42 protein-coding genes and 12 pseudogenes (2 of these 54 running past the window's edge) are annotated in these 57,671 nt (G+C 62.0%); 35 read left to right on the forward strand and 19 right to left on the reverse strand.

Features of this window, described 5'->3' with window-relative positions; translation table 11 throughout:
- Both N0Q91_RS28100 and ngg read left to right on the forward strand, forming a co-directional pair.
- Positions 1–284, forward strand: partial view of an N-acetylglutaminylglutamine amidotransferase gene (locus N0Q91_RS28100; protein WP_275598808.1) — the 3' end only. The gene continues 1,492 nt to the left of window position 1, outside the view; 284 of the gene's 1,776 nt are visible here — the last part of the coding sequence; its start codon lies beyond the left edge, outside the window; the stop codon is at positions 282–284.
- A gap of 1 nt (position 285) precedes the next feature.
- The gene (gene ngg / locus N0Q91_RS28105) at positions 286–2,073 is read left to right on the forward strand and encodes an N-acetylglutaminylglutamine synthetase (RefSeq protein ID WP_275598809.1); all 1,788 of its coding nucleotides are present in this window, start codon (positions 286–288) and stop codon (positions 2,071–2,073) included.
- Between the two features lie 7 nt (positions 2,074–2,080).
- On the opposite strand, the gene N0Q91_RS28110 is transcribed toward ngg, so the two are convergent.
- The gene (locus N0Q91_RS28110; protein WP_100672310.1) at positions 2,081–3,151 is read right to left on the reverse strand and encodes a LacI family DNA-binding transcriptional regulator; all 1,071 of its coding nucleotides are present in this window, start codon (positions 3,149–3,151) and stop codon (positions 2,081–2,083) included.
- A gap of 272 nt (positions 3,152–3,423) precedes the next feature.
- Here N0Q91_RS28110 and N0Q91_RS28115 point away from each other — a divergent pair, with 272 nt between their 5' ends.
- The 7 genes and pseudogenes from N0Q91_RS28115 (at position 3,424) to N0Q91_RS28145 (ending at position 11,098) form a co-directional block, all read left to right on the forward strand.
- Complete coding sequence (locus N0Q91_RS28115) at positions 3,424–4,416, forward strand: autoinducer 2 ABC transporter substrate-binding protein (RefSeq protein WP_275598810.1); 993 nt, start codon at positions 3,424–3,426, stop codon at positions 4,414–4,416.
- Between the two features lie 108 nt (positions 4,417–4,524).
- A complete protein-coding gene (locus N0Q91_RS28120; protein WP_275598811.1) occupies positions 4,525–6,054 on the forward strand; it encodes a sugar ABC transporter ATP-binding protein in 1,530 nt (509 codons plus the stop codon).
- Positions 6,047–7,048, forward strand: coding sequence for an ABC transporter permease (locus N0Q91_RS28125; protein WP_275598812.1), 1,002 nt, complete (start codon positions 6,047–6,049; stop codon positions 7,046–7,048). Before N0Q91_RS28120 ends, N0Q91_RS28125 begins: the two co-directional genes overlap by 8 nt.
- Positions 7,045–8,044 (forward strand): annotated as a pseudogene (locus N0Q91_RS28130) (ABC transporter permease). The gene N0Q91_RS28125 and the pseudogene N0Q91_RS28130 overlap by 4 nt, the downstream one beginning before the upstream one ends.
- Before the next feature lie 2 nt (positions 8,045–8,046).
- A complete protein-coding gene (locus N0Q91_RS28135) occupies positions 8,047–8,895 on the forward strand; it encodes a sugar phosphate isomerase/epimerase family protein (RefSeq protein ID WP_026168976.1) in 849 nt (282 codons plus the stop codon).
- Positions 8,896–8,941: 46 nt separating this feature from the next.
- A pseudogene (locus N0Q91_RS28140) lies at positions 8,942–10,413 on the forward strand (FGGY family carbohydrate kinase).
- Positions 10,406–11,098, forward strand: a complete 693-nt coding sequence (locus N0Q91_RS28145) for a class II aldolase/adducin family protein (RefSeq protein WP_275598813.1) — start codon at positions 10,406–10,408, stop codon at positions 11,096–11,098. Before N0Q91_RS28140 ends, N0Q91_RS28145 begins: the two are co-directional and overlap by 8 nt.
- 111 nt (positions 11,099–11,209) lie before the next feature.
- Here N0Q91_RS28145 and N0Q91_RS28150 read toward each other — a convergent pair whose 3' ends face one another.
- A complete protein-coding gene (locus N0Q91_RS28150; RefSeq protein ID WP_345774947.1) occupies positions 11,210–11,959 on the reverse strand; it encodes a DUF899 family protein in 750 nt (249 codons plus the stop codon).
- Positions 11,960–12,148: 189 nt separating this feature from the next.
- Positions 12,149–12,726 (reverse strand): annotated as a pseudogene (locus tag N0Q91_RS28155) (cysteine hydrolase family protein).
- 519 nt (positions 12,727–13,245) lie between these two features.
- On the opposite strand from N0Q91_RS28155, the pseudogene N0Q91_RS28160 reads away from it, so the two are divergent.
- Positions 13,246–13,682 (forward strand): annotated as a pseudogene (locus N0Q91_RS28160) (type II 3-dehydroquinate dehydratase).
- 101 nt (positions 13,683–13,783) lie between these two features.
- On the opposite strand, the pseudogene N0Q91_RS28165 reads toward N0Q91_RS28160, so the two are convergent.
- Positions 13,784–13,971, reverse strand: a pseudogene (locus tag N0Q91_RS28165) (IS110 family transposase); the annotation flags it as partial.
- A 293-nt stretch (positions 13,972–14,264) separates the two neighbouring features.
- On the opposite strand from N0Q91_RS28165, the gene N0Q91_RS28170 reads away from it, so the two are divergent.
- From N0Q91_RS28170 to N0Q91_RS28215, 10 genes and pseudogenes are all read left to right on the forward strand, one after another.
- Positions 14,265–15,383, forward strand: coding sequence for a nucleotidyltransferase family protein (locus N0Q91_RS28170; RefSeq protein ID WP_275598815.1), 1,119 nt, complete (start codon positions 14,265–14,267; stop codon positions 15,381–15,383).
- A 281-nt stretch (positions 15,384–15,664) separates the two neighbouring features.
- A complete protein-coding gene (locus tag N0Q91_RS28175; RefSeq protein ID WP_275598816.1) occupies positions 15,665–16,888 on the forward strand; it encodes an extracellular solute-binding protein in 1,224 nt (407 codons plus the stop codon).
- Positions 16,889–17,004: 116 nt separating this feature from the next.
- Complete coding sequence (locus N0Q91_RS28180) at positions 17,005–17,658, forward strand: carbohydrate ABC transporter permease (RefSeq protein WP_275598817.1); 654 nt, start codon at positions 17,005–17,007, stop codon at positions 17,656–17,658.
- Positions 17,658–18,029: a carbohydrate ABC transporter permease gene (locus N0Q91_RS28185; RefSeq protein WP_275598818.1), complete on the forward strand. Its 372-nt coding sequence runs from the start codon at positions 17,658–17,660 to the stop codon at positions 18,027–18,029. Before N0Q91_RS28180 ends, N0Q91_RS28185 begins: the two co-directional genes overlap by 1 nt.
- Positions 18,029–19,419 (forward strand): annotated as a pseudogene (locus tag N0Q91_RS28190) (carbohydrate ABC transporter permease). Before N0Q91_RS28185 ends, N0Q91_RS28190 begins: the two are co-directional and overlap by 1 nt.
- Positions 19,420–19,766: 347 nt before the next feature.
- Positions 19,767–20,075, forward strand: coding sequence for a hypothetical protein (locus tag N0Q91_RS28195; RefSeq protein WP_275598820.1), 309 nt, complete (start codon positions 19,767–19,769; stop codon positions 20,073–20,075).
- A gap of 132 nt (positions 20,076–20,207) precedes the next feature.
- Positions 20,208–21,087 (forward strand): annotated as a pseudogene (locus N0Q91_RS28200) (hypothetical protein).
- Positions 21,074–21,412, forward strand: a pseudogene (locus N0Q91_RS28205) (GXWXG domain-containing protein); the annotation flags it as partial. The pseudogenes N0Q91_RS28200 and N0Q91_RS28205, both read left to right, overlap by 14 nt.
- Positions 21,413–21,480: 68 nt before the next feature.
- Positions 21,481–21,918 (forward strand): VOC family protein, encoded by a 438-nt coding sequence (locus tag N0Q91_RS28210; RefSeq protein WP_102762681.1) that lies wholly within the window; start codon positions 21,481–21,483, stop codon positions 21,916–21,918.
- A gap of 849 nt (positions 21,919–22,767) precedes the next feature.
- On the forward strand, positions 22,768–23,013 hold the full coding sequence (locus tag N0Q91_RS28215) for a DUF1127 domain-containing protein (RefSeq protein WP_102762682.1): 246 nt from the start codon (positions 22,768–22,770) through the stop codon (positions 23,011–23,013).
- 443 nt (positions 23,014–23,456) lie between these two features.
- On the opposite strand, the gene N0Q91_RS28220 is transcribed toward N0Q91_RS28215, so the two are convergent.
- The 12 genes and pseudogenes from N0Q91_RS28220 to N0Q91_RS28275 form a co-directional block, all read right to left on the reverse strand.
- Positions 23,457–25,067, reverse strand: coding sequence for a GMC family oxidoreductase (locus tag N0Q91_RS28220; protein ID WP_275599750.1), 1,611 nt, complete (start codon positions 25,065–25,067; stop codon positions 23,457–23,459).
- A gap of 8 nt (positions 25,068–25,075) precedes the next feature.
- Entirely contained in the window at positions 25,076–26,605 is a 1,530-nt protein-coding gene (locus N0Q91_RS28225) for an FGGY-family carbohydrate kinase (RefSeq protein WP_275598821.1), read from the reverse strand.
- Between the two features lie 30 nt (positions 26,606–26,635).
- Positions 26,636–27,478 (reverse strand): class I fructose-bisphosphate aldolase, encoded by an 843-nt coding sequence (locus tag N0Q91_RS28230; protein ID WP_275598822.1) that lies wholly within the window; start codon positions 27,476–27,478, stop codon positions 26,636–26,638.
- Positions 27,479–27,543: 65 nt separating this feature from the next.
- Entirely contained in the window at positions 27,544–29,277 is a 1,734-nt protein-coding gene (locus N0Q91_RS28235; RefSeq protein WP_275598823.1) for a glycerol-3-phosphate dehydrogenase/oxidase, read from the reverse strand.
- Between the two features lie 11 nt (positions 29,278–29,288).
- A complete protein-coding gene (locus N0Q91_RS28240) occupies positions 29,289–30,284 on the reverse strand; it encodes an aldo/keto reductase (RefSeq protein WP_275598824.1) in 996 nt (331 codons plus the stop codon).
- A pseudogene (locus tag N0Q91_RS28245) lies at positions 30,281–31,284 on the reverse strand (sugar-binding transcriptional regulator). The gene N0Q91_RS28240 and the pseudogene N0Q91_RS28245 overlap by 4 nt, the downstream one beginning before the upstream one ends.
- Before the next feature lies 1 nt (position 31,285).
- Complete coding sequence (locus N0Q91_RS28250) at positions 31,286–32,278, reverse strand: ABC transporter permease (protein WP_018098536.1); 993 nt, start codon at positions 32,276–32,278, stop codon at positions 31,286–31,288.
- A 19-nt stretch (positions 32,279–32,297) separates the two neighbouring features.
- Positions 32,298–33,839: a sugar ABC transporter ATP-binding protein gene (locus N0Q91_RS28255; RefSeq protein WP_275598825.1), complete on the reverse strand. Its 1,542-nt coding sequence runs from the start codon at positions 33,837–33,839 to the stop codon at positions 32,298–32,300.
- Between the two features lie 66 nt (positions 33,840–33,905).
- The gene (locus tag N0Q91_RS28260) at positions 33,906–34,934 is read right to left on the reverse strand and encodes a substrate-binding domain-containing protein (protein ID WP_275598826.1); all 1,029 of its coding nucleotides are present in this window, start codon (positions 34,932–34,934) and stop codon (positions 33,906–33,908) included.
- A 286-nt stretch (positions 34,935–35,220) separates the two neighbouring features.
- On the reverse strand, positions 35,221–36,174 hold the full coding sequence (gene araH / locus N0Q91_RS28265) for an L-arabinose ABC transporter permease AraH (RefSeq protein WP_275598827.1): 954 nt from the start codon (positions 36,172–36,174) through the stop codon (positions 35,221–35,223).
- Positions 36,175–36,176: 2 nt separating this feature from the next.
- Positions 36,177–37,703 (reverse strand): L-arabinose ABC transporter ATP-binding protein AraG, encoded by a 1,527-nt coding sequence (gene araG, locus N0Q91_RS28270; RefSeq protein ID WP_275598828.1) that lies wholly within the window; start codon positions 37,701–37,703, stop codon positions 36,177–36,179.
- A 65-nt stretch (positions 37,704–37,768) separates the two neighbouring features.
- On the reverse strand, positions 37,769–38,752 hold the full coding sequence (locus N0Q91_RS28275) for an arabinose ABC transporter substrate-binding protein (protein WP_275598829.1): 984 nt from the start codon (positions 38,750–38,752) through the stop codon (positions 37,769–37,771).
- Positions 38,753–38,944: 192 nt separating this feature from the next.
- On the opposite strand from N0Q91_RS28275, the pseudogene N0Q91_RS28280 reads away from it, so the two are divergent.
- From N0Q91_RS28280 to N0Q91_RS28290, 3 genes and pseudogenes are all read left to right on the forward strand, one after another.
- Positions 38,945–39,713: pseudogene (locus tag N0Q91_RS28280) on the forward strand (FadR/GntR family transcriptional regulator).
- Positions 39,714–39,770: 57 nt separating this feature from the next.
- Positions 39,771–40,919, forward strand: a complete 1,149-nt coding sequence (dgoD, locus tag N0Q91_RS28285) for a galactonate dehydratase (protein WP_100672290.1) — start codon at positions 39,771–39,773, stop codon at positions 40,917–40,919.
- A gap of 30 nt (positions 40,920–40,949) precedes the next feature.
- Positions 40,950–41,729 (forward strand): SDR family oxidoreductase, encoded by a 780-nt coding sequence (locus tag N0Q91_RS28290; RefSeq protein WP_275598830.1) that lies wholly within the window; start codon positions 40,950–40,952, stop codon positions 41,727–41,729.
- 76 nt (positions 41,730–41,805) lie between these two features.
- On the opposite strand, the gene N0Q91_RS28295 is transcribed toward N0Q91_RS28290, so the two are convergent.
- Entirely contained in the window at positions 41,806–42,747 is a 942-nt protein-coding gene (locus N0Q91_RS28295) for a 2-dehydro-3-deoxygalactonokinase (RefSeq protein ID WP_275598831.1), read from the reverse strand.
- 84 nt (positions 42,748–42,831) lie between these two features.
- Here N0Q91_RS28295 and N0Q91_RS28300 point away from each other — a divergent pair, with 84 nt between their 5' ends.
- The 9 genes and pseudogenes from N0Q91_RS28300 (at position 42,832) to N0Q91_RS28340 (ending at position 52,595) form a co-directional block, all read left to right on the forward strand.
- A complete protein-coding gene (locus N0Q91_RS28300) occupies positions 42,832–43,761 on the forward strand; it encodes a dihydrodipicolinate synthase family protein (RefSeq protein WP_275598832.1) in 930 nt (309 codons plus the stop codon).
- On the forward strand, positions 43,758–44,927 hold the full coding sequence (locus tag N0Q91_RS28305; RefSeq protein ID WP_275598833.1) for a mandelate racemase/muconate lactonizing enzyme family protein: 1,170 nt from the start codon (positions 43,758–43,760) through the stop codon (positions 44,925–44,927). The genes N0Q91_RS28300 and N0Q91_RS28305 overlap by 4 nt, the downstream gene beginning before the upstream one ends.
- A 32-nt stretch (positions 44,928–44,959) precedes the next feature.
- Entirely contained in the window at positions 44,960–46,225 is a 1,266-nt protein-coding gene (locus N0Q91_RS28310; protein ID WP_275598834.1) for an ABC transporter substrate-binding protein, read from the forward strand.
- 84 nt (positions 46,226–46,309) lie between these two features.
- A pseudogene (locus tag N0Q91_RS28315) lies at positions 46,310–47,212 on the forward strand (carbohydrate ABC transporter permease); the annotation flags it as partial.
- A gap of 15 nt (positions 47,213–47,227) precedes the next feature.
- Entirely contained in the window at positions 47,228–48,058 is an 831-nt protein-coding gene (locus tag N0Q91_RS28320; protein WP_275599751.1) for a carbohydrate ABC transporter permease, read from the forward strand.
- Between the two features lies 1 nt (position 48,059).
- Positions 48,060–49,148, forward strand: a complete 1,089-nt coding sequence (locus N0Q91_RS28325) for an ABC transporter ATP-binding protein (RefSeq protein ID WP_275598835.1) — start codon at positions 48,060–48,062, stop codon at positions 49,146–49,148.
- Position 49,149: 1 nt separating this feature from the next.
- Complete coding sequence (locus N0Q91_RS28330; RefSeq protein ID WP_275598836.1) at positions 49,150–50,130, forward strand: NAD-dependent epimerase/dehydratase family protein; 981 nt, start codon at positions 49,150–49,152, stop codon at positions 50,128–50,130.
- Positions 50,109–51,818: an SMP-30/gluconolactonase/LRE family protein gene (locus N0Q91_RS28335; RefSeq protein WP_275598837.1), complete on the forward strand. Its 1,710-nt coding sequence runs from the start codon at positions 50,109–50,111 to the stop codon at positions 51,816–51,818. Before N0Q91_RS28330 ends, N0Q91_RS28335 begins: the two co-directional genes overlap by 22 nt.
- Before the next feature lie 9 nt (positions 51,819–51,827).
- Entirely contained in the window at positions 51,828–52,595 is a 768-nt protein-coding gene (locus tag N0Q91_RS28340; RefSeq protein WP_275598838.1) for an SDR family NAD(P)-dependent oxidoreductase, read from the forward strand.
- 329 nt (positions 52,596–52,924) lie between these two features.
- Here N0Q91_RS28340 and N0Q91_RS28345 read toward each other — a convergent pair whose 3' ends face one another.
- Positions 52,925–53,995 (reverse strand): ROK family transcriptional regulator, encoded by a 1,071-nt coding sequence (locus N0Q91_RS28345; protein ID WP_275599752.1) that lies wholly within the window; start codon positions 53,993–53,995, stop codon positions 52,925–52,927.
- A 59-nt stretch (positions 53,996–54,054) separates the two neighbouring features.
- A pseudogene (locus N0Q91_RS28350) lies at positions 54,055–54,704 on the reverse strand (SGNH/GDSL hydrolase family protein).
- Positions 54,705–54,967: 263 nt separating this feature from the next.
- Between N0Q91_RS28350 and N0Q91_RS28355 the strand changes: the two are divergent.
- The 3 genes in view from N0Q91_RS28355 to N0Q91_RS28365 are tightly spaced (at most 54 nt apart) and all read left to right on the forward strand, a layout consistent with a single transcriptional unit that may run on beyond the window.
- Positions 54,968–56,044, forward strand: a complete 1,077-nt coding sequence (locus N0Q91_RS28355) for an ABC transporter substrate-binding protein (protein ID WP_275598840.1) — start codon at positions 54,968–54,970, stop codon at positions 56,042–56,044.
- A gap of 54 nt (positions 56,045–56,098) precedes the next feature.
- Positions 56,099–57,592 carry a sugar ABC transporter ATP-binding protein gene (locus N0Q91_RS28360; RefSeq protein ID WP_275598841.1) on the forward strand — a complete coding sequence of 498 codons (1,494 nt, stop codon included), beginning with the start codon at positions 56,099–56,101 and terminating at the stop codon, positions 57,590–57,592.
- 43 nt (positions 57,593–57,635) lie between these two features.
- Positions 57,636–57,671: the beginning of an ABC transporter permease gene (locus tag N0Q91_RS28365; protein ID WP_275598842.1), read on the forward strand. It continues 906 nt past the right edge of the window; the window shows 36 of its 942 coding nt (coding positions 1–36); the start codon lies at positions 57,636–57,638; the stop codon falls past the right edge of the window.

A 57,671-nucleotide genomic window follows, 5' to 3' on the forward strand; every position in this document is an offset into this window, starting at 1 on the left:
AGGGCATTCTGAAGGACGTGGCGCGCCGGATCATTCCGAGCGAGGTCATCGACCGCAAGAAGGGCTATTTCCCCGTGCCGCAGCTCAAATATATCGCCGGTCCGTATCTCGACCTGATCCGCGACACCTTGCGCTCTCGGAAGGCGCGTGAGCGGGGCATCTTCAGAGAAGCTTATCTCGACCGCCTGTTCGAAGCGCCGTCGGATCACATCACGCCGCTACGCGGCTCCGAGCTGTGGCAGGTCGGACTGCTTGAAATGTGGCTTGAAGCGCAGGGGGTGTAGCATGAAGAAGACGCGCGAGATCGCATTGCCGCGTCAACGCAGCAAGGGCACCAAGGCAGTCACGCACCGTTTGAACCGGCTGCGGACGCACACCCAGCCGGGGCGCGACGCCGAGGGGTCGAGGGCCTCCGGAGGGGCGAAGCGGGATGTCGTGCTCGACTGCGGTTGGGGCAGGCTCCTGTTCGCCCAGACGTTTTCCGACGACGAGAAGCTGTTGTCCGAGTTGCGCGAGGAGGCTCCCTCGAGCCGGGATATCGCCTTTTACGTACGGGACCCGCACGTGCTTCTGTCACGGGCGCCTCAGGAAATTTTCCTCGACCCGTCGCACACGTACCGGCTCGACCTGTGGACCTACCGTGCAAACACCCGCCGCACGCGAGGCATCACGATCCGCAGGCTCGCGTCGGAAGCTGACGGAGACGGCATCAACCGGGTCTATGCCGCCTGCGGCATGGTCCAGATCCGATCCGATTTCTTCTCTTCCGAGCGGGACGACCGATCGCTGACCTATTTCGTGGCGCAGGACGACGCCACGGGCGAAATCGTCGGCACCGTCACCGGGATCGACCATCAGAGACTGTTCGACGATCCGGACCGCGGCGCTTCGCTGTGGTGTCTCGCGGTGCATCCGCAGGCGCGCCAGCCGGGCATCGGCGAACATCTGGTCCGCAAGCTTGCCGAGCATTTCCAGGCACGCGGCCTTTCCTATGTCGACCTGTCGGTCATGCACGACAATACGCTGGCGATCGGGCTTTATGAGAAGCTGAACTTCCGCCGCATGCCGCTTTTCGCCATCAAGCGAAAGAACGCGATCAACGAGAAGTTTTTCGCGATTCCGCATCAATCCTACGATGCGCTCAATCCCTATGCGCGGCTCATCGTCGACGAGGCGACGCGGCGCGGGATCCATGTCGAGATCACCGACGCGGAAGGCGGGTTCTTCCGCCTCTCCCATGGCGGCCGCTCGATTCATTGCCGCGAGAGCCTTTCGGAACTGACTTCGGGCGTCGCGATGTCGATCTGTGACGACAAGGCGATTACGCGCCGCATGGTCTCCACGGCGGGCCTTGTCGTGCCGGACCAGATGGAAGTGGGGGAGGACCGCGAGGCAGTTCGCGCCTTTCTCGAAAAACACGGCAAGCTGGTGGTCAAGCCGGCGCGCGGCGAGCAGGGCCGGGGCATCTCGGTCGGCATCACGACGATGGAAGCGCTGGAGGAGGCAATCGCATCGGCCCGTCAGGTCTGCGACCGGGTCCTGCTGGAAGCCTTTTTCGAGGGAGAAGACCTCCGTCTCGTGATCATCGACTATACGCTTGTTGCCGCCGCGGTTCGCTTGCCCCCGCGCGTCATCGGCGACGGCCGCAGCAAGATCGCCTCCCTCATCGGGAAACAGTCGCGCCGCCGCGAGGCCGCTACGGGTGGCGAAAGCCGGATTCCGCTCGACGCGGAGACGGATCGCTGCCTTGCGGAACAGGGTCTCGATCTCGAAACGATACTGGCCGAGGGGCGGGAGATTACGGTTCGCAAGGCCGCCAACCTCCATGCGGGCGGGTCGATCCATGACGTGACGGAGATCGTGCATCCCGATCTTGTCGAGGCCGCCTGCAGTGCGGCGCGGGCAATCAACATCCCGGTGGTCGGCATCGACCTGATGGTCCGCGATCCGGCGGAACCGGACTACGTGTTCATCGAGGCCAACGAGCGTCCCGGCCTGGCAAACCACGAGCCGCAGCCGACGGCGGCGAGCTTCATCGAGCTGCTTTTCCCCGGCAGCCGCACGGCGGTGTAGCAGCCCGTCACTCTTGCGGTATCTCGCTGTCCATCAGCGCGTCGAGCGGCCCGGTCAAGGCCGTTCTCGGCGGCACGAGCTGCGGCTCGATCATGTGTATTTGCAAGGGCGCTCTCGGTTCTTCGATCACTTCGAAGGCCTTGGCGATCATTCCCTCGATATTCTGCCGGATCATGATGACGGGGAAGGGGAGAAAGGAGGCGAACGGGTCGTAGTCGTAGCATCCGACGACCAGATCCGTGAAATTCTCGAGCGGATGCTCGGCCATGAAACGCAGCAATCCCTCGAAATTTATCGATGAGTTGACGAAGAAGCCGCGTGGCAGTTTTCCATGCTGTTCGTAGAAAGCTTCGAAGGCCTTTCGCGCGTTGTCGGCGGCATAGCCGGTCGGCCATATGCATTCGTCCGGGTCGGCGCCCAGCAACTCCTCCTTCACGGCGCGGAAGCCGCGTATGCGCTCGCGTGTGGCGTGATCGTCGCGGCCCCCGAACAGGTAGAGATCGTCGGGCTCGAGCGGCCGCTCGGCGGGGAAGTGGCGGATGATCGCCTCGGTCAGCAGGCGGCCGCCTTCGAAATTGTCGCTGATCACCGACGGCACTTTCGTACCGGGAAGATCGATATTGATATGCTTCAGGCCGGCCGCTTCGCAGACCTCGTGCACGCCATCGGGATCCGTCGCGCCGCAGATGAACAATTCGTCGATGGAATAGGAGATCAGCGTTTCGGCCGTCCTGCGCTCCTCCTCCGGATCGCGGCTGGCACTGACGACGATCGGACATTGACCTTTGCTGCGCACATGCGCCTCGAAGGTCTGGGCGAGCGAAGAAAAGTAGCGGTTGTCGTGCACGGGCAGGAGCAGGCCGACGAGGCCGGAGCGGGAGCTGCGCAAGCCCCGTGCTTGCCGGTTGGCAGTGTACTGATGCGTTTCGGCGAGGTTCCGGATGAGCTCCGCGGTGCTTTCCTTGATCCGTCGTTTGCGCCACGTGCCGTTCAGCACCGCGCTGACGGTGGAGGGCGAGCTCCCGGACAGCACCGAAAGATCATAGATGGTCGCCTTTTTCCTGCCGCCGTTCGTCATCTGACCTCCTCCAAACTCCGGAAAACCGATGCGCGCGTTTTCTGGAATTGCTCTAGTGCCGATTTCGGCTTGACGTAAGATTAACTCTGCACGATAGTCATTGCACCATCGATTGTGCAAAAAAGAAATATCGATTGTGCAAATCGTAGGTGCCGTCTGAGGAGGCGGCCGTCGGCGGCGGGACATTCCCTCCCGTCCAAGAGAATCGAGCTGGAGGCCGGCGCATGACGCGCCCGGGAGCGTTCCCTTGGGGGAACATGTGGAGGAGAGACATGATCAGGAAAATTCTTGCCGCCGCCCTGGCGGCGTCGCTTTCGCTTGCGGGTGCCTATACCGCCACTGCGCAGGATACGGGCAAGGTCGGTGTCGTCGTCAAGATCGGCGGCATACCGTGGTTCAACGCCATGGAGGCCGGTATCAAGGAACGCGGCGAAAAGCTCGGTGTCGACGCCTTCATGGTCGGGCCGACCAGTGCCGACCCGGCACTGCAGGTTCGCGCGATCGAAGATCTGATCGCCCAGAACGTCAAAGTCATCGGCGTCGTACCCAACGACGCCAAGGTGTTGGAGCCGGTCCTCACCAAGGCCAGGGAAAAGGGCATTATCGTCATCACGCATGAATCCCCCAGCCAGAAGGGCGCGGATTGGGACTTCGAACTCGCGTCAGCCACCGGCTTCGGTGAGGCGCATGCAAAGCTGCTTGCGGAGAAGATGGGCGGCAAGGGCGAATATGCCGTCTTCGTCGGCTCGCTGACGGTGCCGTTGCACAATGCCTGGGCCGACGCGGCAATTGAATACATCAAGAAGAACCATCCCGAGATGACGCTCGTCGGCGATCGCTACGGCGTCGCAGAGGATGTGGACAAGAGCCGCTCGACGGCTCTCGACCTGATCTCCGCTCATCCGAATCTCAAGGGCTTCCTCGCTTTCGGAAGCCAGGGGCCGATCGGCGCCGGCCGCGCCATCGAGGAGCGCCGCAAGGTCGGCGAGATCTTCGTGCTCGGGCCCTTCTCGCCCGGCCAGGGCCAGAAGCTCATCAAGTCCGATGCGATCTCCGGCGGCTTCATGTGGAATCCCAAGCAGGCAGGCGAAGTCTTCGTGACGCTCGCCGACAAGCTCATGAAGGGCGAGGAGATCAAGGATGGCGAGGAGATCGAAGGTCTCGGCGTGATCCACCCCGATTTCGAAAACCGCAACATCATCGTCGACCAACTCGTGCCGATCAACAAGGAGACGGTCGCCGACCTCGCCGCAATGGGCCTCTGAACGGATAGAAGCGGGGCGGGAGCCAAGCGCATCCCGCCCCGCCAACGGGTTCTCCCGGCTGCTGGGCCGGCTCCGGCCGGCCTGGCAGATCCTCTGGAAACACCATCGATGGGCCTCGATAGCATGCACCAGTCGGCAAGCGCGGCGAGCACGGACAAGCCGCTTCTGTCTCTTCGCAACATCAACATGACTTTCGGCGGCGTCAAGGCACTGAAGAATGTCAGCTTCGACGTGCGCCCGGGCGAGGTCCATTGCCTCGCCGGAGAGAACGGCTGCGGCAAGAGCACACTCATCAAGGTGATCACGGGCGTCTACCGCCCGGCCGAAGGGGCGGTCATCGAATATGAAGGCGAAACCTATTCGCATATGTCGCCGGTTACCGCACAGGATCGCGGCATTCAGGTCATCTGGCAGGACCTTGCGCTTTTCCCTGAAATGAGCGTCGCGGAAAACATCGCCTTCCACGAGGTGCTCGGCGGGCGGCCGCGGCTGGTGGATTACGGCCGCATGCGCAGGATCGCGGTCGATGCGCTGGCCCGGCTGGGCATCACCCTCGACGTGGACCTGCCGCTCAAGGAATATGCAATCGCCCAGCGTCAGATCGTGGCGATTGCCCGGGCGCTGGTCGGGGAGGCGAAACTCGTCTTCATGGACGAGCCGACGGCATCGCTGACGCAATCGGAAACGGACCATCTGCTCGAAATCGTCCGCAGCCTGTCCGCCTCCGGCGTTGCGGTCGTCTTCGTCAGCCACCGGCTTGCCGAGGTTTTGGAGATTTCAAGCCGGATCACGGTGTTGCGCGACGGCGCGCTGGTCGGGGTCTATCCCGCTGCCGGCATGACGCAGTCGAAAATCACCGAACTCATGACCGGCAAGACCTTCGATCAGCACGTCCGCGCGCGCCCGAAGGAGGGCCAGCCGGCCATTCTGGAGGTTCGCGGCCTCACCAGGCCGGGCGACTTCGAAGACATTTCGCTGACCGTTCGCCGCGGCGAAACGGTCGGCATAACCGGTCTGCTCGGGGCAGGGAGGACCGAGCTGGCGCTCGCCCTCTTCGGCATGCTCAAGCCCGCATCCGGGACGATCAGTATCGATGGCGGGGAGGTCCGCTTCGGCTCGAACCGCGAGGCGATCAGGGCCGGCGTCGCTTATCTGTCGGAGGACCGGTTGTCACTCGGGCTCATCCAGCCGCAGGCAATCGCCGACAATCTGGTTATCGCCTCGCTGCACAAGATTCTCTCCGGGGGGCTTCTTTCCGACGATCGCAAACGAAGTCTCGTCTCCCGCTGGATCGCCGATCTCGGCGTCAAGATCGGCCATCAGGCCGACGCGATATCGACGCTTTCCGGCGGCAACCAGCAGCGCGTGGCGATCGCCAAATGGCTTGCCACCGATCCCAAACTGCTGATCCTCGATTCGCCCACAGTCGGCGTCGACGTCGGGGCACGGGCCGGGATCTTCGACATCGTCGCCAAGCTCGCCGAGAGCGGGCTTGCGATTATCCTGATCTCGGACGAGGTGCCGGAAGTCTATTTCAACGCCGACCGTGTCCTGCACATGGCCCAGGGCCGCATCGTCGGAACCTATGATCCGCGCCAGTCGCGGCTGGAAGACATCGAGGCGGCCGTCTATGCGTAGCTTGATCCGCACTCACGCGACGGAATTTTCGCTGCTGGCGGTGATCGTCGTCATCAGTGCCGTGCTCTCCTTCGCAACGGCGAATTTCTTCTCGCTCGGCAACGCCTTCGATCTCCTGAACATCAGCGCCGTCAACATCATCTTCGCCGTCGGCCTCCTGGTGGTGCTGATCGCCGGCGGCATCGACATCTCCTTCGCCGTGGCCGCTTCCGTCGTCCAATACGGCACGGCGATCGCGCTCGGCTGGATCGGCGGCGGCGGCTGGATCTCCGGGCTTCTCATCGCCGGTTCGCTGGGCGTGCTGCTCGGCTGCTTCAATGCCTTTCTGATCCACCGCTTCCGGATCATTTCGATCGTCGCCACGATCTCTACCTTCAATATCTATTTCGGATTGCTGATGTTCTTCACCCGCGGCGTGTCGATCTACGACCTGCCTGACTGGCTGACGGACCGCGTGATCCTCTTCGAACGTGAAATGCCCGACGGTACCTGGATCGAGATCACGCTTCCGGTTCTCGTCATGGTCGTCTGCGTCATTGCGACCTGGACGCTGATCACGCGGACGACGACGGGCCGCCAGCTTTACGCCTTCGGCGACAATCCGGAAGGCGCCCGCCGTTTCGGCATCAATATCGGTGCCATGCAATTCATTGCCTTCGGCTGGCTTGGCCTCATGGCCGGCATAGGCGGCCTCATCCAGGCGCACTATGCTCAGGAAGTCGTGCCGAACGCGCTTTATGGCCGCGAACTCGACGTGCTCGCCGCGGTCGTGCTCGGCGGCGCGCGCCTCGGCGGCGGCAAGGGCACCGTCCTCGGCTGCGTGCTCGGCGTGCTTCTGATCTCGATCACTCAGAACGGACTGAACCTGATGGGCGTGTCGCCCTTCGCCTTCAAGATGATTATCGGCGCGATCATTCTGATCGCCATCACGCTTTCCAACACCCGGATAGAGCGCCTGCTGCCTTTTGTCGGTCAGAAGGGAACGGGCCGATGACCACAGTCTTCGAAAGGATCAAGGCCGCCATGGGGCCGGAAATGGCTGGTCCGGGGCTCGCCTTCGTCGCGGTCGTCCTCGTCTTCGGGATCGCCTCGCCGCAATTTCTCAGCGCCGCGACCTTCGGCTCCGTCGCCTTCCAGCTGCCGGAACTCGGGCTCCTGACGCTTGCCATGCTGCTGCCGATCCTGACCGGCGGCCTCAATCTCGCAATTACCTTCACCGCCAATCTGGCCGGACTGACCCTTGCCTGGGTCCTCAAGGCGAACGGAGGGGCCGACGCGGGCTTCGGAATCTTCCTCGTCGGCTCCCTCCTCGCCGTGATGGTCGGTGCGGCAAGCGGAGTCATCATGGGCCTGGTGATCGCGTTCACACGCGCCCATCCGATCCTCGTCTCCCTGTCGATGATGATCTTCCTGCGCGGGCTTGGCGAGTTCCTGACGCGCGGGGGCGACATCTCCGGATTTCCGCCCTTCGTCGGCGTGATCGGCCACGGCTCCGTCGCCGGCATTCCCGTCCCGCTGATCGTTTTCGTCGTCTGCGTGCTCGCCTGGCATCTGCTTCTCGGTCGCACAAAGCTCGGCTTCAACACCTATATGATCGGCTCGAATCTCGAGGCGACGCGCTATTCAGGCATCAACACGCGCAAGGCGATCGTGCTTGTCTACACGCTTTCCGGGGTCATGTGCGCGATCGCCGGCATCATCATGTTGGCGCGCTTCAATTCGGTGCGCATCGGTCATGGCGAGTCCTATCTGCTGATCACGGTGCTCGCGTGCTTCCTCGGCGGCGTCAATCCGTTCGGGGGCTTCGGCCGGGTGATCCCCGTCTTCGTCGCGCTGGTGGTGCTGCAGCTTCTTTCGTCCGGGCTCAATCTCGTCGGAGCCAACCAGCATCTCGCGACCGCCGTCTGGGGCATCCTTCTCGTCGGCGTGATGATTCTGCGTTGGGTCGTTTCCAAAATTCAGGATTTCAATTATCAGAAGAGGATCATGACGATGCAGGGTTTTGGCGTACATACGAGCATGTGGACGATGAACTGGGACCGTCCCGGCGCCGAACGGGCGGTAGCCGCCGCGGTCAAATACAAGGTCGATTTCATCGAGATCCCCATGCTCAATCCGCCTGCCGTCGACACGGAGCACACGCGCGCCCTGCTCGAGAAGAACCGGCTGCGCGCGGTCTGCTCGCTCGGCCTGCCGGAGCCGGCGTGGGCCTCGGTGCGGCCCGAGGCGGCGATCGACCATCTGAAGATCGCAATCGACAAGACTGCCGATCTCGGCGGCGAGGCGCTGTCGGGCGTCATCTATGGCGGCATCGGCGAGCGCACCGGCGTGCCGCCGACTGTTCAGGAGTATGACAACATCGCCCGCGTGCTGCAGGCCGCGGCCAAGCACGCCAAGTCGCGCGGCATCGAGCTTGGCGTCGAAGCCGTCAATCGCTACGAGAACCACCTGATCAATACCGGCTGGCAGGCGGTCAAGATGATCGAGCGGGTCGGAGCCGACAACGTCTTCGTGCACCTCGATACCTATCACATGAACATCGAGGAAAAGGGCGTCGGCAAAGGCATTCTCGATGCCCGCGAGTACCTGAAATACATCCATCTTTCCGAAAGCGACCGCGGCACGCCGGGCTACGGCACCTGCGGCTGGGACGAGATTTTCTCGACGCTTGCGGCGATCGGCTTCAAGGGTGGTCTTGCCATGGAAAGCTTCATCAATATGCCGCCGGAAGTGGCTTATGGCCTTGCCGTCTGGCGTCCGGTCGCAAAGGACGAGGAGGAAGTGATGGGCAACGGTCTGCCGTTCCTGCGCAACAAGGCCACGCAATACGGCTTGATCTGAACGAGGTTGGCGCGAGCACGGCCGGGGAGAAGAGACGGTGGATGCGATGAACAGTCGAGACAGCGGCGCGGCTCCGGTCGCGGTTCTCGACATCGGCAAGACCAACGTCAAGCTGAGCGCGGTCGGGGCCGACGGGACGGTGGCGGAGACGATCAGCGTTCCCAATCCCGTCCTCCCCGGGTCTCCCTGGCGCCACCATGACCTCACGAAGCTGGGCGAATGGGTTTTCGCGACGTTGGCGGCTCTGTCGCGGCGCCATGAACTTGCCGCCGTCGTCGCGGCCGGGCACGGCTCGGGCGGCGTTCTGACCGGTCCCGACCCGGGGGCGGCGATGGTGCGGCGCTTCCTATGGTCGATTACGAGCAGCCGTTGCCGCCGGATATCCGCGACGGCTATATCCCGCTTGCCGGTACGTTTCTCGACCGCGGCAGCGCGACCATGCATGGCGCGACCCATCAGGCCCGCCAGCTCTATTGGATGGAGGAGCGCGAACCGGAAGCTTTCGGGAAAGCGCGCTGGTATCTCGGCCTGCCGCAATATTGGGCCTGGCGGCTTTCCGGCGTCGCCGCGTCTGAAGCGAGCTTTCTCGGGGCACAGTCGCATCTCTGGAATGTCGCCGAAAGGCGCTTCTCGCCGATCGTCGATGCCCGCGGCTGGGAGCGGCTGATGCCGCCCTTTGCCAATGCCTGGCAGACGCTTGGGCCGATCCGGCCCGAACTCGTCCGCAGGTTCGGACTTCCGGCAGAAATGCGCGTCCTCACCGGCGGCCACGACAGCAGCCTCAATCATTATCGCTATCACGCCGCGGGACTTCGAGATTTCACGGTGATCTCGACGGGTACCTGGATCGTCGGCTTTTCACGAACGACACCGATCAAGCGCCTCGACGAGCACCGGGGCATGACGCTTAACAGCGACGTTTTCGGAAACTGCCTCGGCGGGATTCTGACGATGGGCGGGCGGGAATTCTCCCAAATCGCCGGTTCCAATCCGCCGACGGACGATGCCCCCATCGAGGTCCTCTGGCGTCTGGTTGCGCAGCGGACCATCGCGGTGCCCTCCTTCGGCGACGACGATGGTCTTTTCCCCGGCAGCGCCGGAAGCGGGCGCATCCTTGGACCTGTGGCCGAGACGGCAATGGAGCGCAAGGCCCTGGCGCTCCTCTATTGTGCGCTGCTGACGGTGGAGTGCATCGAGGCACTTTCCGCGGATCGCCTCATCGTGCTCGACGGCAGCTTCCTGCGCGATCCTCTTTATGCGGGCGTGGTTGCGGCATTGCTTCCCGAGCGCCAGGTGCGCTTCAATCTCGACGCCTATGGTGTTGCCGCCGGTGCGGCGCTGCTTGCCGGTCACGAGACGCGTAAGGGGCCGGCGCCGCTTGCCCTCAGCGAGCCCGTCGATCTTGCGCGGCTCAATCCCGAACTTTCCCGCTATGCCGCCGATTGGCGCGCGATCGCCCGCGCAATGCCGGGCAACAGAGATAAATTCCGGAACACGAAAGGAAATCTTCATGGCTGAGACGGACAAGCTGGCACTCCGGCGGGAAATGGTGGACATCTGCCGACGGATGAATTCGAGCGGCATCAACCAGGGCACGGCCGGCAATCTTTCCGTCCGCACCGATGACGGCTTCCTCATCACGCCGTCCTCCATGCCCTATGACACGATGCAGCCGGACGATCTGGTGGAAATGGGATTCGACGGCACCTATGTGGGCCACCGCCCCTCATCGGAGTGGCGCTTCCATCGCGACATTCTGCGCGTGCGCACCGATATCGACGTGGTCCTGCATTGCCATTCGATCTACGCGACGACGCTCGCCTGCCATCACAAGACCATTCCGAGCTTTCACTACATGACGGGGATTGCCGGCGGCACCACGATCCGCTGCGCCGAATATGCGACCTTCGGAACGCAGGCGCTCTCCGACAACGCGCTTATTGCCCTCAAGGACCGTTTGGCCTGCCTGCTCGGGCAGCACGGTCAGATATCGCTCGGCAAAACGCTGGAACAGGCATTGTGGCTTGCAATCGAGGTGGAGACGCTATCGCGGATCTATGTTCAGGCCCTGACGCTCGGGGAGCCGCCCGTACTGCCGGACGACGAAATGGAGCGGGTGATCGCCCAGATGCGGCGTATGAGTTATGGCCAGGCGCCGGACCCGGAGGGAGTGAACGACGTGGCGCGCCCGCGCGTGTCGTGAAGCCAGGCAGAGGGGGTGGCCACTCTTCGTGGGTGATCTCCCTCGCCCTTCCGCCGCGGATCGCCTTCGCCGCCCAATTGCGTTCGAATAGCACCTCGGCAAAGCGGGTTGTCAGCCTTGGTACTCGAACTGTTCGTCGGTATTCGGCCGCCCTCCGGGAGTGAGGTCCAAGAGGGTCCACATCGGCTCGACAGTGCCCAAATGCCGTGGATCCTGCCCCGGCTCGGCCGGCCAGAACAACAGTTCAGAGGCCCAGCTCAGCCTGATCAGCCCGTCCGCGCCTTTGTGAAACACGGTAAGGATCGGCAATTGCTGGCCCTCCGCGTCCTCGCCGTTGTAGTCGCGTTTGAAGCTATTGTTCGCGGCAGAAAGGAGCTTCAGCCTGCGCCAGCCCCGATGAGCGGCAAAGGCGGCAACCTGCTCTATAGGCGCCTTTGCAACAGCCGCGATGTTTACGCCCATACCCTCTACGTGCGGCACCGCTCCCTCCCAGTTGTCGAGTAGGGCAGTGCAAGACGGGCACGGACCGTCTTCGATCGGCAGCTCTGCCATCGGCCCGCTGCTCGGTTTGGGCCGCTTATCGCTGCGATGGCGAGGGAACATATAATGGTAGAGGATCAAGACATCGGTGCCGGGCCGAAACAGCTCTGAGAGTCGCACCTTCGCCGATGTCCCCTTTCCGTCCATGTGGTCGAATTCATAGTCCTCGGGAACGACCCCGCCAGGGGGAGTGCTCGGATCTCTGCGGCCACGGATTCCATTTCGCGCCTGAGTGCTGCTTCGCGCTGCAGTAGCTTGTCGCGAGCGGTGCGATAACTTGAACTTTCGTTCGGAAACGTTATGCCCATGGGGCCACTCCATTGAAGCGATGAGCCGGAGTGTAACACAGCCCAGGGAGTCCCGCTCAGCCGGCTGGTCGGTCGCCGAAAGGCCGTCGGCCGCGAGACTGCCGTCAGGACCGTTCAACACCTCTGGCTCACAATTTGCTCAGCTCGTCCTTCTAAGGTCGCGTAGGGATCCAGGAACAGCTCCGCTTGTTTCGCGCAGGCTCTAAAATGACGATAACCACTCCTCGGTGTTCATAACCTTTACTTGAACTGAGAAGCGCTTGCTGAGAAGTTCCAGCGATGCATCGTGCGTTTGATCGGTCGCGCTACATACCGCATCCTTCAGCAGGATAATATTATAGCCGAGATCGATAGCCCCAAGCGTCGCGGCCAGCACGCAGATGTCCGTCTCGCCTCCTGTTAGGACCAGTGTGCCGATATCCTGATGAAGCAAGGCGCTATGCAGGCGACCATCCGTCCAGGGCGAATAGGTCCTTTTGTCAAAAATGCGCGCTGGCGGCACGAATCTTTCAGGTCCGGAACCAGATCCACCAGAACCGGATCAAGTTGGGTGGTCGTCATCATCGGCCATTTCTCGTAGTACGCCCTCCACATGCCTGGCAGTTCCTCAGGAGCGGACGGCGGCACGAAACGCGTGAATATCGTGCGCTCCGGAAACCGGCCTGCAACCTCAACAACCTGGTCGAATACCTTCGGCATCCAGGTAACCTGCCAAGGAGTATCCTCGGCGAACATGCGCTGCATATCTATGCACAGATGCGTCCATTTTTCCGGATTCATTTGCTACGCATCGTCCTTCTTCTGAGAGCGACATGACGGTAAGAACTCCAACAGAGGAGTGGAGTTCCAGCTCTCACGGACTGGCCAGGTGCGCGAAACGCTCGGATTGGCTGCGGTGACGCTGCAAACGTTATGAAACGCCAGTTCTGCGGCCCTACGACACCCTTGATTTGCTGGAGAATGAATGGCCGAACCACGGAGAGCGCAAGTGGTGGACGAGCTTATACCTATCGGCTCCTTGTTTTTCCTCAGTAAGCGTGTCGCCAGCCCACGAGGGTGTCAGAAGATGCGAGTGATCGCCGGAGTTACGCAATGCTTCAAGCTTGCTGATCAACAGGTTCAGCCCTGTGAATTCGTGCCGAACTGCGACCTGAGCGTGTGACGCTAACCGACACGTCGCATTTGCGCGAGTAGTTTCTTGCGGAAGACTTCTGCGGGCGTTCGGTAGCCTAAACACTTCCGCGGCGTCGAGCTCTGGCTGCCAAGGCTGCTTGGTTACCAGGGCTGATGGGAGTGATCATGAAGCCGATCTACGTTCTGAACGGGCCTAACCTCAACCGCCTTGGCAAGCGAGAGCCTGAAATCTACGGGACGACGACACTGGCCGAAGTCGAGGCCTGGTGCCGGGAGGCGGCGGGAGATCGGCCGGTAGAGTTTCGTCAGACCAATAGCGAAGAACAGTGATCGACTGGGTTCATGAAGCAATCGACGAGGGCGAGGGGATCATTATCAATCCTGCCGCCTTCACGTTCACCTCGGTCGCACTCCTAGACGCCCTCAAGATGTTCAAGGGGCCGATTATAGAATTTCACATCAGCAACGTTCATCGCCGCGAGCCAATTTATCACCGCTCCTATGTCTCGATGACGGCGACCACCGTCATGGCGGGGCTGGAGGCGGAGGGATACCCGCTGGCTGTGAAGGCGCTGGAGATGCTGATCCTGAAACAGATTTGATAGCGCACCCACGACTCAATTTAACTGTTCTCGTGATGGCAGCAGAGCGCCTTCGCCAGTTAACATCGCGGGTAGCGCGTCTAAGGAGCTGGCCCTGCGCGGCGCGCGAACCAGCCGGATGTGCGCTGAAAGTCGATCGCAATCACAGTCGGCGGACATTGCGCGAAAAAAGCCCATCGTTTCCTTACGGCGCAACTTCTTGCGCAGGATCGGTTGCAGCAGCGTTGACGCCATGCAATTGAAAGACATGTTTTGACGTATCCATGCCAATACGAATAATCTGCTCCACGGACGGCTCCCTTTGCTTGAGTTCACAACGACTCACTCTGGCACATTCGATGCCGTTCAGGGCCGTCCACCCCAACAGAAGCAAGCACTCGGCGAGGGATTAAGCTCACCAGGGATTGGCGCAAAGCCCGTTTCAGAAGATCGCATAACGTATCGGCCGGAACCTGTCTGTGGACTGGGAACAGAGCTTGGAGCGGACCGTTGTTACCATTAACGCAATTTTGGTAACAACTCCCGGGTGACATTGTAGCGAATTTCTGCTATTACCATCTATGCGAACATGGTAACAACGCAATGCAGAACATCTCGCACACCTACCAGACGCTCTACAGCGAGCTCTCGCAGCGATCTCTTGATGGCTCGTTCGCAGGCGAGTTCAATGTAGAAGGCCGGTTTATCACTGCTGAGGTGAAAGGGCGTCGATACTGGTACTTCGATCTACCGGATGGGGCGGGCGGCAAGAAGCGAACATACGTCGGCCCTGTCGAGGATCCTGAGATCACAAGACGGGTCGAAACTTTCAAAGATTTAAAGGCAGGCATCCGTGAGCGCCGAAAATTGGTGTCAACTCTCGTGCGCGAAGCGTATCTACCCCGCCCGGAAAGGCAAACGGGGGACATTGTGCAGGCGTTGGCTGAGGCCGGTTTTTTCCGGTTGCGTGGCGTCCTGATCGGTACCGTCGCCTACCAGTGTTATCCGGCAGTATTAGGCGTTCGCCTGCCGGGGACGGCAATGCTTACGGCCGATGCGGATTTCGCTCAGTTCTATTCGATTTCGGTGGCTGTGGACGATCAAGTGCCGCCCATGCTCGAGACGCTGAAGAAGGTCGATCCGACATTCAGGGAGATCCCTCACCAAGCCGACGGTCGCTTCACAACGCAGTACGCGTCTCGGAAGGGCTACAAGGTCGAATTCCTTACTCCAAATCGTGGTTCTGACGAATATGGCGGGCGACCGACACCCATGCCCGCACTCGGCGGAGCTGCGGCTCAGCCGCTCCGATTCCTCGACTATCTGATTTACCATCCGATCCGAGCCGTTCTGCTGCACGGTCCCGGCGTGCTGGTGAATGTCCCCGCTCCGCAGCGGTACGCCATTCATAAACTCATCGTCGCCAGCCGTCGCCTGACGGACGGTGACGGCATGGCGAAGAGTCGCAAGGACCGAGCACAGGCTGCCACCATAATGGAAGCCATGATCGAAACGCGACAGACGGAGGACTTGGCCGACGCCTTCATGGAAGCGTACGACCGTGGTCCAGCCTGGAAAGAGGCAATTCGCAAGAGCATAGACCAGCTCGAGAATGATGTTCGTCATCGTATTCGATCAGGGCTTACCGAGGGTATCCACAAGTTGGAGGAGAATCCCAACAACTACGATCTCCGGGAGAGAACTACGGCTTCACCCAAGTGAGACGCTGGTTGAACAGAGATCTTTCTCAACCAGGGAGCCTCCAAAGGTAAGCCTTCTGTGCTGAGAAGTGCGATAGTCAGTAAGAGGGGCGTAGCTCCTAGCCGAGCCGCTGGAGTGAAGAGGGTGAGGATATCTGAGTTCGATCAACAACGGCAGGCTGCTATTGCGGTGGTGCGCTGCTCGACGTTTTCGCATGCGAAGCTATCTACCTCCTGAGCAGCGGGAAGCCGTCTCGTAGTTGCCGCTCTGGTCCCTGATCTCTGATCGGAGGGAGGATCGATATGCCGTTCCGTCCTGCGAAAGCACTTGCCGCGGCGACCATGCTCCTTGGCTTGCCGGCGTTTGCTGAGGACACTGTGCGAGTATCGGGTTGGGGCGGGTCCGAGGTCGCCATCGTCAACGGCTTATTAACCAACGTTCTTGCCGACGAGCTCGAAACAGCCGGCATCACGGTAACGTACGAACCCGTTGATGGCGACTTTTCGCAATTCATTATCAACGGCCTTTCGGCGGGCACCGCTCCAGACCTCTTCTACGTCGATATCTTCTGGGCGCGCTCCATTTTTAGCGTCGGGCAAGCAGCACCGGTAACGGAGGACGTTTTCGGTTTTGCAGCCAATCTCCTCGAAGCCTTCACCTATGATGGGAAGCTTTACGCGATCCCGAAGGACTTCAACACGCTGGCGGTACATTTCAACAAGGACATCTTCGATGATGCGGGGGTTGCATATCCAAGCGACGACGATACCTGGACGACGCTGCAGGAGAAACTCGTAGCGGTGCACAAGGCTCTTCCGGAGGTCGATGGCCTCTGCATCGTTCCGGAATATGCCCGCTTCGGCGCCTTTGCAGTGTCGACGGGCTGGCGCCCTTTCGACAGTCGGGGAAAAACTATGCTCGATGAGCGTTTTCAGCGGGCTTTCGCTTTTTACACCGGCCTCGTGAAGTCTGGGGCCGCCGTTATGGCCGCCGACGCAGGTCAAAGCTGGAGCGGCGGTTGCTTGGCGTCCGAGCGGGCTGCCACAGCGATCGAGGGCGCCTGGATCATCAGCGCCCTGCGCGATAGTGCTCCAAACATGAGCCTCGGCACTGCCCGGATGCCGAAAGACCCTGAAAGCGGCAAACGAGGAAATATCGTCTTTACCGTCGGTTGGACCGTCAATGCGGCCTCGAAAGTCCGTAAGGCTGCTGCAAAGGTCGCCGAGCTCCTGACCACAGAGGAGGCCCAGCAATGGGTTTTGGAGCAAGGGCTGGGCCTCCCGAGCAGGACCGCTCTGGCTCACAACCCCTGGTTACGGGGCGGCCAGTCCGAACAGATGACAAGCCGAGTGGTTTTTGAAGGCCTCTCGGACGATCACGTCACGCCATATTTCTTTGGAAACGTCGGAGGAAGTTGGATGCAGCCAATCAATGCTGCGCTCAATGCTGTCATCCTCGGGGAGGCGGATGCCGACACCGCTTTGGCATCGGCACAAAGCGTCTTCGATCGGATGCTCGCAAAGTAAGGCCGAGTTCTCGGATGCGCAACGTGAAGCAGGGCACCTGCGGGAGGGGATGCATGTCGCGAGCAGGTTCGGAAGAGAGGAGCGGCTGGCTCTTCGTATTGCCCTTTACAATCTCGATGGCGCTGTTTTTCGTCTACGCGATCGTCCGGACAGCCTGCTACAGCTTTACCGATTTCGACTTGTTCAAGGGACCGGGCTTCGTCGGGCTGTCCAATTACACTGCACTCGTCTCCGATGAACTTTTCCTTATCGCCCTGCGCAACACGATCGGCTTCTCGCTCATCGTCACAACAGTCCAGAGCATGCTTGCGCTTGCCCTGGCGGTTCTCGTGAAACACGCCGTCCGGGCGAGGGGACTCATTCAAACGGTGTTTTACCTGCCGTCGATCATGTCCAGTACGGCCATGACGCTTATCTTTCTCTGGCTCTTTCAGAGAGATGGCTTCATGACCGCGACAGTCAGCGTCGTCCTTGCCTACCGCGGGCACATTCTGTTGTTCTTCATGGGCTTGGTTGCGTTGCAGGGCGCACTCGTTCTCAACGCGCGGCGCAGGTATGAAGGGATCTCGATCCTCGATCCCTTCTTTCTGCTCGCGGCCGCCTTTGGCGCATTAACGCTTGTCGTTACCTGTGCTTTCGCGGGATTGCTGCCTGTTTTCGATAACGATCTGCTTATCACCTGGTTAAATACCCAGCAGCATTTCCTTTTCATGCCGGTCACGCTGTGGTCCGTGGCGTTGATGAATGTCTTCACGACAGTCCGACGCTGATGCTGCTGTTCCTGGCGGGGCTACAGTCAATCCCAAACGCTTTGTACGACGCATCCGAGATCGACGGGGCCAATGCTTTTCAGCGATTTCGCCACATAACCGTGCCGGCGCTCAGACCGGTGACCTTCGCCGTCGTTACGATGGGCGTCATCGGCACCCTGCAGATGTTCGACCAGGTCGCTATTCTGGGGGATGCAGCGCCCCTCGCAAGCCGCGTCACGCTTGCCTACTACATTTATGAGAACGCCTTTCCGGCTGGCGCCTCGTCCAGGATTGGCGTGGCGAGTGCCGCTGCGCTCGTCCTTGGCATTCTCACAATCGCAGTCGTCTACGTGCAAAAATCGGTCGGTGTGAAGGAAAGGGCCGACTGATGGCGAGGATGACCGCCGTGACTGCTTTGCCCCCGCGCCGCCGTCTGCCGGTTGTCGCACTTCGCCGGCGGCAGCTTGCGGCACGCGCCTGGTTGTATATGACCTTTCTTGCCGTCGCGACCATAATGGGGGGATGTTCGTTCTTGCCTTCATGGCGAGCCTAAAGGTCGATCCACTCGAAAGACCATTCCGCATCTATTTCGATCAAATAAATCCGGCCGCATGGATTGCCGCGGCGCGTTTGGGACATGAGGGCGCGGGCGACGCTTTGTGGGGAGGGTTTTCTTATGGAGCCAAAGTCGAGTTCAGTGTCACCTACGCGGCGGTCGCCGACATCGTCGAACCGAAGGCCGAGATTCCCCGTCGGCGCCCGGGATCGGGCATCGCCGCTGCGCTCATGCGGGACTATGCGGCGGATTACGCGTCGATTGCCCTGAAAAGTTCCAGTTCGGCAACGATGGAGGTTCATGACGAAAGCGGCATTCGGCGAGTGTGGCAAACTCGAACATTCGTCTATGAGATCGCCTACCGTACCGACCGCCGGAACGGGCCGCGGATCGAACGCACGCCGCTCAATCTGACCGCTCCGCCTTCTCAAACGCTTATCGACAGTCCGATTTCGCCATCGCGATCCGAGCGTCGTGGACGTCTGCTGAGTTGGGACAACATCACACCAGGCGCTCTCGGGTTGATCTTCAACAACTACCGGCGCGTTATAAACGAGACGGCTGACCTGCAGACAGGGAAGAGCCTGTTCGGAAGCTGGCTGGTCAATAGTCTTGCCATCGCTACCGGGCGCCTGGTCCTGACGCTCGTCGTCGCCAGCCTTGCGGGGTATGCGCTCGCGCGGCTCAAGTTCAGGGGCAGCCGGCTACTGTTCGCAGCACTGATCTTCTCAATGACGATTCCGGCGCAAGTGACCTTCGTCTCGAACTATTTGATTTTCCGGGACCTGTCGCTTCCAAATACCCCCTGGAGCGTAATCGTTGTTTTCGTCGCCTCGGCCAATGGCCTGTTAATGAAGCAGTTTTTCGAGGGGTTCCCAAGAGAGATAGAGGAAGCTGCCATCGTCGATGGCGCTAACCGTTTTCAGGTCTTGTGGAAGATCGTTCTGCCAAACGCCAAGCCGGCTTTGTTGGTCAACGCGATTCTCGCCTTTCAAGGCGCTTGGAACGACTTCTTTTGGCCCCTTGTCCTTATCACCAGCCCACCTGAAGCGCTGACGGTCCAAGTCGGGCTCCTCAGCCTACGTCGTTCGTTTGGGGGTGTGCAGGGCGATTGGGGCCTGGTTCTGGCAGGTGCGTTCCTCTCGGTCGTGCCGGTCCTCATCCTTTTCGTGCTCTTCCAGCGGCACATTGTCCCCACTCAGTTTACTAAGGGCGTCACATAAACTCCCGGTTTGGTGGCTACCCGGAGAGATCGTCCAGGCCGGATAGTCTGACACAGCGCAGTCTCAGACGGCGGCAAGCATAGGCGGGCAGGAACCGCATTGCGACTTAGATAGGCTCCGACAATCCGGCTTGTCAGCTCCAGCTTCCGCTCCGCATTGCTCGAACCCGATTCGCTCAATATCGTCTCCTTTGCTTGCTGTCGTTCAGTCCGGTTCGGTCAAAGTGCAGGTATTTCGGCCGGAACGAAGGCGGCAGACGGTTATTTCCGGAAGGGGCGCCGCAAGCGAAACTACCAGCCGCCGGAGGCGTTCTTCATCCCGTGAGTTTAACATCAGGAGAACAGCCAATGGCGGACGACAGCACCACGACAATCCGGGCCACGTTCGAAACACGCGAAGCAGCCGATCTGGCAGTCGAGCATCTGGTCCAGCAGCACGGGATTTCGAGGCCCGATATCTTCGTTCAGTCGGCAAGCGACCGGAACACTGCGGGTGCGAGGCCCTCGGGCGGGGATGCCTCTCATGACGGGGGCGCCCGTCGAGACGCGCCGCTCGCAGGCGAGATCGAGGTCTCGGCCGATATCGCGTCCAGCCAGGTCACCGCCGTCCGGCGCAGTCTTGGAGATGCCGGCGCCATCCGTGTGTCGAGCCGCTGAGCATGGCCAACAATCTTGCAAAATACAGCGCCATACGGGATTTCAAGAAGACTAGCGAACCGTGCGGCGAGACGCATGTCAGATCAAGGCGGACAGGGTGATCTCTGAAGCGTGGCTGCCAGGCGATGTGATATGGAACGAAAGGACACATCCGAACCACGCCCGCGTGAGGGTGCAACGACCGAGTTGCCGCGCGACCGGATAACGGTCGCGCGGTTTCGGGAGGCGTTCCCGCGCGCTAGGTGGAGCGATCGCCTCAATGCCTGGTTCGTACCGGGCCGTACCGCCGAGAAGCGGATCGGCCGATGGCTGGCCGAGATGGAGGCTGAAGAAGATAGATTCGCCGACGAGAAGGGTCGGGACGTCTTTGCCTTCGAGCCGATCGAAAGCCGCTACCTTGAGGCGGCACCGGCAACCCTCCAGATCCGGACGCCCTATTCACGGACTGTGGTCAACGAAATCCGCGAAATTCCTTACGCGCGTTGGGACGCCGATCGCCGCCTCTGGACGGTGCCCTGACCGCTCATTTGAAGAACTCCGGCAACGCTGGCCGGCAATCGAGGCGGCCGCCGAGCGCAATGAGCCGGAAGCAAGGCGGGCGCGGCGCGAGGCGATCGAGGGGACCGAGCAGGACGAAGCACGCAGAGCCAGGACAAGGGAGCGGCGGCGGAAGCGCTACCCGGCTCCCAGCAATGACGCCCCGCCCTTGGACCGCGCGATCGGCACGCATGTCGGCGTCGTGTTCTTTATCGGCACTGACGGAGAACTGGCGGACCCCACCACGGTCAGCGCATTCTACTTTCCCGCAGTGGATGGCGAGGAGTATGTCTGGGCGTCGTGGCGGCCGGGCTCGCTGGACGAACTAGTGGCAACTTGGCCGTCGCGGACGCCACCGGAACAGCACGAACTGAATCGCGGCTGGTGGATGCCGACGCTCGAGGAGTTACGAGACGCGCGCCGCAACGCCAGATCCAGACGGCGGGTCAAAAAGCGCCAGCATAAGGACAACTGATCCGCTGAAAGACCAGCGGAGAGCGCTTGAGGCGTTCCAAAGCCTGCCGCCGATCGAGCCGCGCGAACTCGTCGGCCTATGAAAAGGGCGTAGCATTCCGGCCGACCATTCGTTCGACGGTGTGATGGAAAATTTCGGCTGGTTCGGCAAGCGCTTCAACTCGGACATGCGCGCGGACGCCTTGCTGTTTCGCTCAGGCGAGCGCCGCCTGATCGCCATCGATACAAGGTGGATACCGCTTGGCCTGCCGCTGCGTTTCCACCAAGTCGGCAGGACGCGGGTCGCGGGAAACCTGTTTTCATATCTTGAGCGCCGTCTTCGGGCACTTCAAGTGTCCGTTGTTAGACCAGGCGATACCTTGTAGGTTGGAACGACACCCGGGAGATTGGAAACATGGCGCTCAAGCGGATGGACAACGTCGGAATCGTCGTCGAAGATCTCGAAGGGACGATTGAGTTCTTTCGCGAGCTCGGCCTCGAGCTCGAAGGGCAGGCCACGATCGAAGGAGAATGGGCGGGACGTGTTACTGGGCTGGGCGATCAGCATGTCGAAATTGCCATGATGCGCACCCCTGATGGACACAGCCGGCTAGAGCTCTCCCGCTTCCTCAGGCCATCGGTCGTCGCGGATCACCGGAACGCCCCGGTCAACGCTCTCGGCTACCTCCGCGTCATGTTCACCGTCGACGACATAAACGAGACGCTGGACAGGCTTCGCAGCCGCGGCGCGCAGCTCGTAGGCGAAGTCGTCGACTATGAAGACGTCTATCGGCTCTGCTACATCCGTGGGCCCGAAGGGCTTCTCATCGGACTCGCCCAAGAACTCGGCTGAGCAACATGTCAGAAGTATGGTGCAGCGCTTTGCCAAGGCGGCGCCGAGATTGCCGCCGGCGCCGGTAACGTCTTGGACAATCACCTGCTGGCCGAGATCCTCTTTGCTTGAGTTCACAACGACTCACTCTGGCACATTTCGATGCCGTGCGGGGGCCGTCCACCCCAACAGAAGCGAGCACTCGGCGAGGGATCGAACTTACAAGGTATTGACGCAAAGCCCGTTACAGAAGATCGCTTACTCGCTGGGGCTTGAGCGGCGAAAGATTGCAAGCAGTCCTTTATTCATCGGCCTGAGGTGCCTGGGCGCCTAGCCCTTATACTCTCGATGTGCGGCAGCGGTGGGCACTGGCGAAACAGAGCATGGTTGTGGCAGGCAGACGGCCACTCTGGCGTCTTTGACTACGCCCTGAAGTCATGTCTCGGGTTTGAATTAGATCTGCTTTTTCACACCAATCTTCCCTCAGAAGTGCTCAAGAGCCTGCCCTACTGGCACGGTAAGGAAGTATATTTTTGCATATGCTCTCCATGCGTGGGCTTGATCAAAGAAAAATCAAATCTCCGGCGCGCACCGTCGCGTCTACCGGGTCTGAACACCCACGGATGCGCGGTTCGTGCGCTGCTGAGGGGGGCGCCAACGCTGGTTCCTGTTACTTCCGGAACTGCCGCAGAGGCTCAGACCGGGTACCAGTAACAAATGGATGGCTCGTGCGGGCTGAACGACGATGGCACGCGGGCTGGACGAGCCTTTGCCACCACATCTGGAACAACAAGGCGGTGGCTCCGTCGCAACAGCCGCATTGGTGAGTGTCCACCGACAGGCCGACACTCAGACCAAGAGGGAAGCACCATGTCTAAGACCTCCTTCAACACCAATCCGTCGCCCTTTTTGACCACGGCACTAGGCACAGCCTTCTCGAGCTGCGTGGCACAGGTGGCCCAGGCAATCCACCGTCGCCGACAAAGCGGTCGTGCACGCGGGTGCGCTCTGCAGGAAATGCCGGATTACATCCTCAAGGACATCGGCGTGACGCGTTTCGAAATTGAATACCTCGTCAAATCTGGACGAGCCTGCAAACGCCGCAAAAGCGAGTGAAGCGGCCGAATGCCACCGTCTCTCACATCGAAACTATTGAGAATGACCATGAACACACACCTTCTCTCCAGCGCTCTGTCCCACAGCGATCCTCTTCGTCGCCGCTCCGGCCCTTGCCGATGACGCGAAGTACCGCCTGGCGAAGAACACTGAACTGAACCGCCAGCTTCCGAGGGACGGGTATCGACGCTGGCGGCATAGTCCAGCAGCCCAGCACGATGAGCACAATGCCTCGCACGAAACCATTGAAGCAGGATCAATCCGGGCCCGCGCCGCCACGTCGCCGGTCAGTTCCAGCGCCTTTTGGAGTTGGACGGCCCACGCTCACGTTCGAGGGTCGATTTCCAGGATGCATCATCCGCCCCGAGACCCGTCACCTGGGGTGGATGAGGACGCCGCGTGCGGTTTCGTCATGAGTTTCGAAATCGTGATCTAGTCTTAGATTAGTGGCGGAGGATCGCCTCCGCCGCCTTTTCCGCAATCATGATGACAGGTGAATTGGTGTTGCCAGAGACGATGGCCGGCATGATCGACGCGTCGACGACGCGCAAGCCAGTAATCCCGTGGACTTTCAGCGAAGAATCCACCACTGCCATTGGGTCGCTGCCCATCTTGCAGGTTCCCACCGGGTGGAAGATCGTCGTCGCGATGTCGCCTGCCCGGCGGACAAGTTCATCCTCGCTTTGGAACCCCGCGCCGGGCAGTATTTCCGTCGGCTTGAATCTTGCAATGGCCTTCGTCGCCATGAGATTGCGAGCGTGGCGGATCGCTCGTGCCGCAAGCAGCCGGTCGCCGGCAGTGGACAGATAGTTCGGCCGGATGTCCGGCGCGGCGGATGATTGCGTTGTCGTGACATGCACGCTCCCCCGGCTTTCCGGCCTCAGATTGCAGACCGAGACCGTGACGGCCGGGTAGCTGTGGAGCGGCTCTCCCAATCGGTCGGTGCTCAGCGGCTGGACATGGTATTCGAGGTCGGGGGTTGCGACGGAGGGGCTGCTTTTCGCGAATATGCCGAGTTGGCTCGGTGCCATCGACAGCGGGCCGGACCGCCTCAGCATGTATTCGAAGCCCATTCTCATGCGGGAAAAAATGCTGTGATAGAGCTGGTTCAGCGTCTTCGCGCCTTCGATCCGGAATACGGTGCGGATCTGAAGATGATCCTGCAGGTTCTCGCCAACCCCGGGGAGGTGGTGGACGACCTGCGCGCCGGCTGCCGAGACGACGTCCGGCCGGCCCACCCCGGATAGTTCGAGGATTTTCGGCGAGTTGATCGCGCCCGCAGAGAGGATGACCTCGCGCGTGGCGCGCGCCACGTGGATGCGGCCGTCCGACCGGAAGCGCACGCCCTTCGTCCGGCGGCCGTCGAAGATCAGACGCTCGGTCTCGGCGCCCGTCAGCACCCGAAGGTTCGGCCGCTTCATGGCGGGGCGCAGGAACGCCTTGGTCGTGTTCCAGCGCAGGCCGCCGCGCTGGTTCACCTCGAAATAGCCGGATCCCTCGTTATCGCCCGTGTTGAAATCCTCGGTCTTCGGAATGCCGAGCTCTTCGGCGGCATCGCGAAAGGCATCAAGGATCGGCCAGGACAGACGCTGCCGTTCGACTCGCCATTCCCCGCCGGCGCCATGCAACGGCGACTTGCCGCGGAAGTTGTCCTCCGACTTCAGGAAATAGGGCAGAACATCGTCCCAGCCCCAGCCGGTATTGCCGGCCTGACGCCAGCCGTCGTAGTCGGCCGCCTGCCCACGCATATAGATCATGCCGTTGATGGAAGAGCAGCCGCCGAGCAGCTTGCCGCGAGGATAGGGGAGGCTGCGGCCGTTGAGACCGGGTTCCGCGGCCGTCCTCATCATCCAGTCGGTGCGCGGATTGCCCATGCAGTAGAGATAGCCGATCGGCACATGCACCCAGTGATAACGGTCGCTGCCGCCGGCTTCGAGCAGCAGGACCCGGTTTTTCGGGTCGGCGGAAAGCCGGTTGGCAAGGACGCAGCCCGCGGAGCCGGCGCCGATGACGATGAAATCGTAACTGCCCGCATCGGCGATCGTCTCGTTCATATCCGCGTTCACGCCGCAACTCCCGCCGTGATGGCCTGCATTGCCGAAAGCCGGCGCCAGATCGGGGTCATGGCGTCCGCGATGTCCCTGTAAAGCGCGTATCGCCGGGCATAATGGGCCTCCAGCGCCCTGTTCGGACGATAGTGCCGCTCGGTTCTCACCATCGCGGCCGCACCCTCGGCGAAGTCGGAGAAAATGCCGACACCGGTGCCGGCGGCGATTGCCGCCCCCAGGGCGCCCGTCTCACGCGAGCGGGCCACGGAGACCGGGACGCCGAGGACGTCGGCGAATATCTGCGGCCATATGAGACTGCGCGAACCGCCGCCGGAAAGGATCGCCTCGTCGAAGGCCGCACCTGCTTTGCGCATCGTCTCTATGTGCTGGCGGTGACCGAATGCCACGCCTTCGAGTACTGCGCGCACGAGGTGGCCTTTCGTGTGCCAGCCGGCGATCCCGTAGAACCCGGCGCGCGCGCTGCCGTCCTGCTGGGCGCCGTAGAGATAGGGGTGGTAGATGGGGTCGTCGGAGGCCGGATCGCTTGAGGAGGCTAGCTCGCAGCAGAGGTCGAAGGGCGAACGCCCATCGGAGCGCACCTCGGAAAAGAACTCCCGCACCAGCCATTCGAGGTTTGCGGCGGAGGTCGCGCTGGACTCGATCGCCATATAGCGGTCGCGGTCGAAGGTGGAGGACATGAACACCGGTCCCTCCAGCTCCGGGCTTTCGATGATCACCTGATTGATGCTCCAGGTCCCGGCGATGATGGAAGCTGCCCCGGTGCGGGTGACCCCCGAGCCGATCGCCGAGGCGACCACGTCGAAGAGCCCGCCGACCACCGGCGTTCCGGCGGCAAGCCCCGTCTCGGCTGCGGCCGCTTCGGTGATGCGACCGGCGACGTCGGCGCTTTCCACCAGCGGCGGCAGGAGGTCGATCGTTTCGGAGAGCCCGTAAGCTGCCATGAGTTCCCGGTCGTAGTGCCGGCCGGCGACGTTGAGCAAACCGCAGCCGGTCATGTCCGAGACGTCGCTGACGCGCGCGCCCGTCAGCCGGTTGACGATGAAATCCTTGCAGAGAAAGACCGTGCCGATGCTGGCGAAGACCTCCGGCCGGTGTCGTTTCAGCCAGGCGAGAAGCGTGGGGGTCTGCGAAGGCCAGGGCCGTTGCTGGCCGATCGGATAGGTCCGGTCGCCGACACCTTGCGAGGTCCACTCTTCGACAAGCGCCGCCGCACGGGTGTCGAGCGACTGTATGCCGAGAAGCGGACGCCCCTCGAGGTCGAGCGCGTAGAGCCCGTTGCCATGGCCGGCGCAGCCGATGGCGGCGATTTCGCCGGCGTCGATCCCAGCCTCATCGACGCATGTGCGGATGACCCGGCGGGCATTCTCCCATAGCTCGTCCAGGCTGCGCTCGACATGGCCTGGGAACGGCATCCGGCTGTGCCCTTCCGCCGCGGCCGAAGCGATTTCCTTGCCCTGCCGGTCGAAGATCACCGCCTTGATGACGGTGTTGCCGGCGTCGAGGCCCAAAAGATAGTCTCCCATGCTGAACCCCTCCCAAGGTCCGATATCAGATCAACCTTGACGATACAGCGCGAAAGCCTCTTCGCCGCTCGCATTGTCGTGAACGATCGCCATCAGTCCGCGCACCACGGCATTCGGATTGGAGTGCTGATAGACATTGCGCCCGTAGACCATGCCCATCGCGCCCTGCTTCATCAAGGCCGCCGACTTGTCGAAGACGGATCTCAGATCCTCCTTGCCGCCGCCGCGAACGAGAACCGGGCAACGCGCCGCTTCGACCACCCGGTGGAATTCGTCCGCATCGGTGGTCGGGTCCGCCTTGACGATATCGGCGCCCATCTCCCGGGCAAGCCGTGTCAGCGTGACGATCTTGTCGGCATCGCCGTCCACCATGTAGCCGCCATGCTCGGTAACCGGCTGCATGACGAGCGGCTCTATCATCAGTGGCATGCCGTATTTGTCGCAATCGGCCCGGACGCGGGCGATGTTCTGCACGCATTGGCGGAAAAGATCCGGTTCGTCCGGCAGCATGAACAGGTTGACGACGACGCAGGCCGCATCCATGGCCAGCGCCCCGATCAGCGGCTCGGCCTCGTTTTGCAGCACCGCCCACATGTCGCGGTGGCGGACGCGGTTATAGGGATTGCCCATGTCGATGCGCATGACGAGCGCCGGCTTGTCCTTTCCGGGCAGATCCTGCAGCAGATCGGCCTGGCCGTAGTTCATCTGGATCGCGTCGGGCGCCGCCGCGGTGAGTGTCTTCACCACGGACTCCATGTTCTCGAGTCCGCTCAGGAAGGATGGCTCGTTGCAGACGCCGTGATCGATCGCCACGTCGAGGCAGCGTCCGCCGTCGAAAAGGCGGTTCATCCGCACCTTGCTATTGATTCTCATGCTTTTCTCCTTCGTCGTAGGTTGCGCGGCAGCCTGGGTCGGAGCCACCGCAAAAGATTGCGGTATCAACCCGCCGCGACGGCCTTCGCCAATGGGGGCGGCATTCGGGCTGCAAGGGCTTTCTCGTCGACCCCGTGCCGGTCTCGCAGGAGCGCCAGGCACCGGTTCCGCTCACTCAGGCGGCGCGCCTCGGACCATCCCTTCTCCTCGGCCAGCAGTTCGAGCGCGGCGTCGAGAATGGCGAGCGAGAGCGTGCCCGAAATGGCGAGCGTCGTGCGGCGCAAGAGCAGATCGTCCAGATGCTCGACCGCCTCGTTGCGAATCAGGAACAGAAGTTCCCGCATCGTATGAGCGGCGCCCGGGATCACGGCATCGCTTCCCTGGCCTAGGAAAGCCGCCAGCGCCTCCGCCTCCGTTCCGTAGCGGGAGAACAATTCGGCGGCGTGCGGCGGTGGCAGGCCGCAGCGAGCGGCCAGGGCGGCAATCCAGCTTTCGCGATCGACCGGAAATCCCCGCCCTCCGCCGATGGCGCGGTCAGCCGTCGAGACGCGGCGTGAAAGGCCGAGGCGTTCCAGCGCCGTATCGGCTGCAAGTTCGCCGAAGGAGCGAAAGGTCGTCCACTTGCCGCCGATCATGCACAGTACCGGCGTGCCGGCGCTCTCGATCGTGGTGCAGAAATGGTCGCGCGGGATGCGGCCGGTGAAACTGTCGCTGCTGGCGGGCAGCGGTCGCACGCCGGAGAACTGGAAGACGATTTCCTCCTGCCCGATCTCGATACCAGGCAAGACGAAGGCCAGCGACTGCAGGATGTAATCGCGCTCCTCTTTCTCGCACTTGACCGTCCCGGGGTCGTCGACCCGGATGTCGGTCGAACCGACCAGCACCTTGCCGAAATAGGGAAAGAGGATGCAGATGCGGCCGTCCTCGTTCTCGTAATAGATCATGTGATCGCCGAGCGCGTCGCGCAGATCCATATTGTCGATGATGAGATGCGATCCCTTCGTGCCGCCCATCAGCGGGGTGGAGGGGTGATCCGGCGGCAAGAGCGCGCCATTGGTGATGTCGATCCAACCGCCGGTCGCGTTGACGATCAGACTCGGCTCGATTTCGACGCCGACCCCATCGATGCCGTCGGCGATGACGTATTTGCCGGCCTCGTTTCGGCGAAGCTCGGCATAGTTCAGCGCCGCCGCTTCGCTCGAGGCGGACAGTCCGTCCCGCAACAGCTCCATGCCGATCCGCTCGGGGTGGCTCACCCAGGCATCGTAATAGGTGGCGGAACTGCGTATCTTCGGGTTGAGCGCCGGCCATTTCGCCAGCGTCGCGCGACGGCCGCGGAACCGGTGGCGCGGCATCAGTGCCCGCTTGCGCGTCAGCAAGTCGTAGATCGAAAGTCCGGCCTTAATCGCGATAGCCCCGCGGCGGCTCGGCCGACGGCTCAAGCCGAGAAAGCGAACGATCCCATTGGCGAGGCCGGAGAAGATGTCGAAGACGGGAACCGTCGTCGCAAGTGGCGCCACGAGGTGCGGCGCGTTCCTGAGAAGCCGGTCGCGCTCCACGAGCGACTCCTTCACCAGCGTGAACTCGCCGTTTTCGAGGTAGCGCAGGCCGCCATGCACCATGCGCGACAGCGCAGCACTCGCGCCCGAGCAGTAATCGTGCTTCTCGACGAGCAGGACGCGTAGCCCCTGCAGCGCGAGCTCGCGAAAGACGCTGAGCCCGTTGATGCCGCCGCCGAGGACGCAGACGTCCACCTTCGGGCTCCGGCGGAGCCCGTCCAAAATCTCTGTCCTTGTCATGGGGCGGTCCGTTACCTGTCCATATTCGCCAGCTCAGCCGCTATTGTCGCCTCGACCGTCGAGAGGTCCTCCGCGCTGAGCCGGATCGTGCCGGCTCTTGCATTGTCGAGCGCCTGGGCGGGATTGCGCGCGCCGCAAAGCGCGAAGGTGATGCCGGGCTGCGCCAGGGTCCAGGCGATGACGATCTGGGCGATCGATGCCTCGTGCTCCTGCGCGATCGGCCTTATCGCTTCGGCGAAGCGCGTGACCTTCTCCCGGTTTGCGACGGAGAAACGCGGATTGCCCCTGCGCTGGTCGTCGCCGGAAAAGACGCGTTCCGGCCCGATCGAGGCGGAGAGAAGGCCCAGAGCGAGAGACGAATAGCTGAGCGTCGCCACGCCGTTTGCCGTCGTGACCGGCAGGAGCTGCGCTTCGATCTCCCGGTCGAGCATGCTGAACCGTTCCTGGATCGCATCGAGACCGCCGATCTTCACATAGATCTCGAGTTCTTCCAGGTTGACATTGCTGGCGCCGATCGCCCGGATCTTGCCGGCGGCGCGCAGGTCCTCGAGCGCCCGCATGGTTTCCTCGATCGGCGTCGTCGGGTCTTGCCAATGGGTGATGTAGAGGTCGATATAGTCCGTGCCGAGCCGGCTGAGGCTTTGTTCCACTTCGTGGAAGATCGATTCCCGGCCGAGATGGCGATGGACGGGCCTGCCGTCCTGATCGAAGAAGTGATTGCCCTGCCGTGTGTGCCAGACGAGGCCGCACTTCGTTGCGATCACCGCCTTGTCGCGGCGCCCGGAAAGCGCCTTGCCGACGATCTCTTCCGCCCGCCCGAGCCCATAGGCGGGTGCCGTGTCGATCAGCGTCACGCCTGCATCCAGGGAGGCATGGATGGCGGCGACCGATTCCCGTTCGTCCGTGCCGCCCCACATCCAGCCGCCGATTGCCCAGGTGCCGAGGCCGACCGCTGAGGCTGCGACCCCGGAGCGGCCGATCTCCCGCATGATTTGTTGTCCATTCATGAACGCTCTCCGCCTTCCTTGGCCAGTTCGAGAATGCGCGCTCCCGTCGCCTGATCCGTGACGAGCGTGTCCAGATGATTGCCGCGCATGACGCTTAAGATCGGCCCCGCCTTGCTGGGCCCGCTTGCGACACCGATTTTCGTCGGGATCGAAGCAAATTCGGAGAGCGTCAGCGAAACCAGACGCCGATTGAGCCCGTAGCCGCAGACGCGCCCGCAATCGTCGAGCAGATGCGCCAGCAGTTCGCAGGAGGCGCCGGATTGCTCGATCGCCTCGCGATCGGTGCTGGAGGAGGGGTGCAGGTCGTAATAGCTGGAGTCGTCCGAAAGGATAGAGCCGATGCCGACCACGGCAATCTTCGCGTCGCGCGCCCGCTTGAAGACGTCGGCAACCGAGCGCATGCCGAGCAGCATTTTCCGTTCCGCTTCGCTGTCGGCGAAGAGCGGCGCGTGTATCTGGAAGGAATGCCCGCCGAGCCGGTCTGCCATCAGGGTGGCGACGTGGTTGACGTCGGTATAGTGCTTGCCTTGAACGCAACCGGTCGCGGGAACGACCTCGATATCGAAGCGGCGCGACGGCTGCAGGCCGGCAACCACGGCGCTCACCCCTTGCCGCCGGTGATGCAGATCGTGTCTCCGTCGGCGATCTGTTCGAGCATGAGCCGTGCCGCGGCTTCGCCGACCGATTGCAGGGCGATCTGGGGATTGTCCGAAACCGTCGGCACGACGACCGCGCGGCGGATGCCTCCGAGCGCCAGCAGTTGTTCTTCGATTTCCACCAATGGCTCGACCGGCGACTTGATCTTGATCTCGACGAGGCCAAGCTGGCGCCCACGCTTGATGAGGCGGTTGACGGTCGCATGCGAGATGCCGAGCTGATCGGCGATCTGCGCTTGTGTCAAACCCTCCAGAAAGTGCAGCACCAGGGCTTGATGCATCTGCCTGGCGATGACGATTTCTTCGCGCGGGGCGGATTGTGATTTCGGTTTGGCGTTCGCCATGTCAGAGAGCCTTCCGCTTGTGCAGCAAGTGATCGATCGAAACGGCGGCGAGCAGTATGCAGCCCTTGATCATGTCCTGCCAGTACACCGAAACGTCGAGCAGGATCAGCGAGCTGGTGACGACGGAGAGCAGGGCGATGCCGAGGATGGCACCGAGGATCGTGCCCGAGCCGCCGTTCAGCGAGGCGCCGCCGATCACCGCCGCGGCGATGATGTTGAGCTCCATGCCCACCCCGAAGGTCGGCGTCGCCGCGCCGAAGCGTGACATGTAGATCGTCCCCGCCACGCCGGAAAGCGTCGCGCAAAGCACCGTCACCCAGAATTTGACCTCCTTCGTCTTGATGCCGGAGTAGAGCGCGGCCTTCTCGTTGCTGCCGGTGTAGAAGACCTTGCGGAAGGCGGTTGCCCGGCGCAGCAGGAAATCGAAGGCGGCGACGACGGCGATGAAGATCAGGATCACATAGGGAACCCCGAAGAGGGTACCCTGGCCGACCGCCTTGAATGCCGGCGGCAAGGTGAAGAGCGAAAGCGGCGTGCCCTTGGTGATGACGAGGCAGAGACCGCGAACGATCACCATGGCCGCAAGCGACGTGATGAAGTGGTTGAGCCCGACCACGGTGACGAAGAAGCCCATGATGCAGCCGATGGCGGCACTGGCGGCAATTCCGACGAGCGATGCCGTCCAGGGATCGACGCCGATCAGGAAGAGCGAGCCGGAGAGCACCATCGAGAAGCAGACGACGGAGCCGACCGAAAGATCGATGCCGCCGACGATCAGCAGGATCGTCATGCCGACGACGACGATGCCCTCGACCGAGAAGGACATAAGCATCGCCCGGAAATTGCCAAGCGTCAGGAAATGCGGCGAGGCGAAGCTCATGATCACCGAGAGCGAAAGGATGATCGCAATCAGTCCGGCCTCGCGCATCGTGCCGATCCGCTTCCATGCCGGCCTGCGCGTTTTTCCTGCGACCGCCAATGTATCGACTGCCATAGTCCTGTCTCCCGCTTCTTCAGGCAGCATGCCCGGATGCCTTCAAGTTGGTTTCGCTTGCCGACCCGATGCCGGATGCCAGCCGCATGATCGCCTCCTCGGTCATTTCGTCGCCCGATACCTCGCCTGCGATCCGTCCCTCGCGCACCACCAGGACGCGGTCGCAGAGGCCGATCAGCTCCGGCAGTTCGGACGAGATGACCAGAATGCCGATGCCGGCATGGGCAAGCTCGCGCAGCAGGCGGTGGATTTCCGATTTGGCGCCGACATCGATGCCGCGCGTCGGCTCGTCCATCAGGATCACCTTTGGATCGACGGCCAGCTGCTTGGCGATCGCCACCTTCTGCTGGTTGCCGCCCGACAGCGAGGAGACCGGCATGTCGACGCCGCCCATCCGGACGCCAAGCCTGCGGGTCAGGTCCTCGGCGAGCACTCTTTCCTTGCGGGAGTCGAGCAGGCCAAGTGAGGTCAATGCCTTCAGATCGAGTGCGGCAATGTTCTGAGCGATCGAGAGATCGAGGAAAACGCCCGATCCCTTCCGGTCCTCCGATAGATAGACGACGCCGGCTTTCGCCGCGTCGGAATAGCGCCGCAGACGAAGCACCTGGTCATGCAGCCGGATTTCGCCTTGCGTCACCGGTCGCAGTGCGCAGATGCCCTCGGCAATTTCCGTCCGTCCGGAGCCGATCAGGCCACCGACGCCGAGAATTTCGCCGTGGCGGAGCTCGAAGCTGACGTCGCGGAAGCGTGCGTCATCGCCGAGATCGCGGACTGAAAGAATCGGCTCGCCCAGGCGTTCGGAGGGAAGCGGCTTGTCCGGATAAAGCTGGCTGATCTCGCGGCCGACCATCAGTCGGACGACATCGTCAGGAGTGACGTCCGCGATCTTTTCCGTCGCGACATAGCGCCCGTCGCGGAAGACGGTCACCCGGTCGCAGAGATCGAACACCTCTGCCATGCGGTGGCTGATATAGATGATCGAGATGCCGCGCGCCTTGAGATCGCGGATGATGCCGAAGAGCACCTGCGCTTCGCTCTCTGTCAGCGCCGCCGTCGGCTCGTCAAAGATAAGCACGCGGCAATCGAGCGTCAGCGCCTTGGCGATCTCGACGAGTTGCTGACTGGAGATCGGCAGGTCGCCGACCTTCTGGCTGACGTCGATCGGGGCCAGACGATTCATCACGGCCTGCGCGTCGCGCTCCAGCTGAGCGTAGTTCATCAAAGCCGAGCGTCGGCGGTTCGTCGCCGCCATGAACATGTTTTCGGCGATGGTCGCGTCGGGGCAAAGCGCGATCTCCTGATGCACCAGGCCGATGCCGAGCGACTGTGCGACCGCGGGCGAGGCAATCTTCACGGGTGCGCCTTCGATGAGGACTTCCCCGTCCGACGGGTGCAGCACGCCGGCAATGACGTTCATCAGTGTCGACTTGCCGGCGCCGTTCTCGCCGCAAAGTGCGTGAACTTCGCCTCGTTCGAGCCGAAAGTCTACGCCTGTCAACGCCTTCACGGCGCCGAAATGCTTGCTGACATTGCGGATCTCCAGCACGGTCTCTGACGTCATCGCGATTTTCCCCTCCCGCCTCATCGGCCGCCCGGAGCAAGTATCCGGGCGGCCGCCCATGCGATCCTATTCCTCGATGCCCTTGGTACCGCGGCGTTTCAGGTACTTGTCCCAGTAGAAATCGTCGGCGTTATCGGCCGTGACGATCGAGAGGCCGTTGTCGACGACGGGGATGCTCATCGGATTGAAGCCGGATCGCTTGGCGTCGTTCATCGGGTCGATGAGCTCCGGGTGCTTGGCGAGCCAGAGCAGCAGGAAGCCCATATAGCCCTGCATGCCCTGGTTGGGGTTGATCGAGCCGAAGACCTCGCCCGCCTTGATCATGTCGAGAATATTGGCGTTGACGTCGGCGCACATGACGAGGACTTTGCCACCCGTTTCCTTGTTCGCCTGCGCCGCGCCGATCGCCGAATTTGCCTCGGGCATGAACACGGCGCCGAGATTGGGGTTGGCCTGGATGAGGCTCGTGAGCCCCTGATAGGCTTTGTTAGGGTCCTGGTTGGAAGCGGCCCGCCCGACGAGCTTCATGTCGGGCCATTTCTCCTCCATGCGGGCGATAAAGGCTGCGATGCGCTTGTCGTGATTGTCCTGGCCGGGATTTTCGAGCACCGCATATTCACCCTTGCCCCCGAGCTTTTCGGCGATCTTGTCGGCGGCGTAGATGCCTTCGCGTGTGTTGTCGGAGGTGATGTAGGAAACGCGCTTCGACAGGGGAGAATCCGCGGCGAAGGTCACGACCGCCGTGCCCTGGTCGGTCGCCCGGTTGATAGGCTCGATAAACGGATCCGAGTTCATCGGGTGAACCAGAATGCCGGCCGGGTTCTGCGCCAAGGCTTGATCGAAGCTGGCGATCTGCTTGTTGACGTCATATTCCGGCGTTCCGGTGTATTCCGTCTCGCAGCCGAACTGCTGGCCGGCCTGCTTGAACATCTCGTAGACCGGGAACCAGTATTCGACGCCGGACACCATCACGTTCATGACGTATTTTTCGCCCGGCTTGCAGCGGAACGGGTTGTCCGTCGCGGCGGCGGCCGTGCCGGCAAGAAGCGTGGTTGCGAGGACCGCCATCGCGGTCGTGCTGAGAAAATTGCGCAAGAGTCCTCCTCGAGGCCGAAGCCCCTCCCAAAAAGCGCGTCGGCGCGCCAAAGGCGGCCGCTGTGTTCGTGAAATCCGTTCTTCCTCCTCGAAGTCCGGTAGAGGCAGGTAACGCTAGGAAGGGATGCGTGTCAATATATTTCGCAATATGAAATATATTTCACATATGGATACGCCCGCGGCGAAACGCGTAAAGCCAGCCCAAGGGTTTGGGCTGGCATGATTTCTGTGACAGGCAGAGGAATAAGGATTGAGAACGAGGGACCTGCGTCCGTCGTGCCGGAAATCACCCTCGCGGCCTGCCGGCGACAGAGCGCATATTGTCGAGGAGGACAGCAATCAGCAGGATAAGACCACGCACCACATACTGGTAGAAGGCCTGGATGTTGAGCAGGTTCATGACATTCTCGGCAATACCCATGATCAGAACGCCGACGACGACCCCCGTCATGGTCGCCCGGCCGCCGGCAAGCGAGACGCCGCCGAGAACGCAGGCGGAAATCACCGAGAGTTCGAGCCCGGTGGCCGCATTCGGCTGCCCCGAAGTGATGCGCGAGGCGAGCAGGACCCCTGCTACCGCACATACCAGTCCCTGCAGGGCGAAGATCCAGATGCGCATCCGCGCAACATCGACGCCGGCCAGCCGCGAGGCTTCCGGGTTGCCGCCGATCGCAAGGGTGTTCTTGCCGAAGACGGTCCGGTTGAGCAGGAAACCGAACACGATGAAAAAGAGGGCCATCACCCAGATCGGCGTGGGTACCGTCAGGAACTTCGACAGAGAGAGCTGGTAGAATGCCGGATCGTTGATCCCGACGGCACGGCCGTCCGATGCAATCAAGGCAAAGCCGCGTACGATCTGCATCGTCGCCAGCGTCGTTATGAGCGCATTGATGCGGAAACGGGCGATCACGATGCCGTTCGCGAGACCAACGATCCCACCGCAGGCAAGAGCCGCCAGAAGGCCGAGCACGATCGAGCCCGTCGCGTTCGACGCCATTACGGCAACCATTCCCGAGAAGGCTACGGTAGAGCCGACCGAAAGATCGAAGTCGCGTGAGGCCAGGCAGAACATCATGGTGCAGGCGACGACGCCGATGGTCACCACCGATTGCAGCAAGCCGACCATGTTGCGCTCGGTGAGGAAGTTCGGAACCGTCAGAGACACCACTACGAAGGCGGCGGCAAAGATCACCAGCAGGCCCTGTTCGCCGAGAAGAATTTTTTTCAAGGAAGTCGTCATGGTCAGCTTACCTGTTCGGGAAGAGTGGCCGTCGTGGCTGAGGCATCCGGAAGTGCTGCTGCGAGTATCCGGTGTTCGTCGAAATCGCTCCGGTCGATTTCGGCCGCGATCCGACCCTCGCACATCACGAGAATGCGGTCCGCAATCCCCATGACTTCGGGCAGTTCGCTCGAAATGACGACGATCGCCATGCCTTGAGCCGCAAGCTCGTAAAGAATCTCGTATATTTCCGATTTCGCGCCGACATCGATGCCGCGGGTCGGCTCGTCGATCAGAAGCACCTTGACGCCTTCTTCCGACAGCCAGCGGCCGAGGATCACCTTCTGCTGGTTTCCGCCGGAAAGGTTGACGATGTCCTGGTGGCGCGAGGGCGGGCGCACCCGCAGCTTGGCGATGAAACGCTCGGCAAGGTCCGCCTCCTTACGCTTGTCGACAATTCCGAAGGGCGAGAAATGACGGCGGGAGGAGATCGCCATGTTCTCCTCGATCGAGCGCCCGTGCACGATGCCATCGGACTTCCTGTCTTCCGGGCACAGAACGACGCCGGCACGGATCGACAGCCGCGGGCTGTTCGCCGGTACGGCGGCGCCGTCCACCAGGACCTTGCCCTGCCGCCGGCGATCGGCGCCATAGACCAGACGGGCCATTTCGCTGCGGCCCGCGCCGATCAGGCCGAAGAAGCCGAGAATCTCGCCGGCGCGGACGGCAAAGCTGATCGGTTGGGGCAGGGTGATGCCGGAAACGCCTTCGACCGAAAGCCTCGCAGCTCCGAGCGGCCGGGCGCGCCAACCCCAGATGTTCGAAATTTCGCGCCCGACCATCTCGGCGATGATCTGCTCGCGGCCGACTTTCGAGATGTCCGGATGATGGGCTGCGAGCCGGCCATCTCTCAGCACGGTCAGGCTGTCGCACAGGCGGAAGATCTCGTCCAGCCGATGCGAGACATAGAGGATGACCGTGCCGTTCGACCGCAATCTTTCGATCAGGGCGAAGAGGATTTCGCTTTCTCGCGAGGAGAGCGAAGAGGTGGGCTCGTCCAAGGCAATCACGCGAGCGTCGGTCATCACCGCTTTGGCTATCTCGACCATCTGCCGCTCGCCGATCGACAGGGATGCAACCTTCGCCTCGGGATCGACGTCGATACCGATTTCTTTAAGCCTGTCGGAGACGACGCGAACCAGTTGTCGACGGTCGATGACGCCGGCATTGCCGGGGAAGCGGCCGAGCCAAAGGTTTTCGGCGACCGTCAGCTCCGGTACGAGCTGCAGTTCCTGATGGATGACGATGACGCCCGCGTTGAAGGCATCGCGTACGGAACGATAGTGCTGCGGCTCGCCGTCGATGCGGATCTCGCCGGTGTCGGCCGCCTGGTCTCCGGAGAGCACCCGTATCAAGGTGGACTTCCCGGCTCCGTTTTCTCCCATCAGCCCGTGGACCGCGCCCTTGCGTACAGAGAAGGAGACCTCCGACAGCGCCTGAACGCCGGGATAGCCTTTTGAAATCGATTGGAATTCCAGAAAGTCCTGCATTGCAGCGCTCCGGGAAGGACGCCCGGCGCTTGGCGACACCGGGCTCGTTTCAGTCGGGGCAGGGCTCACTCGATGCCGAGTTCCTTGCGGACGGCCTCATAGTTGTCGCGCAGCGCGAGCTGGCCGGCGGTCAGGATCAGCTTTTCCGGTTCCTTGCCGTTGGCGATCCACTCGTACATGTTGAGGGCCGTCTCGTAGCCGTGGCGTTTTGGCGAGATGATGACGGTGCCGTAGAAGCCCGTCGCGGAAGGCTTCTTGAACTCGTTGATCGCGGAGTCCGCGCCGCCGATGCCGATGCCGATCATGCTGTCTGCGGGGATGCCGACCGTCTCTGTGGCACGCACTGCACCAAGCACGGCTTCGTCGTTAAGGCCGACGGCGATCCACTTCTTGATGCCCGCATTCTTGTTGAGAACGACTGTCGCGGCATTGAGAGCGGCTTCGGTGTCGGTCTTTGCCTGCGGCGCGTCGAAGATGTTGGCTTCGGGGAAGCCGTTCGCCTTCAGAACGGAGAGCGCGCCTTCCACCCGGTCCACGGCGGTCGGGAGCTGGTCGTAGGAAACGCGGATCGCGCCGACTTCCTTCATGTCCCAGCCGCGCTTCTTGATCTCCGCGACGATCGCCTCGCCCACGGTCTCGCCGATCTTGGTGGCGGAGATGCCCATATGCGGAACGTCCTCGATCGGGCTGCCGTCGGCGTTGACCAGCCGATCGTCGACCGTCATCAACTTGAGGTCGTTGGCTGCCGCCTTGGCGACGATGCCGGGGCCGAGCTTCACATCCGGCGTGCAGACGATGAAGCCCTGCGCGCCTTGGGCGCCGAGATTGTCGATGGCCGACTGGACCTTTTCGCCATCCTGGGCGCCGATCTTGACGAGCGTGAAGCCCTTTTCCTTGGCCGCTTCGTCGGCGAATTTCCATTCGTCCTGGAACCACGGCTCCTCCGGCTGCTTCACGATGAAGCCGATCTTCACGTCGGCGGCGAAGGCGGATGTTGCAGCAAGAATCGCGACGGTGCCGGCCAAAGCGACGGCTTTGATAAAGCGCATGATTTCTCTCCCTGTTCGAACTGCTCCCAGCAGCCGCATTTGTGTATGATGGAAAGATCATACTTGTCAATTGGACATGTATGATGAATGATAATCGCGTGTCTGATAATGCGTGCTGCACGAAGGGTCGTCACTTCGGCTCAATTGCGATAAGCATCGCGCTTCAAGTCCCAGGAAAATAGCGGCCCGCGCATGGAGATTTCGGTGCAAGGACAACAGGATCAATCGATGGAACCGAGCGGCGCGCCTTCCCGCCGGCCCCGAGTTCCAGAAGGATGTGACGCGGGCGATCGCCGCCGAGATCTGCGGCGACGACTATCCGGCAGGCAGTTTCCTGCCGCGGGAGAACGACCTGTGCGAGCGCTACGGCGTCAGCCGCACGGTGATTCGGGAATCGCTGAAGATTCTCGAATCGAAGGGCCTTGTGCGCGGGCGTTCGCGCGTCGGCACCGTCGTCTGCAGCAAGGACGAGTGGAACATTCTCGACCAACAGGTCCTGGAGTGGATCGGCGATCGGATTTTTCAGTTCGATCTTCTGAACTGTATTCTGGAAGCGCGCCGTGCGATCGAGCCGGTTGCGGCGGAGCTGGCTGCTGCGCGCGCGACGGTGCAGGAAATCGCCGCGATCGAGCGCGCCTGGCAGCAGATGAAGGACGCCGAAGGCGACATCGTGAAGTTTACTGCGGCGGACGTCGCCTTCCACGAATCGCTCCTGAAAGCGAGCCACAATCAGGTGTTTCAGCAGCTGGCGAGCATCATTCAGGCCGGCCTCAAATTCTCTCTGCAAGCCTCGAACGAGGCGGCGGACACTTGCGGCGACGCCGTGGAAATCCACAGGCAGTTGGTCGAAGCGCTGCGGATGCGCGACACGGCGGCAGCGCGCAACTGTTCGTACCAGTTGCTGGACCTTGCCGCACGTGATCTTGCCGTCGCCGTCGAGCGGCGTTCGCCGCAAGGCTGACCGCCGACATAGACGCCGTTCGGATCGCCATATTCCTATTCAGATTGGACGCATTTCATGAAAATCACGAAGCTGACCACCTATATCGTTCCGCCGCGCTGGCTGTTTCTCAAGATCGAAACCGATGAGGGTGTCGTGGGGTGGGGGGAGCCCGTGGTCGAGGGGCGCGCTTTGACGGTCGAAGCTGCCGTTCACGAACTTTCGGACTATCTCGTGGGCAAGGACCCCTTCCTGATCGAGGACCATTGGAACGTCCTTTATCGCGGCGGGTTCTACCGCGGCGGCGCCATCCATATGAGTGCGCTTGCCGGCATCGACCAGGCGCTTTGGGACATCAAGGGCAAGGCGCTCGGTCAGCCCGTCCACTCTCTGCTCGGCGGCCAGTGCCGCGACAGGATCAAGGTCTATTCCTGGATCGGCGGCGACCGCCCGAGCGATGTCGCGAACAATGCGCGTGAGGTGGTCGCCCGCGGTTTCAAGGCGATCAAGCTCAACGGCTGCGAGGAGATGCAGATCGTCGACACCAACGAGAAGATCGACAAGGCTGTAGAGACGATAGGGCTGATTCGGGATGCGATCGGCCCTCATATCGGCATTGGCGTCGATTTCCATGGGCGGGTCCACCGTCCGATGGCGAAGGTACTCGCCAAGGAGCTGGAGCAGTTCAAACTGATGTTCATCGAGGAGCCCGTGCTTTCCGAGAACCGCGAAGCCCTGAGGGAAATCGCCAATCATTGCTCGACGCCGATCGCACTCGGCGAAAGGCTCTATTCGCGCTGGGACTTCAAATCGGTTCTCTCGGACGGCTTCGTCGACATTATTCAACCGGATCTTTCCCACGCCGGCGGGATCACCGAATGCCGCAAGATCGCCGCCATGGCCGAGGCCTACGACGTGGCTCTGGCGCCGCACTGCCCTCTGGGGCCGATTGCGCTTGCCGCCTGCCTGCAGGTCGATGCCGTCAGCTATAACGCCTTCATCCAGGAGCAGAGCCTCGGCATCCACTACAACGAGGCGAACGACATCCTCGACTACATCTCCAACAAGGAGGTCTTCGCTTACGAAGACGGCTTCGTTTCCATTCCGCAGGGGCCCGGTCTCGGCATCGAGGTGGACGAGGCCTATGTGATCGAACGCGCGAAGGAGGGGCATCGCTGGCGCAATCCGATCTGGCGCCATTCGGACGGCAGTGTTGCCGAGTGGTGAAGACTATACGCGGATCGAAGGGAGGCAGGGATGAGTGACCGGCTTAAAGGCAAGCGGATCATGGTGACCGGTGCGGCGCAGGGCATCGGCCTTGCGATTGCCGAAGTGTTCCTGTCGGAGGGTGCGGCACTCTTCCTCGTCGACCGAGACGGTCCCCTGCTTGAAATGCAGGCGAAGCGGCTGCAGCGCGAGGGACGGGCGCTCGCCTACGCCGAAGCCGACATCACGGACGCCGATGCGATCGAGGCGGCGGTGTCGGCAGCCGCTTCATCGATCGGTCCGATCAATGCGCTCGTCAACAATGCCGGGGTCAACGTCTTCTCGGAGCCGCTGGAGATGAGCGATGCCGACTGGCAGCGCTGTTTCGACATCAACCTCCGTGGTGCCTGGAACTGCTGCAAGGCGGTGCTGCCTGGCCTGATCGAAGCGGGCGGTGGGGCGATCCTCAACATCGCTTCCACTCATGCCTTCACCATCATTCCGCACACCTTTCCCTACCCCGTCGCAAAGCACGCGCTGCTCGGCATGACGAAGGCGCTCGGCATCGAATATGCCCCAAAGGGCATTCGCGTGAATGCGCTGGCGCCAGGCTATGTGTTGACCCAGAAGGCTTACGACTACTGGAACAGTTTCCCGGACCCGGCGGCAGCCGAGGCGGCAACCATGAAGCTCCACCCGGGCGGCCGCATCGCGACGCCAGAAGAGATCGCCCGCGCCGCCGTCTTCATGATCTCCGACGAGTGCCCTTTCATGAACGCGACCTGCCTGACGGTGGACGGCGGCCTCAGCGTCCTGCATCATCCGGCCTGATGAGCTCAAAGCAAAAGGCTGCTGAAAACATCCACGGCGATCTTCGTGAACGGTGCGGTCGGGAGATCGCCGCGTTTCATTGCGCGGCGGGCAGGCGGCTCCCCGAGATCGCGAGGGCGCCCCGGATCGCCGCGTCAGCCGGCGCGGGCGCAAGCTCCAGGCCAAAGGCCGTGGCCACTCTCTCGTAAACCTCGACAAGATCGTCATCGCCAACCACGGCGATCGTGTTCCCTTCCTTGAACCAGCCGCCGGCCCGCGCCTCCACAAACTCCCATCCGACAATGAGCCCGGAAAGGCGGCTCTTCATTTCGTCCGGCGTGATCGCACCGGCGAGCCAGCCGGTCCTGACGGCAAAGAGCCGCGTCAACAAGCCGCCGGCCCGAGCGCATTCTTCCTGCGCCAGCGCAACGCCTTTCGCGAAAGCCGCGGTGGCATGGTCACGCTCGGCCGTTGCGACTTTCGACAGGAAGGAATGGTTGGCCAGCGTCGTGTAGATTTCACCGGTGACGAAGGTGCGGAAACGCTCGATGCGGCCGTTCCTGATCTCGGCCCATTTTGCATGGGTGCCGGGCAGGACGACGATCATGTCCCGCATCAGGCCGAAGCCGACGAGCTGTGTCTCCTCGCCGCGCATGACGTCTGGGAATGGAAACGCCGTCGGGTCCGTCAGTCCCGGTAGAAAGGTAAGCCGGTCTCCCTCCGGGAGTTCGATGGTGCGGCACGCGGCAGCCAGGTCCGCCGCTGCCGCCGGGGTCGGCACATAGGGCATCTCGATCCATCCGTTGCGGCTCCCGATCATTCCCGCCGCCAAGATGTCGAGCGGACCATATTCGGCGCGCCAGGATGCGAGGGCCTCGCTGACGACGCGTTCGTGCTCCCCTTTCGCAACCGACTGAATTCCCCGGTCGCCTTCTTTCTCATCGATGATTGAGCCGTCCGATTTCACCAGGAAAGCCCGGAAGTTTGTGGTGCCCCAATCGAGCAGGACCGTGACGGGTTCATATGCAGCGTTGGACAAGGTCTTCTCCTTCGGAACTTCGGCGATTGACACGGCATATCACCTTCGCTTATGGTCCACAATATAAATTGTAAGTCTCATTATATGGACCTAGACATGCAGCTGACAGGAATTTTCCCGGTTCTCCCGACGCCTTTCACCGAAAACGGGGTAGATGTTGCTGCGATGCGCCGTCTCGTCCGGTTCGCTTTGGATGCGGGCGTTGCGGGCCTGGTGTTCCCGGGTTTTGCGAGCGAGGTGGAAATGTTGACCGGCGAGGAGCGCCTGGCGCTTCTCGAAGCCGTCTCGGCCGAGGTCGATGGCCGTGTGCCGATCGTAGCCGGCGCCAGTGCGGCGACCGTGGATGAAGTCGTCGCCTATGGTCGGCAGGCACTGGCGCTCGGGATCACGCAGCTCATGATTCAACCCCCGAAGTCCATCGGGGCGGGAGCAGACGCGGTGGCCGCTTTTCTCTCCGCTTCGGCGATGCAAATGCCCGACGCGGAAATCATCCTTCAGAATGCTCCCGCGCCGCGTGGCTCGGACCTTGCGCCCGAGGCGGTCCTCGAGGTCGTCCGCCAGGTTGCGGCTGTTCGATACGTCAAGGAAGAGACGCTTCCCGCGGGGCCGGCCATTACCGCCATTCTTGCGGACGCGCCCGAGCATTTGCTGGGTGTCATCGGCGGCGGAGGCGCTCGCTACATTCTCGACGAGTACGATCGGGGTGCATGTGCGGCAATGCCGGCGCTCGAGATCGCCGACCTGCATGTCGCCCTCGACCGAAATTACCGCGCAGGCCGCGGGGACGAGGCGCGAGCGCTTTACGTGAAGTCGCTGCCTCTGTTGGCGCTGCAGGCCGTGTACCGCATGCGGCTGACCAAGCATGTGCTCGGCTTGCGCGGGGTCATAGAGAACCCCATTGTGCGTGCGCCGACCCCTGATCTCGACGCAATGGCCCTGCGCGACATCGAGAGATGCCTGCAGGAGTGTGGCGTGAAATCCTTCGGGCGGGCAAAGAGAGGGCCGGATGCATGAGCGATCGCGTCAAAAAGATTGAGAGCTTCACGCTCACCTTGCCGCGCGACAAGCCCTATCTCGGCAAGGCGCGCCCGGGCGAGGAGCCGAACGGGCGCGGATACCTGGTCCGCAAGGGCAATCGCACGGTCTATCCGACATACGATCGCAGCGTGCTCGTCCGCATCGAGACCGAAAACGGCGCCGTCGGCTGGGGCGAAACCTATGGATTGGTCGCGCCGCGGGCGACGATGGAGATCATCGACGATCTTCTCGCGGATTTCACCATGGGCCGCGACCCATTCGATGCGGCGGCGATCCATGACGATCTCTATGATCTGATGCGGGTGCGTGGCTATACCGGCGGCTTTTACGTCGATGCGCTCGCTGCGATCGACATCGCGCTGTGGGACTTGGCTGGCAAGCTCGCTGGTCTGCCGGTCTGCAAGCTGCTCGGCGGCCGGAGGCGCGACAGGATCGACGCTTACATTTCCGGGCTGCCCGAGGATACGCGCGTCAAACGCGCAGAACTCGCGGCATCATGGCAGGCCAAGGGCTTCTCATCCTTCAAATTTGCCTCGCCCGTTGCCGATGACGGGGTCGCAAGGGAGATCGAAACCCTGCGCGAAAGGCTCGGTGCCGGGGCGCGTATCGCCTGCGACATGCATTGGGCACAGACTGCCAGCGAAGCGATCGCGCTGATCAGGGCAATGGAGCCGCACGGGCTGTGGTTCGCCGAGGCGCCGGTGCGCACCGAGGACGTCGAGGGTCTGGGCCGGGTGGCGGCGAGCGTCCCGACCGCCATTGCGGTCGGTGAGGAATGGCGCACCGTCTACGATATGGTGCCGCGCGTTGCGCGGAACGCGCTCGCAATCGTGCAGCCGGAAATGGGCCACAAGGGCATCACGCAATTCATGCGTATCGGCGAATACGCCCACGCGCACCACATCAAGATCATCCCGCATGCAACCATAGGCTCGGGCATCTTCCTGGCGGCAAGCCTCCAGGCGAGCGCGGCGCTGGCGAATGTCGATTGCCATGAGTTCCAGCATTCGATTTTCGAGCCCAATCGCCGGCTTCTCGAAGGAGATATGGATTGCGCCGAGGGCCAATACATTCTGCCGACAGGGCCGGAACTCGGCGTCGAGCCTTCGAAGGAGGCGCTCGCGCTTCTGAAAAGAAATTGAAATCGAATAGGTGCGGAGGAGTGGAGGAAAACATGAAAATCATCCGGAAATATGCCGTCGCAACGACCGTCGCAGCGATGCTGGCTTGCACGGCCCTGCCGGCCACCGCCAAGGCGGAAGTGCTCAAATTCGTCTCGTGGCAGAAGGACGAGAAGGGCATCGGTGATTGGTGGGGCACGGTGATCAAGGAGTGGGAGGCAAAGCACCCCGGCAATTCGATCGAATGGACCAAGGTGGAACGCAGCGCCTATGCCGACACCATGACGACGCTGTTTGCAGGCGGAACGCCGCCGGACATCGTCCACTTGGCCTCCTTCGAATTTCAGACCTTCGCGAACAATGGCTGGCTGGAGGACCTTGGTCCCTGGGTCGAGAAGGCGGGGCTCAATCTCGATGGATGGAGCGGACAGGACATCTGCAAGTTCCAGGATACGACCGTCTGCATCATGATGCTCTATTACGGCACGATCTTCGGCTATAACGAGGAGATGCTGAAGCAGGCGGGCGTCGCGGTCCCCACCAATTACGAGCAGTTCCTCGAAGCTGCCCGCGCGACCACCAAGGACCTGAACGGCGACGGCATCGTCGACCAGTTCGGAACCGGCCACGAGACCAAAGGTGGCGGCGGGCAGTATATCGCGGAAATGGCGAGCTATCTTTTCGATGCCGGCGCACGTTTCACCAATGCCGAAGGCAAGGTGACCATCGACACCCCCGAAATGGTCGAGGGCCTGACCCGATGGAAAACCGTGGTCAAGGAAAACCTGACCCCGCGCGATCTCTCGGCGGGCGAGGTCCGGAAACTCTTCGCCGATGGAAAGATCGCGCTGAAGGTCGACGGTCCCTGGATCTATTCCATCATGCAGCAGGGAGCGGCAAAGGATAAGCTGAAGCTTGCCAGCGTTCCCTTCGACCCGCCGCTGGGAGGGTCATCCAACATTCTGGCGATGCCGAGCGAGATTTCGGAAGAGAAGAAGCAGCTTGTCTGGGACTTCATCGCAATTGCGACTTCGGACAAATTCCAGACCAGCTTCGCGACGCTTGCCGCCTCGACGCCGCCGAGCCCGCGCGCCGATCTCACCGAAGCCAAGGCGCAGATTCCGCATTTCGATCTGATGGTGAAGTCGCAGAAGGCTGCGGCAGAGCACAAGATCGACCGCATTCCGGTCGGCCTCGAGATCCAGTTCAACGAGTTCTCGAAAATGATCCAGGAGGAGGCGCAGAGAATGATCATAGAAGATCTCGATCCTGCGGCCGTCGCCAAGACGATGCACGAGAAGGCCGAGGCGCTTCAATAGACGTTTGCCGACCTTCGGCACATGAGGGGCACCCGGCGCCCGCAGCGGCGCCTGGTCCCCCCGGCAAAAAACCAAGAGGCAAAAATGAGCGTACGCTTCCTCGATCTGGCACGCCCAAGCCGGCAGCATTGGCTGGGCTACCTGTTGTTGCTGCCGGCGGTCGCGCTAGTGGCCCTGATCATCGTCTATCCGCTGTTCGTGTCGCTGGACTTGTCTTTCCAGAAGATCGGCATGGCGACGCTCAGCGCACCGCGCAAGTCGTTCACATTGGAAAACTACCACAAGCTGTTCACGTCGCCGGAATTCTGGAAATCGTGCTGGGTGACGATCAAGTTGGTCGTGGTCGTCAGTGCAGCCTGTTTCGCCGTCGGTCTGGGCACGGCCTTGCTGGTCAATAACCGTTTCAAGGGGCGGACGCTGGCGCGTCTCTTCGTGGCTCTGCCCTGGGCCGTTCCGGAAGTCATCGCCGTCGTCATTTTCGCCTGGATATTCGATTCTTCCTTCGGTCTGATGAACTGGCTCTTCATCAAGCTCGGCATCACGAGCCAGATGATCAACTGGTTCTCCGAACCGACCGCCGCGTTCTGGGTGGTGGCGATAACGATGATCTGGAAGGGTTACCCCTTCGTCTCCATCATGACGCTTGCCGGTTTGCAGTCCATTCCGGAAGATTTCTACAACGCCGCCAAGGTCGATGGCGCGAACGCGTTCCAGCGCTTCTGGTACATCACCATTCCCGTGCTCATGCCCGTTCTCGGCGTCACGTCGGTGCTCGTCGTCCTTTGGGTCTTCCGGGATTTCTCGATCATAAAAGTGCTGACCGACGGCGGGCCGCTCAAGGCGACGCAAACGCTCTCGATCATGACCTACAATCAGGCTTTCGGCTTCTTCAACATGGGTTACGCCTCCGCGATCGGCATCGTAACGCTCGTGCTGTGCGTCGTCGCCAGCCTGTTGATGCTCGGCCGCAAGTCCCAGGCAATGTATTCAGGAGGTCGAGCTATGCAGCGCACAACCTGTCAAACGCTCACGCTCTATGCCGGCCTTGCCGTCGTCTGCGGCATCCTTCTCTTTCCCATCTATTGGCTGTTCGTCACGGCGCTGTCGACGCTCGCGGAAATCCGCCAGTTGCCGCCGTCCTTCTGGCCGGCAGAACCGCAGTGGAGCACCTTCGCCAAAGTGGCGACCGAGCGACCGATCCTCCTGTGGTTGTGGAATTCGACGCTCGCGGCGCTCGGTTCTGTAGCTCTGTCGATGGTCGTTTCGGTCTTCGCGGGCTACAGCCTGTCGCGCTTCAGCGTGAAGGGCGGGCGATCGCTCGGTCTCTTCATTCTCACGGCGAAGATGCTGCCGGCAACGCTGCTCGTCATTCCGCTTTTCGGAATTTTCCGCTCTATGGGACTGATCGGAAGCCTCTGGTCGCTGGTGCTCGCCCATGCGACGCTGATCATTCCCTTCACGACATGGATGCTGAAGGGCTACTTCGACACGATCCCGCGCGAACTGGAGCAGGCGGCTATGGTCGATGGCTGCTCTCCGCTCGGCGCCCTGTTTCGGGTGGTGCTTCCGGTTGCAACGCCGGGGCTTGCTGCGACCGCCCTTTACGCCTTCGTTCTCTCCTGGGCCGATTATGCCTATGCCCGCACCTTTCTCACCAATGCGCAGGGGAGTTGGACGGCCAATCTCGGCATTACCACGATGAAGGGCGAGTACGTCACCGACTGGAACGAGATTTCGGCGGCGGCCGTGTTCGTCTCGGTGCCGATTATCCTGATCTACCTGTTCCTCGAACGCTATTTGGTCGGCGGGCTGACTGCCGGCGCGGAGAAGTGAAATGGCCGGCATAAGCATTCAGAACGTCTACAAGAACTACGGAGCGCTCAACGTGCTCAAGGAGTTCTCGCTCGAGATCGCGGATGGGGAATTCGTCGTCCTCGTCGGCCCATCGGGCTGCGGCAAATCGACAATGCTCAAGATCCTCGCCGGCCTCGAGCCGGCAAGCGGCGGCAAGATCCTGATCGGCGACAAGGACGTGACCGACCTTGCACCAGGGGACCGCGACATCGCGATGGTCTTCCAGAATTACGCGCTCTACCCGCATCTGACCGTCGGCCAGAATATCGGTTTCGGACTGAAGATGCGCGGCATGCCCAAGGCGGAAATCGACAAGCGCGTTGACGCCGTCGCCAGGATCCTGGCTGTCGACCATCTGCTCGATCGTCGCCCGAAGGCGCTGTCGGGCGGACAGCGCCAGCGCGTCGCGCTCGGCCGGGCAATCGTGCGGGAGCCGCGTGCCTTCCTGATGGACGAACCCCTGTCCAATCTCGACGCAAAGCTGCGTGTTCACACCCGCGCCGAGATCAGCGCGCTGCACAAGCGGATCGGCGTCACGACGGTCTATGTCACGCACGACCAGATCGAGGCGATGACCATGGCCGATCGCGTCGTCATCATGCGCGACGGCGTCATCCAGCAGATCGCAGACCCGGATACGCTGTTCGCCAAGCCGGCCAATCTCTTCGTCGCCGGCTTCATAGGGTCTCCGGGCATGAACTTCATGTCCACCCGCATCGAAGGGGGCAAGCTCACCCTATTCGGCCAGAGCTTCGTGACCCGGAAAGGCGCTCGGGACGGCGAGGTGATCGTCGGCATTCGGCCGGAACATCTGTCGCTCGGCCAGGGCCATGTCGCCTTCGCGGTGCGGCCGACATTGGTCGAGAGCCTCGGCTCAGAAAAATACATCTACTTCGATCCGGGCGAAAACGCATACGGCGAAGCTGCTCGGGACGAAGAACGCGGCAAGGGCCTGATTGCGCGGATCGCGCATTCCGGCCCTGTGCGAGAGGGCGAAGAGCTCACGCTCTCCTTCGACCCGTCAGAAATCCACCTCTTCGATCCGAAGACAGAAAAGGCCATAGATTGACATGAAAGTGCTCGTGACGGGCTCTGCCGGCAGGGTCGGCTCTTTGGTTGCCAGGAAATTGCTCGAGGCCGGACACCAGGTGAGGGGTTTCGACCTGCGCTCGGCATCGATCGATGATGTCGGCTTTGACGAAGTCGTGGGCGCGTTTGACGACCGGGAGGCGGCGATGCGCGCCTGCGAGGGGAGCGACGCCGTACTCCATCTCGGCGCCTTCATGTCCTGGCTGGCGAGCGACCGCGAGCGGTTGTTCCAGGCGAATGTCGAAGGGACGCGCATCGTGGCCGAGGCGGCCGCCGCGGCAAAGGTCGGCCGCTTCGTCTTTGCCAGCTCCGGGGAGGTCTATCCGGAAAACAGCCCCGCATTCCAGCCGATTACAGAGGATCATCCGAAGGAGCCGCTATCTCCATACGGTCTCACTAAGCTTCTCGGCGAGGAACTGGTGACGTTCCAGGGGCGCGTATCGTCGATGGAGACGGTGATCCTGCGCTTCTCGCATACGCAAAATGCCGACGAGCTGCTCGATCCCGACAGCTTCTTTTCCGGACCGCGCTTCTTTCTTCGCCCTAAGATCAAGCAGCAGGAAACCTTCGGCAACAGGACTGCGGCCGACCTTCTGAGGGCGGCGGATCCGGGGCGGCCGGCACTCGTCCTGACACGCAACGAGAACGGCCGGCCATTCAAGATGCACATCACCGACACCCGCGACATGGCCGGGGGCGTTCTGCTCGCGCTGACCCATCCGAAAGCCGCGGGTGGCGTCTTCAATCTGGGAGCGACCGATCCTGTTGACTTCGCCGAGCTCCTGCCCGTAATGGCCGACAGGATCGGGTGGCCGCTCGTGGCGGTCGATCTTCCCGGCTCCGGCGTGTGGTATCACACTTCCAACCAGCGCATTCGTGAAATGCTCGGCTTCGAACCCGAGTGGCCGATCATGCGAATGCTGGACGAGGCGGTAGCGGCATGGACGACAAGGCAGGCTTAGGCGGGCTTGAAGATCGCGGGGCACCGGCGGGTGCAGCCGCGCTCGCCAAGGGGCTCGCTCTCCTCGATCTCATAGCGGAGGCGCCGAAGGCGCTGCGCTTCGCGGACCTGCAGAAAATGAGCGGCGTGCCGAAGCCGACCCTTGCGCGCATGCTGAAGACGCTGATGGTGTTTCGTCTGATCCGGCAGGACGAAGCAACGGGCGCTTACCTGCTCGGACACCGCTTCATCGAGCTTTCGCATCGCGTGTGGGATAAATTCGACCTCGTCAGCGCCGCCGCCCCCGAACTCGAACGCCTTTCCGCCGAGCTCGGGGAAACGGTCGCACTTTGCCGCCTCGACGGTCACCGCGTGGTCTATCTGGAAGAGCGCTCGAGTGGCGGCCTGGGCGTGCTGATCGCAGTCGGCCGGCGCGTGCCGGTCCACTGCACCGCAGCCGGTAAGGCTCTGCTGGCGTTTCAGGAGCCTTCTTTCGCCCGTTCGTTGGCGGGACAGCTCGTTTATGATCGCTTCACGTCTCAGACCATTACAGATCCGCAGGCGCTCGAGGCCGATCTCGTCCTCACGCGCGCGCGGGGCTATGCCGTTTCCTACGAGGAGCATCTCGCCGGGGTTAATTCCGTCGCCGCTCCGATCGCCGGGCGCGACGGAGTGCCGCTCGGGGCACTCGTGGTGCTGGGGCCTGCTTCCCGTCTCGACAGTTCCGCCATCCATCCGGTCGGCCGCGAACTGATGGCTGCGGCGCGCCGGATCACCGGCACGGTCGGTGCCGTCGCCATCAGCTCCGGCCCGCGGCCCCGGACGCGTGCGGGAGGACAGAGCGACGTGCAATGCGTCCTGCCCTGGGGCGCCCAACTCGGCGAAGCTCCGGTCTGGGTGGACAGGGAAAAGCGGCTCTATTGGGTGGATATTCTTCACCCGGCCGTGCACCGGTTCGATCCAGTCACCGGCAAAAACGAGACCTGCAATGCAGCCAAGCTCGTCAGTGCCGTCCTTCCGGACAAGGATGGCCGGCTGATCGTCGCCTCGCAGGACGGCGTCGAACGTTTCGACTTCGAGCGCGGCCTGTTCACCCCTTTTGCCGAGCCGGAACCGGGAGTGCCGGAAAACCGCCTAAATGACGCAAAAGTCGACCCGGATGGCCGGCTTTGGGTCGGATCGATGCGGCTCGATGTGAGCCGGCCGACCGGCAGCCTGTATCGCCTGACGAAGGCCGGTGAAGTCGTCCGCGCCGAGAGCGGTTTCACGGTCGCCAACGGACTGGCCTGGAGTCCCGATGGCTCGACCTTCTACTTCGTCGATACGGTGCCGGGCATCATCTATGCCTATGATTTCGATGCGAGGGAGGGGAGTATCGCCAACCGCCGCGTCTTCGTTACCGTGCCCGAGACGGAGGGGCGCCCGGACGGCCTTGCCGTCGATGCCGATGGCGGCGTCTGGTGTGCGATCTGGGACGGCTGGCGCGTGAACCGCTATCGGCCCGATGGCCGGCTGGACCGGGCCGTCGAACTGCCGGTGCCGCGCCCCACCAGCGTGGCCTTCGGCGGGGACGATCTTGCGACCTTGTTCATCACCAGTGCGCGCACCCGTCTCCCGGCCTCGACGCTGACGGAAGCGCCGCTCTCCGGCGGCATTTTCGCCTGCAATCCTGGTGAGCGCGGCCTGCCCACCTCGCTCTTCGGCGTCTGAGGAACAGTTGTGAACACGTATAAGGACATATTCTCGCTGAAGGGCAGGACAGCTCTGGTGACCGGCTCGAGCCGCGGAATCGGGGCATCGATCGCACAAGCCTTTGCAGCCTATGGCGCGCGCGTGGTTCTGCACGGACAAAAGCCCGGCGCAACGGCCGGGGTCGAACAGGAAATACGCGCTGCCGGCGACGACGCGGTCTCGATCCATGGCGAGCTTTCGCCGCCCGGTGCCGGCCGTCAGTTGATGGCAGCGGCGGAAACGATCGTGGGTCCGCTGGATATTCTGGTCGTCAACGCATCGGTGCAAGTCAATGGGGCGTTCGACGATGTCACGCCGGAAGACTTCGCCGCCCAGGTCGACGTCAATTTGCGGTCCACCGTCGAGATGCTTCAAGCGGTGTTGCCCGGCATGGCCGAACGCGGCTGGGGCCGCGTCGTCAACATCGGCAGCATCAACCAGTTGCGGCCGAAATCCGTCGTTTCGATTTACGCGGCGACCAAGGCGGCACAGCATAATCTGATCCAGAGCCTTGCACGCGATTACGCCGCTCGCGGCGTGCTGCTCAACACCCTTGCGCCGGGCCTCATCGACACGGACCGCAACGCCGCCCGCCGCGACGGCGACCCAGAGGGTTGGGGGAACTACGTCCGGACGCTCAACTGGATGGGGCGTGCAGGCACGCCGGACGAAATGGCAGGCGCTGCGCTCTTCCTCGCCTCCGATGCCTGCAGCTTCATGACGGGCGAAGCCATTGTCATGTCGGGTGGGTATTAACAGCTCGGCGTCCGGATTTCGCTTTCAACATGCCGGCGGGTGTGTCGGAAAAGCAGAGTGTACCAAACGTTACGGACCGGGCGCCATGCATCGAAGATGTTGGCGACGGCTTCCCCGATCCGGAGAACGTCGATGCGCAGTTCATTCGTCGCAATGCCGGTTCTGGTGTTCCCGGGAGCACACCCAGCGCGGTATGGCCGCAAGAGTGTGAGAACAGCTGAGGGGTCGCATCTGCCGGATAGTGCACATCCGGCTCAAAAAGCCTGCCGCCCCCGCGGGAGCTGCAATTCGAATTCGCCTGAAGAGCTATCGACACGGCCAAATTCACTTCAGTGAACCATGAACCGTGAGCTGAACGGCAGGCTTGCGGCTCCAACCGCTTTTGGGGATGAGGTCTTGCCCAGGACTGCGTCGACGGACGGTATTTCCTGCTGGATGTGTGCGCAGAGCGTTTCGCATATTCCGGGCGGGATAAAGGACGAAAGCACCACGGTCTTGAGCTCGATGAATTGAAGCAGCGACTGAACCGCCTTAACGAGGCTTTCCGCGCAAGCACTCTGCCAAGTCTCGAAGGTCGGTCCCATTGTCGGCCAGTTTCGGCTTTGTCTCCAAAGTTTCTCCCGGATCGCAGGATCCGGTGGCAGGGCCCGTTCGAGGGCGAGCACGCCAACATCATAGCTGATCGGCGAATTGCCGTTATAGATCTGATGGTTGAGCACGAGGCGGCTGTGCAGGCGGGCACCGAGATAAAAAAACAGGAAGTCCTGCAACTGCCGAGCGGCGCCGAACAGACTTTCGCCACCGGCCGCAGCGGTAATGTCGTTCTGCACGAAGACGGGAAGCTTGAGTTCCGCTTCCAGGTCGCGGTGAAGCACCGCCTGGTCCGGGCCGGTGTGGAGTGGAGGCGTTGGAAGCGCCAGTCCGATGCCCGCAATGCGTCCCCGCCGACTTTCAGAAAGACTCGCCACGGCATTGCGAATTTCGAGCGCCAAACCTTCCGTCGCGTCGAAGGCGCCGGCTATCCTATGTGGCATGACATGCTGGTGCTGTATGTTGCCGATAAAATCGACGACCACGATATGGGTGTTGCGGTATCCCACACTGACCCCGACGGAATAGGCGCCTTCCGAATTCAGCATGAGGGGCGTCGTCGGCGGCCCGACCCGTCCCTTCTGAGCCTCACCACGCACGACAAGGCCTTCCTGTTCGAGAGAGCGCACGATCACCGAAATCGTCTGCGCCGACAAACCGGTCTTCTCGCCGATCTCGAGGCGCGTTGTCGCCTCGTTCTGCAGGAGAAGCGAGAGGACCAGGCGTTCGTTGTGGCTGCGCACGCTCAAAGAGTTGAGCCCGCTGGCGCGGTCTGCGATGCGAAGCGGATTGGGAGGCGCAAATCGCATATCAGGCAAGGTGGGGATCCTCCCCGGAAAGCGCTGTGGTCACGCGAGCGGAAGCGGTTTCATGCATCGGGCCACCCGATCGCCAGCACTTCCTGCGCCAGTGCCTCGCCGAGTCTTCGATGGGCCTCCTCGTCGATATGGAAGCCATCGGCCGGCGCGCACTGGCAGACCGTTCCGGCATCGAAGAAATGCACCTCGAGCGAATCCGCCATGATTTCGAACTCTAGTGCCAGTTTGCGGGATTTTTCCTGCGCGCCGGAGAAGATCGACTCCCATTCCTTGAGATCCTGCAGCATGGGCGGCGGTGCGACGATCATGATCTCTGGATCGTGGCCGGTGGGACCGGGAGAAAGCTCCCGGATGTCATAGACGAGGCAGCCCACGCCCATGGCGACCTCCGAAGGCGGCATGTTGAAGCGCCTTTTCAGGTCGTTGGTGCCGAGCATGATGATAATAAGGTCAAGCGGTGCGTGGCTTTGCAGGCACGGGCGCAGATAGGTCCGCCCGTTCTTCATCGATCCTTCAATCGGGTCGTCATGCACCGTCGTGCGCCCGCTTAAGCCCTCCTCTATGACCTCCCAGTTCTGGCCGAGGACATTGTGAAGCACCCCGGCCCACCGCTGTTCGCGGCGATAGCGTTCGAGCGGGCCGCGGCCCGGAATCTGCCCGTGAGTGTTCGAGTCCCGAAGCATAGAACGGTCCGCGTCACTGTCTCCTCCACCATGCGCATAGTCGCTTTCTCTGGACCAGATTTCGCATCCGGGTCGGCGCTTTGCAAGGGTGAGCGATTATTCATTCAACATGAATAACTATTGACAGCAGATAATGCCAGTGATTTTGTGTCGGCCGGAGGAGAGTTTCAGGTCGGTACAGGGCTGCAGACGAGCGTCGGACTTCGGTTACGAGCTGGCGATGTCGTGTGCCCTCCGGCCGGTCTTCCCATCATCGGACACCTGCTTTTGGAGGAGAAGCATGAACAGCATCATCAGGAAAATCGGCATATCGGTTCTATTGTCCGGCGTCGTTTTTGCGAACGGCGCACTGGCCCAGGAGGTCCACCTGCTCGACGGCGTGACGACGCCTGCGGAAAACAATCCGGCGGTGGAAGCCGGCAAGTACAAGAAGGACGCGCCCTGGATCATCGGCATGAGCAGTTTCGGCGTCAATGCCAATACCTGGACTGTGCAGGTAGCGCACGAAGCCCAGGCCGCTGCCGACCGTGACAAGCGCATTTCCAAATTTGTCCTGCTCGATGCCGGCTTCGACCAGAAGAAGCAGGTCGCCGACATCGAGGACCTGATTGCCCAGAAAGTCGACGCGATCATCGTGCAGCCGGTCACCTCGACCTCGGCCAATGCCAGCATCGAGAAGGCCGTGCAGGCTGGCATCCCCGTCGTGCTTCATACCGGCCGCATCGAATCCGATGCCTATACGACGGAGATCCAGGGCGGGGCCGAGCATTTTGGCAAGGTCATGGGTGATTTCCTCGTCAAGGAGCTGGGCGGAAAAGGCAATATCTGGGTGCTGCGGGGCCTTGCGGGCCATCCAGAGGACACCAACCGCTATAATGGCCTCGTTCAGTCTCTAGAGGGCACGGAGATCAAGATCACCGCCGAGGAACACGGCGATTGGCAGTATGACAAGGCCAAGAAGGTCTGCGAGACGCTCTACCTCAATGACCCGAATGTTGCCGGCATATGGTCTTCGGGCGCAGACATGACGCGTGCCTGCGTCGACGTTTTCAAACAGTTCGGTGCGGCCATTCCGCCGATTTCCGGCGAGGGCAATAACGGCTTCTTCGGCCAGTGGATCGCCGACAATTTCAAATCGGTCTCCTCCGAATACAGCCCGGCCCAGGGCGCTGCGGGCATCCGCGCTGCCACCGCCCTGCTGGAAGGCAAGGAGCTCAAGAAGCACTATGACTACAACCCGCCGGGTTGGGACCTCGAAAAGGTCAAGAAATACTATCGCGACGATCTGTCCGCCAATGTCTGGTGGCCGTCGGAACTCTCCGAAGAACAGCTGAAGCAGTTCTACGCCAAGCAGTAAACGCAAGCCGAGGCAGGCGGATTGTCTGCCTCGGTCGCGGTTGCGGGGGATCCAATGTCGCACCTCATTGAAATGTCGCGGATATCGAAGGCGTTCGGCGGGAGCGTCGCGCTCAGGGACGTGTCTTTGGCGCTGGCCCCCGGAACCGTGCATGCCCTGATGGGCGAGAACGGCGCCGGCAAGTCGACGCTGATGAAGATTCTTGCCGGCGTATACCAACCGGATGGCGGCGATATTCGACGAAACGGCCGCATGGTCAGCTTCGCCAATCCGCGCGCCGCGCTGGAAGCCGGCATCTCAACAGTGTTCCAGGAATTGTCGTTGCTGCCCAACATGACGATCGCGGAAAACATGTTCCTCGGCCGTGAACCTGCCGGCCGCTTCGGCGGGATCGACCGGCGACGCATGCGCCAGGAGACGAAGGTCGCGCTCGCCCGTCTCGGCCTCGATCTCGATCCGGATACCCTGGTTTCCGAACTCTCCATCGCGCAGCGGCAGTTCGTCGAGATCGCCCATGGCATCGACGCGGACGCAGGCGTCTTCATTCTCGACGAGCCTACGGCGGCGCTTAACGCCGCCGACGTCGAAGTCCTCAACCGGCACATCCGGGCGCTGCGCGATAAAGGCAAGGCCATCGTCTACATCTCGCACCGGATGGACGAGATCTTCGCTATCTGTGACGTCGTGACGGTGTTGAAGGACGGGCAACTGGTCGGCACGCAGCCGCTGTCCGAGATGACGCAGGGCTCGCTGATCGAGATGATGGTCGGCCGCGAACTGGAGGATCTTTTTCCCGAGCGTGACGGAGCGGCGGGTGAGGTGGCGCTCTCGATTTGCGGCCTCCGCCTGGAGCCCGATGCCAAGCCGTTTTCGCTTTCCGTTCGCAAGGGCGAGATCATCGGCCTTGCCGGCCTCGAAGGGCAGGGGCAGCAGAAGATCCTGCGGGCGCTTGTCGGGCAATTCGCGCCGGTCGAGGGCACGCTTACGCGACGTGGCAAAGACAAACGGTTGCCGCTGCCGAAGGAAAGCGGCGTGCGGCGCTGGCAGGCGCTGGGAGGCGCCTTCGTGCCGGAGGACCGTAAGGATGAAGGGCTCTTTCTCGGCCTGGGAGCAGGCCAGAACATCGCCATGGCGTTGCATGCCGGCCGGCCTGCGATAGAGGTCGCAAAGCGCTACGGCGAGGTGATTGCCGCTACGATGAGCAAGCTCAATGTCAAGGCAGCCGGTCCGGCCGCTTCTGTCGCATCGCTCTCCGGCGGCAACCAGCAGAAAGTTTTGCTCGGACGTTATCTTGCGACCGATGCCGACCTGCTCCTCATCGAGGAGCCGACGCGTGGCGTCGATGTCGGCGCCAAGTCTGAAATCTACAAGATCCTGCGTGACTTCGCGAAAGCGGGCGGCGCGGTGCTCGTGCTTTCGCGCGAGACGCTCGAGCTAATTGGCCTCTGCGATCGCCTTTATGTGATCCACGGCAATACCGTCGTGTCGGAAATGCGGGCCGCCGAAGCGACCGAGCACAGCATTCTCGACGCGGCCCTCAGCGCATGACGGAACGCCCGATGACCCTTCTTCCCCCTCCATTCTCGAAAAATTGCCTAGCCGCCGCGCCAATAGGCAAGGCCTGTGG

Origin of the sequence: Sinorhizobium prairiense, from assembly GCF_029201645.2 — a bacterium.
Lineage (GTDB): Bacteria > Pseudomonadota > Alphaproteobacteria > Rhizobiales > Rhizobiaceae > Sinorhizobium > Sinorhizobium meliloti_A.

Bases quoted from the DNA above. Each gene is read 5' to 3' on its own strand.
- N0Q91_RS28275 (WP_275598829.1), bottom strand. From the start codon at position 38,752: ATGCGCTTTATCAAAGCCGTCGCTTTGGCCGGCACCGTCGCGATTCTT.
- N0Q91_RS28320 (WP_275599751.1), top strand. From the start codon at position 47,228: ATGCAGCGCACAACCTGTCAAACGCTCACGCTCTATGCCGGCCTTGCC.
- N0Q91_RS28290 (WP_275598830.1), top strand. From the start codon at position 40,950: ATGAGTGACCGGCTTAAAGGCAAGCGGATCATGGTGACCGGTGCGGCG.
- N0Q91_RS28115 (WP_275598810.1), top strand. From the start codon at position 3,424: ATGATCAGGAAAATTCTTGCCGCCGCCCTGGCGGCGTCGCTTTCGCTT.
- N0Q91_RS28230 (WP_275598822.1), bottom strand. From the start codon at position 27,478: ATGAGAATCAATAGCAAGGTGCGGATGAACCGCCTTTTCGACGGCGGA.
- N0Q91_RS28110 (WP_100672310.1), bottom strand. From the start codon at position 3,151: ATGACGAACGGCGGCAGGAAAAAGGCGACCATCTATGATCTTTCGGTG.
- N0Q91_RS28335 (WP_275598837.1), top strand. From the start codon at position 50,109: ATGGACGACAAGGCAGGCTTAGGCGGGCTTGAAGATCGCGGGGCACCG.
- N0Q91_RS28300 (WP_275598832.1), top strand. From the start codon at position 42,832: ATGGACCTAGACATGCAGCTGACAGGAATTTTCCCGGTTCTCCCGACG.
- N0Q91_RS28345 (WP_275599752.1), bottom strand. From the start codon at position 53,995: ATGCGATTTGCGCCTCCCAATCCGCTTCGCATCGCAGACCGCGCCAGC.
- dgoD (WP_100672290.1), top strand. From the start codon at position 39,771: ATGAAAATCACGAAGCTGACCACCTATATCGTTCCGCCGCGCTGGCTG.
- araH (WP_275598827.1), bottom strand. From the start codon at position 36,174: ATGACGACTTCCTTGAAAAAAATTCTTCTCGGCGAACAGGGCCTGCTG.
- N0Q91_RS28195 (WP_275598820.1), top strand. From the start codon at position 19,767: ATGGCGGACGACAGCACCACGACAATCCGGGCCACGTTCGAAACACGC.
- N0Q91_RS28215 (WP_102762682.1), top strand. From the start codon at position 22,768: ATGTCTAAGACCTCCTTCAACACCAATCCGTCGCCCTTTTTGACCACG.
- N0Q91_RS28330 (WP_275598836.1), top strand. From the start codon at position 49,150: ATGAAAGTGCTCGTGACGGGCTCTGCCGGCAGGGTCGGCTCTTTGGTT.
- N0Q91_RS28150 (WP_345774947.1), bottom strand. From the start codon at position 11,959: ATGGAGTGGCCCCATGGGCATAACGTTTCCGAACGAAAGTTCAAGTTA.
- N0Q91_RS28310 (WP_275598834.1), top strand. From the start codon at position 44,960: ATGAAAATCATCCGGAAATATGCCGTCGCAACGACCGTCGCAGCGATG.
- N0Q91_RS28255 (WP_275598825.1), bottom strand. From the start codon at position 33,839: ATGACGTCAGAGACCGTGCTGGAGATCCGCAATGTCAGCAAGCATTTC.
- N0Q91_RS28305 (WP_275598833.1), top strand. From the start codon at position 43,758: ATGAGCGATCGCGTCAAAAAGATTGAGAGCTTCACGCTCACCTTGCCG.
- N0Q91_RS28175 (WP_275598816.1), top strand. From the start codon at position 15,665: ATGCCGTTCCGTCCTGCGAAAGCACTTGCCGCGGCGACCATGCTCCTT.
- N0Q91_RS28225 (WP_275598821.1), bottom strand. From the start codon at position 26,605: ATGGGAGACTATCTTTTGGGCCTCGACGCCGGCAACACCGTCATCAAG.
- N0Q91_RS28120 (WP_275598811.1), top strand. From the start codon at position 4,525: ATGGGCCTCGATAGCATGCACCAGTCGGCAAGCGCGGCGAGCACGGAC.
- N0Q91_RS28360 (WP_275598841.1), top strand. From the start codon at position 56,099: ATGTCGCACCTCATTGAAATGTCGCGGATATCGAAGGCGTTCGGCGGG.
- N0Q91_RS28135 (WP_026168976.1), top strand. From the start codon at position 8,047: ATGCAGGGTTTTGGCGTACATACGAGCATGTGGACGATGAACTGGGAC.
- N0Q91_RS28355 (WP_275598840.1), top strand. From the start codon at position 54,968: ATGAACAGCATCATCAGGAAAATCGGCATATCGGTTCTATTGTCCGGC.
- N0Q91_RS28180 (WP_275598817.1), top strand. From the start codon at position 17,005: ATGGCGCTGTTTTTCGTCTACGCGATCGTCCGGACAGCCTGCTACAGC.
- N0Q91_RS28250 (WP_018098536.1), bottom strand. From the start codon at position 32,278: ATGGCAGTCGATACATTGGCGGTCGCAGGAAAAACGCGCAGGCCGGCA.
- N0Q91_RS28220 (WP_275599750.1), bottom strand. From the start codon at position 25,067: ATGAACGAGACGATCGCCGATGCGGGCAGTTACGATTTCATCGTCATC.
- ngg (WP_275598809.1), top strand. From the start codon at position 286: ATGAAGAAGACGCGCGAGATCGCATTGCCGCGTCAACGCAGCAAGGGC.
- N0Q91_RS28240 (WP_275598824.1), bottom strand. From the start codon at position 30,284: ATGAATGGACAACAAATCATGCGGGAGATCGGCCGCTCCGGGGTCGCA.
- N0Q91_RS28145 (WP_275598813.1), top strand. From the start codon at position 10,406: ATGGCTGAGACGGACAAGCTGGCACTCCGGCGGGAAATGGTGGACATC.
- N0Q91_RS28325 (WP_275598835.1), top strand. From the start codon at position 48,060: ATGGCCGGCATAAGCATTCAGAACGTCTACAAGAACTACGGAGCGCTC.
- N0Q91_RS28125 (WP_275598812.1), top strand. From the start codon at position 6,047: ATGCGTAGCTTGATCCGCACTCACGCGACGGAATTTTCGCTGCTGGCG.
- araG (WP_275598828.1), bottom strand. From the start codon at position 37,703: ATGCAGGACTTTCTGGAATTCCAATCGATTTCAAAAGGCTATCCCGGC.
- N0Q91_RS28170 (WP_275598815.1), top strand. From the start codon at position 14,265: ATGCAGAACATCTCGCACACCTACCAGACGCTCTACAGCGAGCTCTCG.
- N0Q91_RS28185 (WP_275598818.1), top strand. From the start codon at position 17,658: ATGCTGCTGTTCCTGGCGGGGCTACAGTCAATCCCAAACGCTTTGTAC.
- N0Q91_RS28210 (WP_102762681.1), top strand. From the start codon at position 21,481: ATGGCGCTCAAGCGGATGGACAACGTCGGAATCGTCGTCGAAGATCTC.
- N0Q91_RS28235 (WP_275598823.1), bottom strand. From the start codon at position 29,277: ATGACAAGGACAGAGATTTTGGACGGGCTCCGCCGGAGCCCGAAGGTG.